Origin of the sequence: Achromobacter sp. K91 (genome assembly GCF_003576205.1) — a bacterium.
Taxonomy (GTDB): Bacteria; Pseudomonadota; Gammaproteobacteria; order Burkholderiales; family Burkholderiaceae_B; genus Achromobacter; species Achromobacter aegrifaciens.
Genome location: NZ_QWFB01000020.1, coordinates 55,511 through 111,758, shown reverse-complemented (window position 1 = coordinate 111,758; position 56,248 = coordinate 55,511). Strand labels below are relative to the sequence as shown.

Genomic DNA, 56,248 nt, shown 5'->3' with positions numbered 1-56,248 from the left:
GCCATCGGCACGGTCAGCAGCGCGAACAGCGCGGCGAAGCCCAGCAGCGTTTCCTGCCAGCCCACGGCCGAGATCGCGAAGGTCAGGGTCGGCGTCATCAGCGCGATGCCGGCCATGGAACCGGTGGACAGGAAGAACAGCGCCATGCCGCGCTGGCGCGTGAACCAGCGGCTGATCACCGGCGTCAACGCTACCGGGCTGGTGAAGCCCAGGCCGATGGACAGCGCCACGCCGAAGGACAGCAGGAATTCGATGGGGCCGCGCGCGTAGACCGTCCAGATGATCGACAACACGACGATGGCGGTGCCGGTCAGCAGCACGAAGCGGGTGCCGCGCGTGCCGACCAGATAACCTGCTACCGGCATGGCCAGCCCATAGCAGAGCATGCCGATCGCGACGATGCCGGACAGCGTACTGCGCGTGAAGCCCAGGGCGTCGGCGATGGGCAGGAAGAACGGCCCGACCCCCATGCGCAGGCCGACCGTCAACAGGGTGAGTACCGTAGCGGCGCCTACGATGTTCCAGCCGAAATACCAGCCGCCCGACTCTTGCTTCTCCACTTGCGCTTCTCCTCGATATCTTCTTGTGGCCGCTTGGCGCGCCCAGGTTCGCCAGCGCCGCCCAAAAAGGCGCGGCGGGAGCGGGAAGAACGAGGCGTGCACCGGCTTGTCGTCTCCGGCGGCCTGACGACGCCGGACGCGTCATATTACTCCTGGCTATATGCCTGCTCCGCCCGGAATCGGGGAATCTGTTCGGTGAGCGGTCACCGAAGCGCTGTATAGTGCTCGCCATTTCGTCGCGCCCGAAGCAGACCGTGAAGTCCAAGACCTCGATGTTCGCCCTGTCCCGCCAGGAAATCGCGCTGGTGCTGGTCACCATGCTGTGGGGCAGCACCTTCCTCATCATCCACATCGCCATGCAGCACAGCGGACCGCTGTTCTTCGTGGGCGTGCGTTTCACCATCGCCGGCCTGATGGCGCTGCTGATGTTCCGCAAGCACATGGCTGCGATCACCCGCCAGGAGGTCGGCGCCGGCATCGCCATCGGCTGCGCCCTGTTCCTGGGCTACTTCCTGCAGACCTACGGCTTGCAGACCATCACCAGCAGCCAGTCCGCCTTCATCACGGCGATGTACGTGCCCATCGTGCCGCTGCTGCAATGGGCCGTGCTGAAGAAGCCGCCAGGCCTGATGAGCTGGGTGGGCGTGGCGCTGGCCTTCGCGGGCCTGATCCTGCTGGCGGGTCCGCAGGCGGGCGCGCTGAATTTCAGCGTGGGCGAAGCGGCGACGCTTGCCGGGGCCGCGGCGATCGCCGCGGAGATCATCCTGATCGGCCACTATGCCAAGAAGGTCGACAGCCGCCGCGTCACCTTCGTGCAGTTGTTGACGGCAGGCCTGGTGTCGTTCGCGCTGATGCCCGTGATGGGCGAGGCGGTGCCCGAATTCTCATGGCTGTGGGCGGGCGCGGCCATCGGCCTGGGACTGGCCAGCGCCATCATCCAGCTGACCATGAACTGGGCGCAGAAGTCGGTGTCTCCAACCCGGGCCACCGTCATCTATGCCGGCGAGCCTGTGTGGGGCGGCATCGTGGGACGCCTGGCCGGCGACCGGCTCCCGGCGCTGGCGTTGGTAGGCGCCGGCCTGATCGTGGCGGGCGTACTGGCAAGCGAGGCCAAGTTCACCCGCAGGAAAAAACCGCAAGCACAGGGCGCCGACTAGCGGGCCAGGCGCGCGATCAGCCCGGCCTGCGCGGGGTACAGCCGTTGCAGGTCGGCGGCGTCGGCCAACTCGAACTCGCTGAACTCGAAGCCAGGCGCCACCGTGCAGCCGGCCAGCGCATAGCCGGCGGGGTCGGCCAATTCTGCCGCGAACCAGCTGCCGGCCGGCACGACCGCCTGGAACGCGGCCTCAGGGTCCTTCAGCGCGTCGCCCAGCCGCAGGCAGCGGTAAGCGCCGTCCGGCGCCAGCACATGGACAAGCAGCGCCCCGCCCGCATGGAAATGCCAGAGTTCGTCGGACCGGATGCGGTGCCAGGTCGACCAGGCGCCGTCGCATAGCAGGTAGTAGATGGCGGTGCTGGCCGAGCGGCGCGCGCCGTCGCCGCGCGTCACGGCATCGGCGGCGCGATAGGTTTCGCGGTAGTAGCCGCCTTCGGGGTGCGGCAGCAGGTCCAGGCGGCGGATGAGATCGGCGGATGCGGTCATGGCGGGACGGGCGCGTAGAGGATGACGCCAGTCTAGAGCAAAGCCGCGCGTCCTAGGCCGCCTGCTCCAGAAACGCCTGCAGGGCGGGCACCGTGTTCAGCACATGCTGGCGCATGGCCGCTTCGCAACGCGCCGGGTCGCGCGTCTGCAACTCGGCGATCAATTCCTGGTGCGATTCGCGCACGCGCAGGACGCGGCCGGGCTGGGCCACCCACAGGCGCATATAGGGTTCGACGACGGAATGCAGCTCCGAGATCTGGCGTAGCAGGCGCGGCTGCTGGCAGAAGCTGCACAGGTATTCGTGGAATTCGCGATGCGCCGTGATCCAGTCCAGGTGTTCGCCCGGCCCCTGCTCCAGCTGTTCCAGCAGCAGCGACAGGCGGCGGATGTGCTCGGCGCCCATGTGCAGCACCGCGTTACGCATGGCCAGGCCTTCCAGCACGGACCGCATTTCGAACACTTCCAGCATTTCCTGCTGATTCAGGCCGCGCACCACCGCGCCGCGGTTGGCGCGGATCTCGACCAATCCTTCCGAGGCCAGCCGGCGCAGCGCGCCGCGTACCGGCATGCGGCTGGTACCGATTTCGGCCGCGACCACCTCGGGCACCAGGCGCTGGCCGGGCGCGTAGCGGCCCAGGCGGATTTCGCGCTGCAGATGCAGGTAGGCCTCGTCTTCGGCGCTGATGGCTGTCTTTTGGAATTGCAGCATTGGAGTCCCGGGGCTAGGGCCGACGGATAGGCCCACGAAAGCCGCCATGATAGATAACCGCAAAAATAACACAAATTGGATCCAGTGATCCATGGATGCAAATCCTAATGGTCTTGCAGCGCCCGCTTGCGTCTAATCCCTGCACGCACTCCATAACGCGATCAAGGGGAATTCATGAAGTTTCGTTTCATCCGGGCGCTGGCAGGCGCCGCCGCCGTGGCCTTTGCCGCCCAAGCGGGCGCCCAGGCGACCGACTGGCCGCAGCATCCGGTGCGCATCGTCGTGCCCTTCCAGGCCGGTTCCGCCACCGACCTGATTTCGCGCCAGCTGGGCGCCGCGCTGTCGACGGAACTGGGCCAGCCCTTCGTCGTCGAAGCCCGTCCGGGCGCCGCGGCTGCTATCGGCAGCGCTTCGGTGGCACGCGCAACGCCCGACGGCTACACGCTGTTGATGGGCGGCCCCGCCGCCATCGTGACCAACCGCTTCCTGCAAAAGCGCCTGTCCTACGACCCCGACGCCTTCGCGCTGGTATCCATGGTGGCGTACACCCCCAACATCCTGCTGGCCAATCCGTCGCAGCCGTTCAAGACCTTGCCGGAAATGGTGGCCTACGCCCGCGCCAACCCGGGCAAACTGACCTACGCCTCGTTCGGCACCGGCACGACTTCGCACATGGCGGGCGAAATGCTCAAGTCCGTGGCCGGCATCGACATCCTGCACGTGCCGTACAAGGGCGCCGGCGAAGCCATCCCCGCGCTGCTCAGCGGCCAGGTCTCGATGTACTTCGACACCATCATGACCGGCCTGCCCCAGGCCAAGAGCGGCGCGCTGCTGGCGCTGGGCATGTCCAACGCCAAGCGCTCGGCGCTGGCGCCCGAGATTCCCACGATCGCGGAACAGGGCTACGCCGGCTACGACATCGCGCCGTGGTACGGTCTGGTCGCGCCCGAAGGCACGCCCGCTCCGGTGCTCGACAAGCTCAACCGCGCCGTCAACAAAGTGCTTGCCGATCCGGCGCTGCGCAGTAAGCTCGCGGAAGCTGGCGCGGAGCCCCGCGGCGGCAGCCGCGAGGAGTTCGCCGCCTTCATCAAGGCCGAAATCCCGCGCACCAAGCAGCTGATCGATCAGGCCGGCATCACGCCGCAGTAATTTTCACTACGAGTTCCCCGTTTCCATGTCCTTACCCTTCGATTGGTCTTTCCCCTACGCATCCCGGAAGATGCCGGTCCTGGCCGCCAACGCGGTCGCCACCAGCCAGCCGCTGGCGGCCCAAGCCGGGCTGCGCATGCTGCTGGCCGGCGGCAACGCCGTGGACAACGCCATCGCCACCGCCATCGCGCTGACAGTGGTCGAACCCGTCATGAACGGCATCGGCGGCGACATGTTCGCGCTGGTCTGGCATGACGGCCAGCTGCACGGTCTGAACTCCAGCGGCTGCGCGCCCGCCGCGTGGACGCCGGAGTACTTCGCCGGCCGCGACGCCATGCCCGGCACCGGCTGGGGCACGGTGACCGTGCCGGGCCAGGTCGCGGGATGGAAGGCGCTGTCGGAGCGCTTCGGCAAGCTGCCTTTCGCGCAGTTGTTCGAACCCGCCATCGCCTATGCCGAGGAAGGGTTCGCGGTATCGCCCACCATCGCCCGCCAGTGGGCCACGCAAGCACCCAAGCTGGCGCAGGAGCCAGGCTTTGCCGCCGCCTTCCTGCCCGAGGGCCGTGCACCGCAGGCCGGCGAATGGTGGCGCTTTCCCGCGCAGGGCAAGACGCTGCGCGCCATCGCCGAAAGCGGCGGCGAGAGCTTCTACCGCGGCGAGCTCGCCCGCAAGATCGCCGACTTCGCGCGCCAGACCGGCGGCGCGCTCAGTGCCGAGGACCTGGCGGAGCACCGTCCCGAATGGGTCACGCCAATCTCGCAATCGTTCCGCGGCTACGAACTGCACGAGATCCCGCCCAGCGGCCAGGGCATCTCGGCGCTGATGGCGCTGGGCATGCTGGAACAGTTCGACCTGGAAAGCATGGGCCGCGACAGCGCGGACTACTACCACGTCAGCATCGAAGCGATGAAGCTGGCGTTCGCGGACCTGCACCACCACGTCGCCGATCCGCGCCACATGCGCACCAGCGCCGCCGCCCTGCTGGACCGCAGCTACCTGGCCGAGCGCGCGCGCCAGATTTCCATGGACCGCGCCAGCGTGCCGGTCGCGGGCACGCCCGCCACCGGCGGCACCGTGTACCTGACGGCGGCCGACGCCAGCGGCACCATGGTGTCCTTCATCCAGTCCAACTACCACGGCTTCGGTTCCGGCGTGGTGGTGCCCGACACCGGCATCAGCCTGCACAACCGCGGCCTGAACTTCGTGTTGACGCCCGGCCACGCCAATCAGGTCGCGCCGCGCAAGAAGCCGATGCACACCATCATCCCCGCCTTCGTCACGCGCGGCGGCCAGCCGCTGATGTCGTTCGGCGTGATGGGCGGATCGATGCAGGCCCAGGGTCATCTGCAAATGGTCACGCGCCTGGCGGCGTTCGGCCAGAACCCGCAGGCCATGAGCGACGCGCCGCGCTTCCGCGTGGAAAAAGGCCCGGTGGTCAATGTGGAATCGCACTTGCCGGCGGACGTGGTCGACGCGCTGCGCGCACGCGGCCACAACGTCGCCGTGGCGCCCGCCGACAGCCTGGAATTCGGTTCGGCGCAGCTGATCTGCCGCCTGCCGCAAGGCGGCTACGTGGCGGCGTCCGACTCGCGCCGCGACGGTCAGGCCGTGGGCTTCTGAGTCTGGCCGGGCCCGGATCCAGGCCCGGCCCTTGACGATAAAGCCATCGCCGCCGGCCTCCGGCGGCGATCTGCCGGCGTACCGGCGATCACCAAGACGTAGCGCCGGCTGGTGTAGACCGGCTCAAGCTCCACTCCCGTCTGCTCGCGCACCCGCCGCAGATCCGCTTTTTCCACTGCCAGGAATACCCTGCCGTCCTTGGGCAATACGGCCTCCAAGCCTTCCAGCGGCACCCGTGCGGCCGCGCCCCGCGAGTAGTAGCGCGCCGAGAACGGCAGGCTGTCGACGAAGTAGAGCTTTTCGCCGGGCGCCATCAGCGCATCGGCCCGGGCGACAAGGTGTTTTTCCGTTTTGAGCCGCTCCGGCTTGGCCAGCAGCAAGCCGCAGAAAACAATCACCGCAATCGGCCCCAACGCCATGCAGGCCGTCGCCACGCGGGCTGGCGCCAGGGCGCGGGCGCGGCTCAGGCATGCGCCTATCGCCAAGGCCAGCGGCGGCAAGGCCGGCAGCGCGTAGGTCCACAGGATGTTGCCCGACAGGGTGAAGAAGAGCGGCGTGGCCGCGCCCCAGGCCAACAGATAGGTCCAGCGTGGCCGGCGCAGCCATCTGCCGGCCCGCCGCACCGGCCCGCGCCAGCGTCGGGCAAGCAGCCAGACGCCAAACACTCCCCAAGGCAACGACGCCACGATCCCGTCCAGCCAGATGGCGCCGTAGGGCCGGCTGTGCGCCGAGCCGTAGAGATCGCCGGTCCAGCCCGGATCCACGAAGCGCAGGACGTGCTCGCCTACGATGAAATACTGGATGAAGCCCGGCGTCTTGATCTCCGCCGCCACGTACCAGGGCAGCACCAGGACCGCCGTCATCACGCTTCCCGCTGCCCATGGCAGGCGCCGCAGGCTGGCCCGGACGTTCCCATGCCAGAGCATCCAGGGCACGATGGCGCCCGCCACCAACACCACGGCCAGCGGTCCCTTGGACAACAGGCCGATCGCCAGTCCCAGGAAAAATCCGTAGCGCCAGAACCCCGCCGCCGGCCCGCGCGCCAGGATGAATGACGCCATGCTCAGCGTGACGCCCAGGGCAAGGAACGGATCGGTCAACACTGCCCCGGCCGCGACCAGGGGCAGGAACATGGATGCGTACACCAGCACGGTCCATCTGGCGGCCTGTAGCGTAAACAGGCGGCGCCCCAGCGCATGAAGAATGGCAAGCGTCGCCGCCGTGGCCAGCAGCGACGGCAGCCTGATGCTGAATTCGCTCAACCCCAGCAACCGGATCGACAGCGCCTCGGCCCAGAACCCCAATGGGGGCTTGCCCCAGAACGGCACGCCCGGTGCGAACCAGGGCGTGATCCAGTCGCCCGCTTCCGCCATCAGCCTGGCGATCTCCGCATAGCGCGGCTCGGACGTGTCGGCGAATGGCACCAGGACCATCGCCAAGAGGCGCACGCCCAGTATCGCCGCCAGCCCGGCGGCCATGGTCCGCGCGCTCAGCTGCAAGCCGCATCCCTCCCATGGCCCGATGCCGCCATGCCCGCCGCTCCGCTGTGCTGCACGTCGCGCACCAGATAGACCGGCCGCTGCTTGCTTTCCATATAGGTCTTGCCCACGTACTCGCCCAACAGACCGATGGTGATGAGTTGCACGCCGCCCATGAAGGTCATCATCGCCATCAGCGAGGGGTAGCCGGCGACGTCATCGCCGAACATCAGGGTCTTGAAGATGATGGCGGCGCCGAAGACCGCGCCGCCCAGGGCCGCGGCCGCCCCCAGCCCCGTCGCCCAGCGCAGGGGCGCGGTGGAGAACGAGGTGATGCCTTCCATGGCCAGGCGGAACAGCGCCAGGTAGCTCCATTTGGTGACGCCAGCGGCGCGGGGCTCGCGGTCGTAATCGATGATCCGGGTCGGCATGCCCACCCAGGCGTACAGGCCCTTCATGTAGCGGCACCGTTCGGGCAGCTGCAGCAAAGCCGTCACGGCGCGCCGGCTCATCAGCCGGAAATCGCCGGTGTCGGGCGGGATCGCGGCCTTGCTCAAGCGGCTCAGCAGCCTGTAGTAGGCATAGGCGGAAAACCGCTTCAGGACGCTTTCCCCCGCGCGGCTGCGCCGCCGCATGCTGACGACGTCGGCGCCCTCTTTCCAGGCCCGCACCATGGCGGGGATGGCCTCGGGCGGATCCTGCAGATCGGCATCCAGCATGATGACCGCGGCTCCGGCCGCATGTTCTATCCCTGCTGTCATCGCGGCCTCCTTGCCGAAATTCCGGCTCAGCCTGACCAGCTTGATGCCGCGTTCCTCGCGCAGCAGGGTCTGCAGGTATTCGGCGCTGCCGTCGCTGCTGCCGTCGTCGACGAACACGATCTCGTAGGACAGCCCCAACGTCTTCAAGACCCGCCGCAGGCGTTCGTGGCAGGCCGGCAGCACCTCCATTTCGTTGAGGAATGGAATGATGACGGATAGCTGTATCGGGCTGATTGCGCCCAGCACAGCGATATCGAGATCGGGTCTGGCATTCATCGGATCGCCTCCGTAACGGACCTACTCCCGGGCCAAGGCCGGTTTCGACAGTTCAAGTTCGTCGGCGTCGTCGTTCCTGTGCGCCAGGCGGTAAAGGGCCGGCAGTACCAGCAGCGTGAGGATGGTGGAAGAGATGATGCCGCCGATCACCACGGTGGCCAGCGGACGCTGGACCTCGGCGCCCGTGCCGGTGGCGATCGCCATCGGCACGAAGCCCAGCGAGGCCACCAGCGCCGTCATCAGCACCGGACGCAGGCGCGTCAGCGCCCCGATACGCACGGCCTCGGCCACGGACTTGCCTTCCACGCGCAGGCCGCTGATGAACGACAGCATCACCAGGCCGTTCAGCACCGCTACGCCGCACAGCGCGATGAAGCCCACCGCGGCGGTTATGGACAACGGTATGCCGCGCATCCACAAGGCGATCACGCCGCCGGTCAGCGCGAAGGGGATACCGGTGAACACCAGCAACCCGTCCTTGACGTTGCCGAACATCGCGAACAGCAACGCGAACACCAGCACCAGCGCCGCCGGCACCACGATCTGCAGGCGCTTGGCCGCGGATTGCAACTGCTCGAAGGTGCCGCCCCAGGAGGTCCAGTAGCCCGCCGGCACCTGCACCTTTTGCCCGATGGCCACGGTGGCCTCGGACACGAACGTGCCCAGGTCGCGGCCGCGCACGTTGGCGCTGACCACGATGCGGCGCTTGCCGTCCTCGCGCGAGATCTGGTTGGGGCCCGGCGCCAGATCGAAGGTGGCGACCTCGCTCAGCGGGATGTAGGCGGCCTGCGCCTGCCCGTCCTGCCTGGGCAGGGCAATGGGCAGCTTCTTCAACGCGGACAGGTTCTCGCGCACGGTTTCGGGCAGACGCACCACGATGTCGAAGCGCCGGTCTCCCTGAAAAAAGGTCCCCGCCTCTCGACCTCCCACGGCGATGGCCAGCGTGTCCTGCACGTCCGCCATGCTCAGCCCGTAACGCGCGGCGCGGGCGCGGTCGATGTTGACCGTCAGCATCGGCAGCCCGGTGGTCTGCTCGACTTTCACTTCCGAAGCGCCCGGTATCGTCTGCAAGACCTCGGCGATCTCTGCTGCCGTACGATTCAGCACGTCGTTGTCATCGCCGAACACCTTCACCGCCACGTCGCTGCGCACGCCCGAGATCAGCTCGTTGAAGCGCAGCTGGATGGGCTGGGAGAACTCATAGTTGCTGCCGGGAACCTGGCTGGCTTCCTCCTGGATCGCCGCCAGCAGTTCGGCGCGGGTCTTCCTGGGGCTGGGCCACTGGTCCATCGGCTTGAGCATGATGTAGCCGTCGGAAATGCTGGGCGGCATGGCATCGGAGGCGATCTCCGCCGTGCCGGTGCGGGCGAACACGCGCTCGATTTCCGGGAACTTCTGCTTCAGCCTGGTCTCCAGTTGCTTCTGCATCTCGACTGACTGCGTGAGGCTGGTGCCCGGGATCCGCAGCGCCTGGATCGCCATGTCGCCTTCGTTCAGGTTGGGGATGAACTCGCTGCCCATGCGCGCCGCCAGCACCCCGCTCAACACCACCAAGACGGTTGCTCCCGCCAGGATCAGCGGCGTGCGGCGCAGCGCGACGTCGAGCAGGGGCTCGTAGCGGCGCTTGGCCCAGGCCATCAGGCGATTCTCCTTTTCGGAGACGTTGTTCCCCATGAACAGCGCCACGGCGGCCGGCACGAAGGTCACGGACAGGATCATCGCCCCCAGCAGCGCCAGCACCACGGTCAGCGCCATGGGATGGAACATGCGTCCTTCCACCCCGCTCAGGGCGAAGATCGGCAGGTACACGACCATGATGATCAACTGGCCGAACAGCAGCGGCCTGCGGGCCTCGCGCGCGGCCGCGAACACCTCGTGGAAGCGTTCGCTGCGCGTGAGCGGCCTGCCATGGTGCGCCCGCGCGTGGCTCAGGCGCCGCACGCAGTTCTCCACGATGACGACCGCGCCGTCGACGATGATGCCGAAGTCCAGCGCACCCAGGCTCATCAGGTTGGCGCTGACCTTGTAGGTCACCATGCCGGTGAAGGTGAACAGCATGGACAGCGGGATGATCATCGCCGTGATCAGCGCCGCGCGGATGTTCCCCAGGAACACGAACAGGATGACGATGACCAGCGCCGCGCCTTCCAGCAGGTTCTTCTTGACGGTGGCGATGGCCTTGTCGATCAGGGTGGTGCGGTCGTAGACCGTCACCGCCTGCACGCCCGCCGGCAGCGTTTTATTGATGGCTTCCAGCTTGACGGACACGGCTTGGGACACCGCGCGGCTGTTCTCGCCTATCAGCATGAACACCGTGCCCAGCACCACTTCCTCGCCGTTGCTGGTAGCCGCCCCCGTGCGCAGCTCGCGCCCGATGGACACCTCGGCCACGTCGCGTATCCGGATCGCCTGGCCCTCCACGGTTGCCAGCACCACGTCGCGGATGTCGTCCATGGACCGGACCTGCCCGGGCGCCCGGATCAGGTACTGCTCCCCCTTGCGTTCGATGTAGCCCGCACCGGTGTTGGCGTTGTTCCTGTCCAGCGCGGCCATGATGTCGGTCAGCGCCAGTCCGTAGGAGGCCAGCTTCTCGGTGCTGGGCGCTACCTGGTACTCCTTGGCATAGCCGCCGATGGCGTTGATCTCGGTGACGCCGGGAATATTGCGCAGCTGCGGCTTGATGATCCAGTCCTGGATCTCGCGCAGGTCCATGGGGGTGTAGGGTGTGCCGTCGGGTTTCCTGGCATCGTCCTGCGCCTCCACCGTCCACAAGTAGATCTCGCCCAGGCCCGAGGATATCGGCCCCATCATGGGCGTCACGCCTTCGGGCAAGTTTTCCTTCGCTTCCTGCAGGCGCTGGTTCACCAGCTGGCGGGCGAAATAGATGTCGGTGCCGTCCTTGAAGATGACGGTCACCTGCGACAGGCCGTAGCGCGATAGCGAGCGCGTCTGCTGCAACCCCGGCAGGCCGGCCATCACCGTCTCTATCGGATAGGTGATGCGCTGCTCGGTCTCCAGCGGCGAGTACCCAGGCGCCCCGGCATTGATCTGGACCTGGACGTTGGTGATGTCCGGCACCGCGTCGATGGCGAGCCGGGAATAGTTGTAGACGCCGATGGCGGCCATGCCCAGGGTGACGAACAGCACCAGCCAGCGCTGCTCAATAGCGAAACGGATCAAGCGTTCAAACATGTTCCGCCCCGGCTCAGTGTGCGTGCTCGGCGCCGGCCTTGCCCAGCTCCGACTTGAGGACGAAGGTGTTCTCGACGGCATAGCGCGTACCGGGGGCAAGCCCTGACAGCACCTCTACCCGGTCATTCGAAGCCTTGCCCAGCTTCACCGGCTGCACCACAAAGCCGCCGGGCGCCTCCACGAACACGGCAGGCTGGTTGTCGATGGTCTGGACCGCGTCGGCCGCCACCGTCACCGCGGCGTCCGACATCCGCGTGACCACGTCGACGGAAACGAAAAGCCCTGGACGCCAGGCCATGTCCGGATTCTCCAGCGTGACGCGCGCAGTGGCCGTGCGCGTCTGCTGCCCCAGCAACGAGCCGATGTACGAGACCGTGCCCTCGGCCCTGCCGGCGAACGCGGCGGAGCTCACGCTGGCCGCTTCGCCTACGCGTACATCCTGCAAATCCTTGGGCGCGATCACGAATTCGGCCCAGACGGTGCGCAGGTCCGACAAGGTGAAGATGCTGGCGTTGTCGGGCAAGGCTTCGCCCAGCGCGATGTGCTTTTCCACCACCACGCCGTCAAAGGGCGCGCGGATCTCCAGGCTGCCCAGGTCCTTGGAGCGCGGCTCGGCGCCCACGGTGCGCAATTTCTGCTCCGCGTTCTGCACGGCGATTTCCGCCTCCTGCAGCGCGGTGCGGGCCGCCTGGTAGTCCTGTTCCGCTGATACCTTTTCCTGCCACAGGCGCAGTTCGCGCCTGTGGGTCTGGGCCGCCAGGTCGCGCCGCTTGGCCGCCGCCAGCCATTCGCTGCGCAACTCGGACAGCGCCGAGCTGGACAAGACGGCCAGCAGTTCGCCCTTCTTGACCTGCTGGCCCAGGTCGGCCGACACGCTTTGCACCACGCCGGCCATGCGCGGCACCACGTGCGCGGTCCGGTCCGCATTGAACTTGATCTCGCCGGGGAACTGCGCCGATGTCGCCAGCGCGGCGGGCGCAGCAACCTCGGACTTGATGCCGGCCACCGCGATCTGCTCGGGCGTGAGCGCGATTTTTTCCTGTTCCTTCTCGGCCTGCTCGCCCTGCCCGGTCTCGGCATGTCCGTGCTCCGCCTCGCCTGCCGCCTGCGCCGGATACACGGACGCCAACAGCAGCGCCGCGCACAGGCCGGCCGCGGTCCACATCTTGGGGGGTTGCTTGCTCTTGTGCTTTGCCATTTTCTTATGCTCGTTTCAACGTCCGAGAATGCGGTCTATATCCGCGGAAGCCTGGTACACGGATGCCAGCACCGTCAGGTAGGCGATGTTTCCGTCGGAGAGGGTGCGCTGCGCGTCCAGCACTTCCAGGAAGCCGAACTTCCCCGCCTCGAAGCCTTTGCGCGCAGCCTCATAGGCCTGGGTGGCCCCCGGCAGCACGGCGCTCCGATACTCGCGCGCGGAACCCGCTGCCAGATCGAATCGGGTCACGGCCTGCAACAGTTCTCCCATCAGGCCGGATTCCAGCTCGCGGTATTGGTCCTGCGCCTTGTAGGCCTGCATGGTGGCGGCGTAGACATTGCCCTGGTTGCGGTCGAAGATCGGCAGCGGAATGGACACGCCAAGCTGGGCCTTGTCGCGGCCCGCTTCGTTGTCGCGGGCCACGCCGGCGCTCAGCGTGATGTCGGGATAGCGCTTGCTCTTCTCGACTTCCAGCTGTGCCTGCCCCAGGTCGACGGCAAGCTTGCCGCCCTGCATCCTGGGCGATGCGGCCAGGCCTGCCCGCAACTCGTCTATCGACGCCCGTTCCGGCAATGCGTTCAGATCCGCGCCCACGCTGGCAAAACCCGGCTCTGCTTCGCCCCACAGCAGGCCGAGCTTGCGGCGTGCGCCCAGTAGCGCAGCCTCGGCCGCGCGCGCCTCGATGCGCGCGTTGGCCAACGCGACCTGGGCCTTGCTGCCCTCCAGTGGCGGCGCCTTGCCCGCGGCCACGCGCCTCTCCGCCAGCCGCAAGGCGCCGCTGGCGATATCCACGGTGCCGCGCGTCACGCGCACGGACTCCTGCGCCACCGCCACATCGAAATAGGCCGCGATGACTGCCGCGCGCAGGCCGGCCCGCGTGTCCGCGACGCCCTGGCGCGCCATGTCCCTGGACAGCTCAGCCGCCTTGACCCGCGCGGCGCGCTTGCCGCCGGTTTCCAGCGGGACGTTCAACATGGCGGTGGTGGTGCGCGTGGCCGATTGCGTGTCGTCCACGCTCACGTCGATGGAAGGGTTAGGCAGCACGCCCGCCTGCGTGAGCAGGCCCTCGCTCGCCGCGGCCTCGTTCTTCGCCGCGGCAAACCCGGGATTGCGTTCGAGCGCCGCGGCCAGGGCGCGCTCCAGCGTCAGCACGGCGCCGTTCTCGCTCTGCGCCGTGGGTACGGAAGTTCGGGCTGCGCCCGCGTTCTGCGCGGATGCGGCAGCAGACGCGGCGATCATCGAGGCCGCCAGGATCAGCGGCATAGCGGATACATGCATGGTTCAACCAGGAAAGGGGCGAGCCGGCAATGTATCCAGACGGGTTCGTCAATCGAGCGACAGAAAAATGACATTTCCGTAAGGTTCGCGGCCTTACGAAAACGTAATCAGGGCGTCGGCGAATTGACGGGCATAGGTCCGTAGAGTGTCACCGTCGCTACACAAACAGCGTGTATGCGCCTGACGCAACACCGCGATCGGCGCCGCGCTCAACCTGGGAGATATCCATGAAGACCAAAACCGTTACCGCTGCCCTCGCCCTGGGTTCCGCCCTGGCCCTTCCTTTTGCCGCCAGCGCATCGAGCACCTGGCACCAGACCAACACGGAGATCGGCTACGCCATCGCGCCGGACCACGCCGTCAGCGGCAAGACGCGCGACGAGGTGAAGACCGAATTGGCCGTGGCCAAGTCCGACCCGAAGCAGTGGTTTCTGACCAATCTGAACGCCGCCAAGCCGGGCTGGGCCAAGCAGGGCACCTCCCGTACCCGCGCCGACGCGATGGCGGAGCTGGAAGCCATGACGCCGGCCGAACGCGCCCGCCTGGACGAGATCTACACCCCGGGCTGAGCGCCGGGCCCGTGGCGCACGCGCTCCGCGTGCCCGCCGGCGCTGCGCAGGGCGGCTGGGCCGCCCTGTTTGCGTTTATTCCCCAGAACGATTCCGCCTAGAATAGACGCAGCATCCGAGGACTTCCGCGCACTCTTTTTATTTCCGCTGACATGAAAGTACTCGTAATCGAAGACGAAAAAAAACTCGCCGAGTACTTGCGGCGAGCGCTGACCGAACACAACTACGTGGTCGACGTGGCCCAGGACGGCGTCACCGGACTGCATCTGGTGCGTGAAAGCCAGTACGACCTGGTCCTGCTGGACGTGATGCTGCCCGCCATGGACGGCTTTTCGGTGCTGGCCGAGATCCGCAAGACCAGCCGCGTCCCCGTCCTGATGCTGACCGCGCGCGACAAGCTCGAAGATCGCGTCAAGGGCCTGCGCGACGGGGCCGACGACTACCTGGCCAAGCCTTTCGCCTTGTCGGAACTGCTGGCCCGCGTGCTGGCGCTGGGCCGGCGCAGCGGCCACGGCCAGACCGAGACCATCGCCCAGAACGTGCTGCGCATCGACGGGCTGGAACTGGACCTGCTGCGCCGGCGCGCCAGCCGCGACGGCGTGCGGCTGGACCTGACCGCCAAGGAATTCACTCTCCTGGCCCTGCTGATGCGCAAGCAAGGCGAAGTCCTGTCGCGGCTGGAGCTGGCCGAACAGGTGTGGGACATCAACTTCAACAGCAACACCAACGTGGTCGAAGTCGCGATCCGCCGCCTGCGCGGCAAGGTCGACGAACCCTTCGACAAGAAACTGCTGCACACCGTGCGCGGCATGGGCTACGTGCTGGAACCGCGGAGCGACTGATGCCCGGGCAGCGCCCCAAATCGCTGCACCGCTGGCTGTCGCGCTGGCTGGCGATCCAGACTTTCATCGCGCTCGGCCTGGTATGCGCGGTGGTCTATTACGCGACCAACCTCAACCTGGCCAGCCGCCAGGAAGCCTTGCTGCAGCAGAAGGTCGAGGTCGTACGGCACCTGGTCGAGGAAAACGCCGCCAGCCAGGACTCCACCCGCTTGCGCCACAAGCTCAGCGACTTCTTCTATGGCCGCCCCGACTTCTCGCTGGTGTTGGAGATCGACGGCGAAAAGGTCTATTACGGCAGCCCCATCGCCGGCGACAACGACTTCAAGCATGAGCGGCGCATCGCTTTCACGCTTCCCTTCCCCGGCGCGCCCGGCGACGCCATGAACGCCGAACTGGTGCTGGACATCTCCAGCGACATCCGGCTGCGCAAGGCGCTGGCCTGGACCCTGTTCGCCTGCGCGCTCGCGGGCGCCATCGTCGTGGCCGCGGTAGGAACCCTGCTGGTGCGCCGCGGACTGGCGCCGCTGGATGCGCTGGGCAAGCAGGCCGCGCAGCTGTCTCCGGACCGCATCGGCGAACGGCTGGACGAAAGCGGCCAGCCCTGCGAGATCCGGCCCCTGGTGCGCCAGTTCAACGCCGTGCTGCAGCGGCTGGAGCGCGCCTACGTGCAGATGGAGGGATTCAATGCCGACGTGGCCCACGAGATGCGCACGCCACTCGCAACGCTGATCGGCGAGACCGAGCTGGCGCTGAGCACGCGCCCGTCGCCGCAGGCCTTGCGCGAAACGCTGGGTTCCAACCTGGAAGAACTGCAGCGCCTCTCCAGCATCGTCAACGACATGCTGTTCCTGTCGCAGGCCGACCGCGGCGCGCAGGCCCGGGGCAGCTGGCAGGCCAGCCTGGCCGCCATCGTCCAGGAGGTGACGCAATACCACGAGGCCGAGGCGCTGGACGCGGGGGTCGATATCGCGGTGGTGGGCGATGCGTCGGCCCAGGTCGATCGCGCACTGTTCCAGCGCGCCGTGTCGAACCTGGTCTCGAACGCGGTGCGCTATGCCGCTCCCGGCAGCGTGATCGAGGTCGATATCTCCCGCGGCGACGCTGGCGAAATCCTGATCGCCGTGCGCAACACCGGCGAACCCATACCGGAAGAACATCTGCCACGGCTTTTCTACCGCTTCTACCGCAGCGACAGCTCGCGCGAGTTCGATGCCAACCATCATGGACTGGGATTGGCCATCGTCGCCGCCATCGCCCGCATGCACGGCGGCCGCAGCTACGCCAGATCGGTCAACCGGACCACCACCATAGGCTTCAGCATCGCGGCGGCCGACATTACAGAAAGCTAATCCGCCTGTCCGGATTCTGTTCGCGCCCGTTCCCTAGAATTTCTCCATGCCCCTCGAAGCATGGAGAGAATATGAACCGCCTGACCCTGTTGATCCTCGCCGTTTCCGTTGCTGCGGCGGCTCCGGCCGTCCGGGCCGAACCGAAAGCCCGCGAACAGGTCAGGCTCGAACTCAAGCAGGCAAAGAACGCCGACCTCGTCACGTATGGCGAACTGGATTACCCGCCGTCTCCGCCCGCCGCCGAGTCCAAGACCCGCGCGCAAGTGCGCGCCGATCTGGCGCTGTGGAAGCGTTCGGGCATGGCGGATCTCTACCGCGGGTCGCAGAGGCCCGATGTCTTCAGCCTCAAGTACCGCCAGCGCTATGCCGAGTATGTAAGGATGCGCACGGGCGCGGAGTACCAGCAGCAGCTGGAGATCGAGAACGGCAGGCAGTAAGGCCTACATACGCGCGGCGCGAAGCCGCGCGCCCCGCCTTCACATCGGCTTCAGGTCGACCTCTTTGGCGATCTTGCCAAAGGTTTCCAGGTCGCTCTTCACACGGGCCGTGGTCTCGGCCGGCGTGGACACGCGCGGAATCATCGCCAGGTCCAGCAGGCGCTGCTTCATTTCCGGCTTGGCGAACTCGCGCGCCAGGGCCTGCTGGATCTTGTCGACGATCTCGTCCGGCGTGCCCTTGGGCGCGGCCAGGCCGAACCAGGCGACCGCGGAGAACCCGGGCAGGCCGGCTTCTGGCGCGGTGGGCACATCGGGCAAGGCCGCCACGCGTTCCGGGTTCGTGACGAACAAGGGCCGCACCTTGCCTGCCTTGATGAAGGGCGTCTGCACGCCGGTATTGTCCAGCACCGCGTCGATATGGCCGCCCAGCAGGTCGTTCATGGCCGGGCTGCTGCCCTTGTAGGGCACGATGTTGACCTGCATGCCGGCGGCGCGCGCAAACATGAGTTGGGTCAGGTGTTGCTGGGTGCCCAGGCCGGCATTGCCGAAGGTGATCTTGTTCGGGTTCTTGCGGCCGTAGTCGATGAATTCCTTGAGATTCTTGGCGGGGAATTCATTGTTCGTGACCACCACGAAAGGCAGGTCGACCAGTACCGTGATCTGCTTGAAGTCTTCCAGCGGCTTGTAGCGCAGCTTGTAGACGTAGGGATTGACGGCCATGGTGCCGCTGGCGGTCAACGCCAGCGTGTAGCCGTCCGGCTCGGCGCGCGAGACGAACTCGGTGCCCAGCACGCCGCCCGCGCCCGGCTTGGCCTCGACGATGGCCGGCTTGCCCAGTTCAGTCTGCAAAGCCTGCGCGGCGAAGCGCGCCAGCATGTCGGCGGACCCGCCCGTCGCGTAGGGCAGGACGATCGTGATCGGCTTGCTGGGATAGGCGTCCGCGGCCATCGCGGGCGCGGCGATCCCGGCCGCCAGACAGGCAGCGGCCAGAGTTTTCAGATGCTTGACCATCAATGATTTCCCCTCGTGGTGTATCGACTGCGCTTGCACCCGGGGAAGATTAAGCGGTCCCGCGTTATATGGCTAATCAACAATTAAAATAGATCTCTATCACCAATATTGATAATCACCCAGGACTGCGATGCTGACCTCGATGGACTTGAACCTGCTGCGCATCTTCGATGCGGTCATGACCGAACGCAACGTCACGCGCGCGGCCTCCGCGCTGCACATGACGCAGCCCGCGGTCAGCAACGCCATCAACCGGCTGCGCCTGACCTTGAAGGATCCGCTGTTCGTGAAGATCCAGGGCGGCGTGCTGCCCACGCAGCGCGCCGAACTGCTGTGGCCCCCGATCCGCGACGCGCTGGCCCGCATCGCCGACACGCTGGAGCGCAACGATTTCGACCCGGCGCGTTCCGAGGCCGTGTTCCGCATGGCCATGTCCGACTACGTGGCGGACCAGGTCATCCGGCCGCTGTTCGTGGAGCAGCAGACAGTGGCGCCCAATGTCCGCATCCATCTGCATCCCTACTCGCTGGACAACGCCGGCGTGCTGCTGGAAAAAGGCGAAGTCGACATGGCGGCGGGCGTGTATTCGAACTTCGGCTCGTCCCTGCGCACCCTGCCGCTGGAAACGCTGACCTACGTCTGCGCCATGCGCAAGGGCCACCCGCTGCTGGCGCAGCCGCGCTTCACGCTGGACAGCTTCCTGCGCGCGCGCCATCTGATGGTCAGCCTGCTGGGCACGCCGACCCTGATCGACCATGAGCTCGCGCCCCACGGCTACAAGCGCAACGTGGTGCTCACCATCAACCAGTTCGCCCTGGCGCCGCGCCTGCTGGCCGAAACCGACCTGATCTGCGTGGTGCCGCTGAACACCGTGCGCAACAGCCCCTACAGCCATCTGCTGGAAGCCGTCGAGGCGCCCTTCCCGTTCGCGCCGCGCACGGTCAACCTGATCTGGCATGAACGCTCGGACAACATCCCCGCGCATCGCTGGCTGCGCGAAGAGATACTCAAGGTCTGCCAGGCGCAAGGAATGGTGTTCGACCAGGCGCAGCCGGCAGAGTCCCATCCGTACTGATCCGTACCGACAAATCATTCACAACAGTGATAATCACTGATACCAATCTTTGATTGGACCGAATGATGGTGCGTCAATAGCATTCTGGTCATCCCACTCCCGGCGCCTTGCGCGCCAGCATCCTGGAGACCAGCGTGACCCAGACCGCATCCGCCCCGGGCGCCCGCCGTTTTCGCGTCGGCTTCGACGTAGGCGGCACGTTCACCGATTTCACCCTGCTCGCCGAGCACACCGGTGAACTGCATTATTTCAAGGTGCCTTCGACACCGCACGATCCGTCCGAGGCCATCCAGACGGGCCTGGCCCATCTAATCCGCGAACACGAGATCGCCGGCTCCGAGCTGGCGCACGTGGGCCACGGCACCACGGTGGCCACCAACATGGTCATCGAGCGCAGGGGTTCGCGCTGCGCGCTGGTCACCACCCGCGGCTTTCGCGACGTGCTGGAGATCGGCCGGCAGACACGCCCCCATCTGTACGACTACAACGTCACCAAGCCGCACCCCCTGGCGCCGCGCGAGTGGCGCTTCGAAGTGACCGAGCGCGTCGGCGCCGACGGTTCCGTGCTGCAGGCGCTGGACGAAGACGAGGTGGTGGCGGTGGCGCGCGAGCTGGCTGCAGCCCGCGTCGAATCGGTCGCCATCTGCTTCATGCACAGCTACCGCAACGATGCCCACGAACGCCGCACCCGCGACATCCTGGCCGAACACCTGCCGGGCGTCTATCTGAGCGTGTCCAGCGAGATCCTGCCGGAGTTCCGCGAATATGAACGCATGTCCACCACCGCGCTCAATGCCTATGTCGGCCCGCGCATGGCTGGCTACATGCGCAACCTGGTAAGTTCGGTGCGCGCCATGGGCGTGGCGGCCGAGCCGACCACGGTGCATTCCAATGGCGGTCTGATGTCGGTGGAATCGGTGCTGACGGCTCCGGTGCGCACCTGCGTTTCGGGCCCCGCCGCCGGCGTAATCGGCGCGACCGAACTGGGCCGCGTGGCTGCGCTGCCCAACCTGATCACCTTTGACGTGGGCGGGACCAGCACCGACGTGTCGCTGGTGGCCGAACTGCGGCCGTTGTTCACCTCCAGCCGCCTGGTGGCCGACTATCCGGTCAAGACCCAGATGGTGGACGTGCACGTCATCGGCGCGGGCGGCGGCAGCATCGCGCGCATCGACGACGCGGGCGCGCTCAAGGTCGGCCCGCAGAGCGCGGGTGCGGTGCCCGGCCCCATCGCCTACAACCGGGGCGGCCAGGTCGTGACCATCACCGACGCCCACGTCGTGCTGGGCCGGCTGAATCCAGTCGCGCTGCTGGAAGGCCGCATGGCCGTGCATGCGCGCCAGGCGCGCGAGGCGCTGGAGGCGCAGATCGCCCGCCCGCTGGGACTGAGCGTGGAAGAAGCCGCCTACGGCATTCTGCGCATCGCCAACTCCAACATGGCGCGCGCGGTACGCGCGGTCTCCACCGAACGGGGCCATGACATCCGCAAGTTCGCCCTCTGCGCCTTTGGCGGCGCAGGCGGCCTGCATGCCGCCGAACTGGCGCGCGATTGCGGCATCGGCACCCTGCTGATTCCGCAGGAGCCGGGTACCATGTGCGCGCGCGGCATCCTGCTGTCCGACATTTCCATGGACTTCGTGCAGACGCTGATGGCGCACGCCACCGCGGACGGCTGGACCGCCGTGCTGCAGGCGCTGGAAGCCCTGGCCGGCAAGGCGCGCGCCTGGCTGTCCAGCGAAGGCGTGAACGACTCGGAGCAGCGCCTCTCCGCCGTGATCGACGCGCGCTACCAGGGCCAGAACTTCGAAATCGCCGTGCCGCTGGATGGCATGCAGCTGATGCCGCTGGATGAGTTCGTCGCGGCATTCAGCGCCGCGCACGTGCGCGAGTATGGCTATGACGCCGCCGGCCGTCCGGTGGAGATCGTCAATTGCCGGGTGCGCGCCATCGGCCTGGTGCCACGCGCGCCCCTGGCCCGCGTGCAAGGCGGCGAAAGCGTGGCCGGCGCCCTGAAGGAACGCCGCAACGTGTACTTCGAAGGGGCGGGCTGGGTGGACACGCCCATTCTGCGCCGCGCCCTGCTGCCGGTGGGCGTGCCCGTGGACGGTCCGGCCGTGATCGAGGAAATGAGCTCGACCACCGTCGTGCTGCCGGGCCAGCAGGCGCGCGCCGACGAATACGGCAACCTCGTCGTCAACCTCAACAGCTAAGGCGTACGCCATGACCAATCGATCGACTTCCGCTGCCGGCACGGACACCTTCGACCCCATCGAAATGGAGGTCTTCAGCAACCGCCTGCTGTCCATTACCGAGGAAATGGGCAACACGCTGATCCGTTCGTCCTTTTCCACCAACATCAAGGAACGCAAGGATTGCTCCGTGGCGCTGTTCGACGCCGCCGGCCGCCTGGTAGCGCAGGCGGCCCACGTGCCGGTGCACCTGGGATCGTTGTCCGGCGGCATAGACGCCGTGCTGCGGCGCTACGGCGCGGCCGGCGTGCGCCCGGGCGACGCGTTCCTGTGCAACGACGCCTATCTGGCTGGCGGCACGCACGCGCCCGACATCACCGTCATCACTCCCATCTTTCACGAAGGCGTGCTGCGTTTCTTCGCGGCAAACATCGGCCACCATACCGACGTCGGCGGCGCCGTTCCCGGCTCCACGTCGCACCATCTGAAGACGGTTTGGGAGGAAGGCATCCGCCTGCCGGCCATGCGCATCGTGCGCGAGGGCGAGCTGGACATGGACCTGCTGGAGATGATTGCGCACAACACGCGCGAACCGGACAACCGCATGCACGATATCCGCGCCCAGATCGCCACCAACGACAAGGGCGCCAGGCTGATGCTGGAACTGGTGCAGCAGTCGGGCCTGGAGACCGTGCTGTCCGCCATCGACAGCATCATGGTGTACACCGAAAGACGCCTGCGCAACCGCATCGCGCAACTGCCGACCGGGACCTATACCTTCACCGAGCGCATGGACGACGACGGCATGGGCGGCGATCCCGTCACCATCCAGGCCAACGTAGAGGCGCGCGACGGCCAGCTCCATGTCGATTTCACCGGCACCAGCAAGCAGGCGCGCGGCGCATTCAACCTGCCCGCCAGCGCCCTGAACGCCAGCGTCTACTTCGCGGTGAAGGCCATGCTCGACCCCGAGCTCATGCCCAACAACGGCCTGTTCCAGCCCATCACCATCACCGCCCCCGAGGGCACCATTACCAACCCGCGCTTTCCGGCGGCGGTGGGCGCGCGCGTCACCACCGCGCAGCGCGTGGCCGGCACGGTGATCGGCGCGCTGGGCCAGCTGTTGCCGCCAGACCGCGCCATGGCTTCGTGCAACGACGTCATGCCTTCCATGCTGTTCTCCGTGCCCATGCAGGACGGCAAGGGCACCTTCGTCTACCTGGAAACGCTGGGCGGCGGCGCGGGCGGACGCGCGCAGGGCGACGGCATGGACGGCATCCAGGTGCACGTGACCAATACCTCCAACCTGCCCGCCGAAGCGCTGGAGATCGAGTACCCGCTGCTGGTCGAGGAGTACGCGCTGGTCAACGACAGCGGCGGCGCGGGCCGCCACCGCGGCGGCATGGGCATCGCGCGCCAGATCCGTTCGCTGCATGATCAGCTGATCTGCACCATCCGCTGCGACGCCGCGCTGTTTGGCGCGGCCGGCCTGAACGGCGGCCTGGCGGGAGGCACCTCGCGCGTGATCCAGAACCCCGGCCGCGCCGACGAGCAGCGCCTGCCCAACAAGATCGCCAGCCACGGCCTGGCCAGCGGCCAGTCCGTGCGCCTGGAAACGCCCGGCGGCGGCGGCTACGGCGCGCCCGCTGACCGTAGCGTGGCCGCCATCCGCAACGACGTGCTGGGCGGCAAGGTCAGCCGGGCCGCGGCCGAACGCGACTATGGCGCGGAACGGGTGGCGCTGGCGCTGCAAGGAGACGCGGCATGAACGCGCCTGCCCCCGGCCCCCGCAGCGGCGGCGAACTGCTGGTCGCGCAGCTGCAGGCCTATGGCGTGGAGCGCGTGTTCATGGTGCCGGGCGAAAGCTTCCTGCCATGCATCGATGCGCTCTACGCCCGGCGCGACGCGATCGAAGCGGTGGTCTGCCGCCAGGAAGGAGGCGCCGCCTACATGGCCGAGGCGCATGGCAAGCTGACCGGCCAGCCGGGCATCTGCTTTGTCTCGCGCGGCCCGGGCGCCACCAATGCGGCGATCGGCGTGCACACCGCAAGGGAAGACTCCACGCCCATGATCCTGTTCATCGGCCAGGTCGGCGGCGACACCGCCGACCGCCAATGCTTCCAGGAAGTGGACTACCGCGCCATGTACGCGCCGCTGGCGAAATGGGTCGCGCAGATCGAGCGGGCCGACCGCATTCCCGAATACCTGGCGCGCGCCTGGTCGATCGCCACTAGCGGACGCCCCGGGCCAGTGGTCCTCTCCCTGCCCGAAGACATGCTGTCCAGCGTCGCCGACGTGGCCCTGGCTGCCGCGCCACAGCCGCCCTGCGCCCGTCCGGCCGACGCCGACATGCTGCGCCTGCGTGACCTGCTGGAAGCGGCGGAGCGGCCCTTGCTGCTGCTGGGCGGCTCGCGCTGGCCGCAAGCCGCGCGCGAGGCCGTGCGCGACTTCGCGCTGCGCTTCGACCTGCCCGTGGCCACCGCCTGGCGACGCCTGGAGCTGTTCGACAACGACCATCCCAATTTCGTGGGCCAGGTCAGCGCCAGCATGCCGCCGCACCAGAAGCGCGCCGTCATGGACAGCGACCTCGTCATCGCGCTGGGCACCCGCCTGTGCGAACCAACGACCATCAACTATGAATGGCTGGCCTCGCCCACGCCGCGCCAGACGCTGATCCACATCCACCCGGACGCCAACGAGATCGGGCGGCTGTGCACGCCGGCGCTGGGCATGGTCGCCAGTGTGGACGGCTTCGCCCAGGCCGCATCGGGACTGGCGCCGACGCCGGGCTGGCAGCCGCGCCGCCGGGGCGCTGTAGCGGCCGCCGCAGCGCCTGCGCTGCCGCCCACGCCCGGCCCGCTGGACCTGAACGCGGCGGCGCGCCACGTCGCGGCCACGCTGCCGCGGCATTCCTGCGTCACGGTGGGCGCGGGAAATTACGCGCTCTATGCGCACCGGCACATCGCCTTCAAGGGACCGGGCAGCCAGCTTGCGCCCGCCGTCGGCGCCATGGGCTACGGCCTGCCCGCAGCCATCGCGGCCAAGCTGCGCGACCGCGATGCGGCCGTGGTCTGCTTCGCCGGCGACGGCTGTTTCCAGATGACCATGCAGGAGCTGGCCACCGCGGCGCAGTACCGGCTGGGCATTGTGGTGCTGGTCTTCAACAATGGCCTGTTCGGCACCATCCGCCTGCATCAGGAGCGCGCCTATCCCGGACGCGCCCTGGCGACGGAACTGGTCAACCCCGATTTCGCGCGGCTCGCGCACAGCTATGGCGGCTACGGCGCTGCGGTCGAGCGCACGGAGGATTTTGCGCCGGCCTATGATGCCGCGCTGGCGTATGCCCGGGAGCATCGCATGCCGGCCATCGTGGAGCTGCGCTACGACGCCGACATCATCCTGCCCGACCGCACCCTGTCGCAGTTGCGCCGCGCGGAGACCGCCGCATGAAACCGCTGCTGCGCCGCGTGTCGGCGCCCGAATCGACGCCGCTGCGCCTGACCTGGAACGGCTTGCCGCTGCAAGCCCATGAGGGCGACACCGTGCTGACGGCGTTGCTGCTGGCCGCGCAGCACCTGCGCGTCACCTTGGGCGAAGGCGCGCCGCGCGCCGGCTTCTGCCTGATGGGCGCCTGCCAGGATTGCTGGGTGCAGACGGCGGACGGCGCACGCCTGCGCGCCTGTTCCACCGCAGTCGAAGACGGCATGGAACTGGTCAGCGCCCAGCCCGGAGAACTCGCATGCAAATGAACCCGCCCGGCGCCGATGACTCGCCGCGCATGGTGGTGGTGGGCGCCGGGCCCGCGGGCGTGCGCGCCGCGCAGACGCTGCTGCGCCACGGCGTGCGTCCGGTGATCGTGGACGAAGCCGCCTTGCCTGGCGGCCAGATCTATCGCCAGGGCGCGGCCCCTCGCGGCACCGCGCGCCAGCGCTATGGCTTCGAATGGAAGCGCGCGCAAGCCATCCACGCGGCGGGCGCGGACCTGGCCTCCCGCGCCGACTATCGCGCCGCCACCGCGGTGTGGAATGCCGCCCCGGGCTGCCTGGACCTGGTCCGCGACGGCGAACTGGAAACCCTGCCCTACTCACGGCTGCTGCTCGCCACCGGCGCCACCGACCGCGTCCTGCCCTTCCCGGGCTGGACCCTGCCCGGCGTCTACTCGCTGGGCGGCGCGCAGATCGCGCTGAAGAGCCAGGGCTGTACGTTTGGGCCGCGCATCGTGTTCGCCGGCACTGGCCCCCTGCTCTATCTGGTCGCCTACCAATATGCGCGCGCCGGCGCCCAGGTGCAGGCCGTGCTGGACTGCGCGCCGCCAGGCAGCCAGGTCCGCGCCGCGCCGGCGCTGCTGAGCCAGCCCGGCATGCTGGCCAAAGGCATGTACTACCTGGGCTGGCTGCGCGCCCACGGCGTGCCGGTGCACCATGGCGCACGGCTGGATGCGGCCGAAGGCGCAGGCCGCGTCGAGCGCGCGCTTGCGACCCTGGGCGGCAAGCAGCGCGCCATTGCTTGCGACGCGCTTGCGGTCGGCCACGGGCTGCGCGCGGAAACGCAGCTTGCCGACCTGCTGGACTGCGCCTTCGACTTCGATGCCGCGCAGCGCGCCTGGCTGCCGCGCCGCGACCCGGACGGCCGCAGCACGGCGACCGGCGTCTATCTGGCCGGCGACGGCGCCGGCATCGGCGGCGCGGTCCTGGCCGAGCTTGCGGGCGAACGCGCCGCGCTGGCCATGCTGGCAGACAGCGGCATCGACGTCAGCGCCGCCAGGGTGCAGTGGCTGGCCCGCCGCCAGGCGCGCTGGGCGCAATTCCGCCGCGGCCTGGACCGGGCCTTTCCCCTGCCGGGCGCGGGCGCCGACTGCGACGACTCCGTCATGGTCTGCCGCTGCGAGGAAGTGCGCGCCGGCACGTTGCGCGCCGCGGCCGCGCAATACGCCATCCACGATCTCAACCGCTTGAAGGCGCTGACGCGCATCGGCATGGGCCTGTGCCAGGGACGCATGTGCCAGGCGGGCGCGGCCGAGCTGCTGGCCGACTGCCGCGGACTGGCCTTGGCGGACATAGGCCGGCTACGCGGGCAGGCGCCCGTCAAGCCCCTGAACCTGTCCATGCTCGGCAAGGTGGAACCATGAACCCGCTGCACACGGAAGTCGCCATCATCGGCGCCGGCCTGGTGGGCGCCAGCGCCGCCCTGGCGCTGCGCCGCATGGGGGTCGCCACGGCGCTGATCGACGGCGGCGCAAGCGGCGCACGCGCCAGCGGCGTCAACTTCGGTGGCGTACGCCGCCAGGGACGCTCGATCGAGCAGCTGTATCTGGCGCAGCGCGCACACGGCATCTGGTCGCGCCTGCCGGACCTCATCGGCACCGATGCGGAATACGTGCGCAGCGGCCACCTGAAGCTGGCGCGCTCCGAGTCCGACCTGGAGAAGCTTTGTGCCTACCGCGACAAGGTCAGCGACTTCGACCTGGGCCTGGAGATCATCGACGCCGCCGAGCTGCGTCGCCGCTTTCCCGCGCTGGGTCCGGGCATTGCCGGCGGCTCGCTATGTCCGGAGGATGGCCAGGCCAATCCACGACTGGTCGCGCCCGCCTTCGCCCATGCCGCTGCGCGCGCCGGCGCCAGCCTGCTCGAACATTGCGCCATCACCCAGGCAGACACCCAGGGTAGCGGCTTCCTGCTGACCGCCGCCGACGGCCGGCGCATACGCGCCGACACCGTCATCAATGCGGCGGGCGCCTGGGGCGCGGCGGTGGCCCGTTGGTTCGGCGACGACCTGCCCCTGCAGGTCAAGTATCCGACCATGCTGGTCACTGAGCCTCTCACGCCGCAGATCGGCGTGTCGTTGGGCGTGGAAGGCGGCGGCTTCTATGCCCGCCAGGTCGCGCGCGGCAATGTGGTCATGGGCGGCGGCTACGGCAGCGCGCTGCCGGGAGACCGCAGCCGGCCGGGCCGCGCCGCGCTCGCCGAACTCGGCCGCATCGCTCCGAGCGTGCTCCCGGCGCTGGCCTGCGCCAGCGTGATCCGCTGCTGGTCAGGCATCGAAGGCTATTTCAGCGACAAGAACCCGGTCATCGACTTCAGCCCCAGAGTGCCGCGGCTGCTGCATGCTTTCGGCTTCTCGGGCGGGGGCTTTCAGATCGCGCCGGCGGTGGGCGAGGTCGTCGCCGAAATGGCGACGGGGCGCGGCGGCTTGATGATGGCGGAGAAGTTCTCGGCCAGCCGCTGGGAGGCCGCCCAGGCCTGATCGGTGCGAGAGCCTGGGCGCGGCCCTCACAGGCATGCGAGTTGCTCGCTTCCCGCGGGGCGGCATTTCCTGCCGCCATCCACGGCAAAGGAGCACTATCCATGGTCAGAAAATCCATAGTTCACGGCCTGGGCGCAGCAATGCTCGCCTTGGCGCTGGCAGGCTGCGCGGCGCAGGACGGCCATCGCAGCACGGGCCAGTACACCGATGACGTCACTACCACGGCGCGCGTGCGGGAGGCGTTGCTGAAGACGCCCAATTTACGGTCCAACACCATACAGGTTGAAACCTACCAGGGCGTGGTCCAGCTCAGCGGCTTTGCCGACAACGAAGACAGCGCGGCCTCCGCCGTCGGTGCGGCCCGGGGCGTGGCGGGCGTGAAGGAGATCCGCAACAACATCCAGGTGCGAAATCCGCAGTAATGCGCGGCGGCGCTCGGGAGGACGGGCCAGCCGGGCACGCGGCTTGCTGCGCAACGTCTCATAGAGCCCATTGCAGCGCTACGGAGAATCATCATGCCTGGCACGCCCGTCAACTCCCTGCCCGATCCCGAGACCGATCCCTCCCCCCGCCCCGACCTGGGTCCCAGCGATTCGTCGGACTCGGCCAGCGACCTGCCTCAGGATCTGGTCCATACCGATAGCGATGCTCAAGGCACAGGCGACCGCGAAAGCGCCAACCCGCGCGACCGCGACCACGAAGGCGCCGACATAGGCGCGGACCGGGTCACCGATGCAGACCATGCCGGCGTATCGCGCAAGCCGCCCGACCCGGTGCGCAACGGCGGCTAGGCCAGGCGATCCTCAACCGGAAAGCGCCATCCGCCATGGACGCGATCGAACGGGTTGCCGCGTACATGCATGAACACGCCCTGACGCTGGTCACGGCGGAATCATGCACGGCCGGCCTCATCGCCGCCACGCTGGCGGATGTGGCGGGCGCCGGTTCGCTGCTGGACTGCGCATTCGTGGTCTATTCCCCGCAGGCAAAGATGCGTTGCCTTGGGGTGACGCCCGCGACCCTGGCGCGACATAACCTCACGAGCGAGCCGGTAGCGCGGGAGATGGCGCTGGGCGCATCGCGGCAAAGCCCGGCGCTGATCGCCATTTCCAATACAGGCGTCACCGACTCGGTCGACGACGACATTCCCGCTGGCACGCAGTGCTATGCCTGGGTCTTCAAGGCGGGCCAGGCCGATGCCGCGCCGGCAATCTACGCCGAAACCCGGCGCTTCTCCGGCAACCGCAACGGCATACGCCTGGCCAGCGCCCGCTATGCCCTGCAGCGTCTGGTGGAGTACCACGCCGAACTGACGGGCAAGCCCAAGCCCCGCTGAAGTCGCTGACGGGCGGGAACAGCGATTGCTGGTGGCTGCAGGCTCCCACCCATAACGGCGCACCGCGCCCAAATCTGGAGGTTTCCATGAAAACCCGCTATCTGACCGCCACGATCCTCGCCTCGCTGACGTTGGCTGCCGCCCATGCTGCGCAGGCGCAAACCGCGCCCGCCGCGCCTCCCACGGCCGCGGCAGCGAAACTGGACAGCGCCGACCGGGACTTCCTGGAGAACGCAGCCCAGGCCGGCCACCTGGAAGTCGCTGGCAGCAAGCTCGCTCTTGAAAAAGCCCGCGATCCGGACGTGAAGGCGTTTGCCCAGAAAATGATCGACGACCACGGCAAGGCCGGCCAGCAATTGGCCACACTTGCGCAAGGCAAGGGTTATCAGGCGCCGACCGAACCCTCGCTGGTGCAGCAGGCAAAACTGAAGGCGCTGGGCTTGCGCGACGACAGCTTCGACAAGGCCTATGTGGACGAGATTGGCGTATCCGCGCACCAGGACGCGGTGAAGCTCTTCGAGAAAGCCTCGAACGACGTGAAGGATCCCGACGTCAAGCAATTCGCGATCGAGACCCTGCCGGTGCTGCAACAACACCTGGAAATGGCGACAGCCATGCAGCAACGCCTGGATGCCGCCAAGAAATAGGAGTCTTCCCCGAGATTTGGATACCAGCGAAGGAACAGATGCGCATACCTGCGGGCGCATCTGCAACCAGTGCGCTTGCTGCGGAACATGCATATGGATCGCGAGGAACTATTGGCACAAATGATCGCCACGCCAGCGGTCGACCGGGACTTCCATGACTGGCCCGAGGTGCTGGCCAACTATGCGGAATGCCTGATGGCGCTGCAGCCCAGGCTGCAGCCCGAAGAGCTGGAAAGGCTGATACGGGTTGGCGCGGATTTCTATCGCACGCTGGCGCGCGCCGAACAATATCGGCACGCGTCAGTCTGGGACGAACCGCAGCCGTAACGCTCAACCATAGGAGCCATATGAGCGCCTGTGGTACGCCTCCCTGACGTAGCGCTTGAGTTCTGCCTCAACTGAAGAGACGGCGGCAGCTGGTTCCGCCTGCGGATCGAGCAAGCGCCGCGCTGCTTCGAGCGTGCGCCGCGCCCTCAGTTCACCTTCGCTCAAGATCTCGGCGGGCGCCGCCGTCGTATCGCGCTCTTTGTCCATGACGCTGCTCCTGAAGGCGGGCGGAATGCCGCCGCCTCGCTATCAGCAAACCACGTGCCCGCGCGGACGGCACGGCAATTGCTGCGTTGCGGCTTTCCTCCAGGAGACGGCATGCTCGCAAACTGGCTGCCTGAGGTCCGGGGCCTTTCGGACCATCCGCTGATGCTTTGGGCATTGGCGCTGACGGCGGGCGCCGCGTTGTTCTTCGCGCTGAGCGCCGCCTTGCGGATCACGCGGTCGCGGCTGCGGCAGCGCGCCGACACGCCAGGCCATCCTCTTGCGCGTTCGGTCTCCGAGGTCCTGCGGCGCACCAACAGTGTCATTTTGCTGTTGCTGTCCATCCTGATCGGCGCCGAATTCATCGGCGCCCCACTGCCCTGGAGCGCGGGCAAAGCCCAGCATCTTTGGTTCGTGCTGCTGACGCTTCAGCTCGCCCTGTGGCTCGACCGGGCAGTCGAGGTGGGACTCGATCATGCACTGGCCGCGCGCGGCCAGGTCAATGCCGTCACCGCCACCTTGTTCCGGTTCCTGCTGCGCACGCTGGTTGCCGTCATCGCCCTGCTGGCCATGCTGGACAATCTGGGCGTGAACATCACCGCGCTGGTGGCCAGCCTGGGCATCGGCGGCGTCGCCGTCGCGCTGGCGGTCCAGACCATACTGAGCGATCTGTTCGCCTCGATCTCGATCGGGCTCGACAAGCCCTTCGAGGCTGGGGATTTCATCGTCTTCGGACAGGTGGCGGGCAGCATCGAGCACGTGGGCCTGAAGACGACGCGCATCCGCAGCCTGGGCGGCGAACAGATCGTGTGTTCCAACACGGAGCTGCTCAAGCAGACCATCCAGAACTACAAGCGGATGCAGCAACGGCGCATCATCTTCACCGTCCGCATCACCTACATGACGCCGGTGGACCGCGCCGCCACCGTGCCGGAGCTGATCCGACAGCAGATCGAACGCCAATCCGGCACCCGCTACGACCGGGCGCACCTGGCCCGTTTCGGCGATAACGCGCTGGAGTACGAAGCCGTCTACTACGTCATGACAGCGGACTACAACCGCTACATGGACATACAACAGGAGATCAACCTGGGCATCATGCGCGAGCTGGACACGGCAGGCATCGCGCTGGCGCTCCCCGAACGCATCGTGCACCTGCCGGCGCCCGCCCGGCAGGACGCCGATGAGCAAGCCGGCTAGCGGAGCGCCGGTGGGACCAACGCGCGGTCCAGCAGCGCGGCCAGGCGGGCGAGCCCGGCCTCCACCGGCCCCGAGATGTGCACGCGCAAGCACGGCCGGCCCCGCGAGGCCAACTCTTCCATGTCGCCCAAGGCCTGCGCACGCTGCATGGCGGCGAAACCCAGGGCGTGGCCGGGCGCTTCCAGCTCCTCCCCGGCGTCCGCGGTAATGAACAGGAATCGTCCGCCCGCGGGGCCGCCCTTGTGCAGCTGGCCTATGGAATGCAGGTAGCGCGGACCGAACCCGACCATGGTTGCAGCGCCGGTCGCCTGGCGCAGCCGGCAGCGCATCCCGGCGAGGCGCGCGTCATGGACCGGATTCCGGGCGACATAGGCCAGCAGCGACACGTAGTCGCCCTGATCCATTCCCGCAAAATACGACGCCAGCAGCTCGATCGCGGTCGCCCCCTCGGCCTCGCCATGGAAGGCCAGCGCGCCTTCGATCAGCCGGGGCATAAGGTCGGCTACGCCGATGCCGGCTTCGTGGCGCGCCGCCAGGGCCTGCGTGCGCGCCTTGCTGGCTTCCACGTCCGGCTGATCGAACGGATTGACGCGCAGCACGGCGGCGGCCACGGCGGTGGCCATTTCCCAACGAAAGAACTCCTGGCCGAGCGACTGGGCAGACGGCAGTTCGCAACGCGCCACCGGGAATCCCGCAGCGGCCAGCCGCCGCATGCGCGTGTCCAGCTCGGCGCCGGGCGTATCGCTGCGCGCAAGATGGACGAACATGCGGTCGCGGCCATAATCGCACGCATCCCCGGCCGGCTCGTGGGCCACGGGAATGATGCCCCGCCCATTCTTGCCGGTGGATTCGGCCAGCAATTGCTCGAGCCAACACCCCACGTACTCCAGCCCGGGCGCGGCCAGGATGGTGAGCTTGTTGCGGCCGTCCAATGCTGCCTCGCCCAGCAGCGCTCCCAGAAGCAACCCCGGATTGGTGCGCGCCTGGGCCTGCGCCGCACATGCCCGCACCATGGGGCGGGCGCTGCGCAGGAATTCCGCTGGATCGTGCCCCAGCAGCGCCAGCGCGACCAGTCCGAAGGGCGACAGCACGGAGTTGCGCCCGCCCACGGACGGCTCGCCCTCGAAGGCGGCGGCATAACCGTCCGTCCGCGCGCGGTCCAGCATCGGAGACCCCGGATCGGTAATGGCGACAAAGCGCTGCCCCGCTTCCTGCCGTCCAAGCCGCCGCGCCACCTGTTCATGGAAGTAGGCAGCGAGCATGCGCGATTCCAGGGTCGATCCGGACTTGCTGCAGACGACAAACAGGCAACGCGTGAGATCCACCGCGGACTGCACCGCGCGCACCTGGGCCGCGTCGGTGGAGTCCAGCACGTGCAGGCGCAAGCCTCCGCTGGCCACGCCCAGCGTGCGGGCCAGCGCCTCCGCGCCGAGGCTGGCGCCCCCCATGCCCAGCAACACCGCATCCGAGAACCCGGCCACGCACAACCTGCGGCAGATTGCCGTCATGCGGCCGAGCGCCCGGGGCGCCATGCCCGGTTGCAGCCAACCCAGCCAGCGATCCTCATCGGTCCCGGTCCACAGCGTGGCGTCGCGTTGCCACAGACGCGCCATCCAGGCTTCGTTTTCGGCTTGCTCGATACGCTGGCGGATACGCGCGGCCAGACCGGCCGGCGCCTGGAAGCTGAAGCCGTTGAGCGCCGCCTGACGGCCCAGGGAGACAGGGGCTCGTTCGCCGTGGCGTCTTCCCAAAAACCGGGCCGGGCGTATTGCCTGAACAGCATCGTGGGTAAGAGGAGTATGCATGGGAAGGGCCGGCCGACCGGCATGGGAAGAAGAAAGGGAAAAAAATGGAGGGGAAAAAGGGCGGCTCGCGGCCGCCCTCCCGAGCTGCGCCCTACCAGTAGGGATCCTGGTTGTAGTACTTGTGCACGCTCAACGCCCAGCTTTCGTCCGCCATCCTGGGCCAGTCGTCCTTGTCGAAGCCCGGCGCGTTCTTCAAGACCTCCTTGTCGACATTCAGGATGAAGCACTTGCGGTCGGTGTCCAGCGTCAAGGCCGCCCACGGAATCGCGAAGAGCTTGTCGCCCATGCCCAGGATGCCGCCGCGCGACAGCACGGCGTAGGCCACGCGTCCCCGCGGCACGTCGATCATGATGTCCTTGATCGACCCCAGGCTTTCTCCCGAGGCGTTGACGACGTCGTTGCCGTCAAGGGTGTCCGCCGCCATGATCTCGGGGCCAGGCCCGGTCGCGGAATCCTTGGGGCCGCCAACGATATTGGTTTGATGCTCCATACGTCTCTCCTATGCGGGGACCATCCCCACGTTGAACCACGGTCATGGCTGTATCGCTACGCCATTCTTTCGCAGGCCTGCGCGCAACGCTTGCAGGTTTCTTCGCACTCCGTCATGCCGTCCAGGCCGGCACAGCTTTCCGCGCAAGCCCTGCAGATTTCCGCGCATGCGGCGCAAATTCTGCCGTGCTGTTCGATGCCGATGAGCATCGTGTGTGCAGCCGTTCGACAGATCTCGGCGCATGCCAGCATCAGGCGGAAATGCCCCGGCTCGACATGTTCGCCGCCGGCCTCCAGGCAATGCTGCGACGCGGTTTGCAGGCAGCTCCGATAGCAGTCGAGGCAAAGGCGCGTGCAGTCCTCGATTTCCTTGTCATTTCCAGACATCGTGTCCTCCTTGCGTTCGATCCGGGTCGATCTATTCAGCAAGCGCCATGCCCGACCATTCAATGGCTCAACCGCAAGGCGACGCCGAGAACACCGGCAGGATCTCCCATGCGATCGCCACCGCGGAAAGCGCGCAGAGCATCCCGGTAAGCCTGGCGTGGAACTGCGGCAGGCCGTGCTGCCGGACGCGCCCGCGCTGATGCCGGCAGACCGCGGCCATGGCGGCCACGGCCAGCGCGCTGGCGGCCAGGATGATCCATGACGACGCGGGCAGCCCAAGCGCAAAGTCTGCCTGCGCGTGGCGCGCGCACGCGATGGCGTTGACCGCATAGATGAGCAGGTAGTGGGCCAGCCAGATCACCGGCCCCGCGACCAGAAGCAGCAACTCCAGCCAGGCGCGTCTTTTCATGGCGCTAGCCCGCCAGCCGCGGAAAGGCGTGGATCAGGCCCATGCCCAACAGGCCCTGCGCCACGCTGTAGTGCCAAAGGATGGCGGTGCTGTCAAAACAGGATCTGCGGGCCAGGCTGAGCCTGCCCGCCACGGACCGCGCGATCGTGAACAGGCCCATCAGGCCGCAGAACGCCACGAAGGCGGCCTGCCAGCCGACCAAGGCGTAGACCGAGGCTTCGTAGGCCGATGCCTGGGGCCGCAGGCCTGCCTGCCAGTGCGCCAGCGCCTCCAGGCCGACCGCTGCCGCCATCGATGTGATCGCCAGCGCAATGCTCCATCTCAGTCGGCTGCGCCTGCCCTGCCGCAATCCACGCCCGGCCAGGACCAGGAGCGCGGAGGATCCGGCCAGGAGCGCTGCCGACATCCAAGGCCAGGACAGGCCGCTGCCCACTGGCGACCATTTCCCCGGTGATGCCGTCCACAGGAACAGATAGGAGAAGACCAGCGAACCGAAAATGCTCGCGCACACCATCACCAGCATGATCATGGCCCACCAGGAATGCGCGCCGCTGCCCGCGCAAGTCAAGGGCAGCCGCAATCCCGCGCCGATGTCCACGTCCATCCTGTCCGGTCCCGTGTCAGCATCCCAGAGCCAGCGCCACAAGGACACGATCGCCAATAGCCCGAAAGCCCCCGCCAGCATGGGCAGCTTGAAGGTCAGCAACAGGAAGAAGCCCGCCGTGCCCAAGGCCGCAAGCAGCGGCGACCATGCCGGGCCAGGCAGCGCCAGCACGTAATCCGGCTCGGCGTCCACCGCGCTCGTCACCAGCGTGGAACGCAGGCCGGCGGGAGCATGGGGCAGGAAATGGCGGCCCGCCTCCACCTCCGCCGCCAGGCCCGGCTGGTCCCACAAGGGCTCGCGGCTGGTGATCCGCGGCACGCTACGCACGCCGTAGGCATCAGTGGGCAGCCATTCCAGCGTGCCGGCGCCCCACACATTGCCCGCTCCCGAACCCAGGGTGGGGCGGAAATTGCGGATCAGGTCGACCAGGAAAACCAGCACGCCAGCCGCGATGAAGTAGGCGCCGACGGTGGAAGCAAGATTCAGGGCGTTCCATCCCTGGCTGTCCGCATAGGTGTACACCCGCCTGGGCATGCCAGCCAGGCCGGTGAAATGCATTGGAAAGAAGGCGAGATTGAATCCCGCGAACATCAGCCAGAAAGACCAGCGGCCCAGCCGTTCGGACAGCGCGCGGGTACTGATGAAGGGCATCCAGTAGTAAAACGCGGCGAACAGCGGAAACACCATTCCGCCGAACAGCACATAGTGCAGGTGGGCAACTACAAAGTAGGTATCGTGCACTTGCAGGTCGAACGGGATGACGGCCACCATGACACCCGTCAGCCCGCCCAGCACGAAAGTGAAGAAGAACCCCAGGATGAAGAGCATGGGCGTCTTCAGCGGCCGCAGCCGCGTCGCGGCGGCAATCGTGGCGATCCAGGCGAATACCTGCATGGCCGTGGGCACCGATACCGCCATGCTGGCGGCCGACGCGAAGCTCAGCGAAAGCGGCGGAATGCCCGTGGCGTACATATGGTGCACCCACAGCCCGAAACTGAGAAACCCGGTGCCCACCACGGCCGCCACCACCAGCGGGTATCCCACCAGGCGCGCGCCAGTCATGGCCGGAATGATCATCGACACCATCCCGGCCGCCGGCAGGAAAATGATGTAGACCTCCGGGTGCCCGAAGAACCAGAACAGGTGCTGCCACAATAATGGCGCGCCGCCTCGCTCGACGATGAAAAACGGCATGTCGAAGGCCCGCTCCAGTTCCAGCAGCATGGTGGCGACGATGACAGCGGGAAACGCAATGATCACCATGCCGCAGAACACCAGCATCACCCAGGCGTAGACCGGCATCCTGTCCAGCGTCATGCCTGGGGCCCGCGTGCGCAGTATGCCCACGGCCAGTTCGATGGCTCCCGCGATGGCCGAGATCTCGATGAATCCTATGCCCAACAGCCACAGGTCCGCATTGAGGGCCGGCGAGTACGCGGCGCTCGTGAGCGGCGGATACATGAACCAGCCCCCATCCGGCGCCAGTCCCGCGAAGATGCTGCAAAAGAAGACCAGGCCGCCGATTGCGTAAGCCCAATATGCGTAGGCCGACAGGCGCGGAAACGGCAGATCGCGCGCGCCCAGCATGTTCGGCAGCAGCAACACCGCCACCGCCTCCACGGCTGGCACGGCAAACAGAAACATCATCACCGTGCCGTGCATGGTGAACAGCTGGTTGTACAGCGCATGCCCTACCAGCGGGTTGTCCGGCACGGCCAACTGCGTACGCATGATCAGCGCCAGCACGCCCGCCAGCAGAAAGAACAGCAGGGCCGTGCCGATGTAGAGCAGGCCGATGGACGTGTTGTTGACGACAGTCAGCGCGCGCCAGCCGGTGGGACGCCGCCATGCGCGTTGCAAGCTCTCAAGTTCTCCGTCCGGCCGCGGGAGCGGATTTGGAAGCTGGCTCGACCCGGAGGAAGGCTGGGAATCCGCCATTACTTCAGTGAACCAAGATAGCCGGCCACGGCGCGCAGTTCTTCCCCGGACAGATGGCCGAAGGCAGGCATGAGGTTTCCCGGTTTAATGTGCTGGCTACCCGCGATCCAGCCCGCCAAAGCGCCTGCATCATTGGATATGGCGCCTGCCAACCGCGGCCGGGTAGCGACGTGGGTCAGATCCGGCCCCAGGGAGCCCGCTGCCCGTGTGCCCCGCACGGCATGGCATTGCGCGCAGTCGCGCTGGAAGACCGCGGCGCCCGCCTGCAATGTTGCGGGCGGCTCGGCCGCAGGCGCGCGCTGCGCCGCCAACCATGCGCTGAAATCCGCGGGAGGCAACGCCTGCACGTCGAACTGCATCTTGGCATGCTGCGCGCCGCAATACTCCGCGCATACGCCACGGAACGCGCCGGGCTCGCGCGCCATCAAGCGCAGGCGGTTCACCCTCCCGGGAACCAGGTCCAGCTTTCCTGCCAGCGCGGGCACCCAGAAGCTGTGGATGACATTGGCGGAACTCAGCAGGATCTCCACCGGCGCGCCAACGGGAATGCGTATGTCGTTCGCCGTTTCGAACAGCAGCGCGCCCGTTTCGTCCCGATAGCGCACCCGCCACCACCAAAGCTCCCCTGCTACCTCGATGCGGATTGCAGTGTCGGGCCCGCGGGCCATGGCGGCCGCGGCCTGCAACGCATAGGCAAGCAACGCCGTCAGCACGGCGACCGGGAACGCCACGCCGGCCACCACGATCAACGCAGGCCGGCCCAGCGCGCGGCGCATGGGTGCGGACCCGTACATCGCCAACCCCAGCACCACGGCAGCCGCCAGGAAGATCAGCGCTGCGCCCAGGTACAGCACCCAGCCGATTTCTGCGATCCGGGCGGAGTCTTCGCCCCGCGGATCGAGGACGGATTGCAGGCCCGCCCATGGCGCGCCAGGCACCACAGTGGCCAGCAGGAATGGAGGCATGGGAGACATATCCAGGAATACGGCTTGCAGGAACAGCTGCGGCTTACCCGAGCGCCGGGCGGGACGCTTCCGCTCAGCATGCGGCGTGCCTGGCAAGCGCGCCGCGGCACGGAAGTTGCTGAGCAAGCGGGCGTCAGCGTCAACCGGCCCAAACCCTTGTACTTTCCCGCCTGCCCTGCCTCGGCGCTTCTGGGCGCCGCCGCCCTGCTGCTATTGGGCGCATGCGGAGACGACCGGCCGCCGTTGGCGCCTGCCGGTCAGCCTGAACAACTGGAAGGCGCCGACCCCGCGCGCGGCCGGCTCCTGATCTCCCGGCATGGATGCCTTGCGTGCCACACGGTTCCCGGAATGCCCGGCCCGGCAACGCGAGTGGGACCGCCGCTCGATGACGTGCCGCGCCGGGCCTACCTGGGCGGCATATTGCCGAACACGCCAGACAACCTGGCGCGCTGGCTGCTGGATCCACCCGCGATCAATCCCCTCACTGCGATGCCCGCCACGGGGCTGACGCCGGCGCAGGCCAGGGACATTGCGGCCTTCCTGCTGACCCGCCCATGATTTCCCGGAGACCGCCGTGAAAAGCTGGAAAGTCGCCGGCCTGACCGTCCTGGCTTGCGCCGCAGCCGGCGCGGGGCTGGGCGCGGCTGCGGTCTGGTTCGGCTGGTATGACGTCAGCGCCACCGGCTCGCACACCTTGCCCGTGCATGAGTTGCTGGAGGCAGCGCAGACCCGTTCGGTGCAGCGCCGCTCAGCGAACGTGCAGGTCCCCGGATTGAACGCGCCGCGCATGGCACGCGACGGATACGCGCTTTACCAGAAACATTGCGTCCAATGCCACGGCGCCCCAGGAGTCGCACCCGAACCGTATGCGCTGGGGCTGAACCCGGCACCCGCCGCATTGGTCGCGACCGCCAGGGACCGCAGCGCGGCCGATATCTTCTGGATCATTCAGCAAGGCATCAAGATGACGGGCATGCCTGCCTGGCAGTACCGGCTGACGGATGCCGAAATCTGGAACATTGTCGCGTTCATGCGCGTGCTGCCGGCCCTGTCGCCGGCCGACTACAGGACCTGGGGGACGACTCAGGAATCGGCGCCGCCGGCCAAGCCCGCGCAGACCGTGGCGCCCGTGGGCGATCCCGCAGCCGGGCGCGCGGCGCTGCAGCAGTATCTTTGCGCCACTTGCCACGCCATCCCTGGAGTGGCGGGCGCGCGCCATCACGTGGGGCCTGCGTTGGGCGGTATCTCGCAACGCCCCTACATCGCGGGCGGCGTGCCCAACACCCCGGCCAATCTGGAACGCTGGCTGCGCGACCCGGCAGCGGTAAAGCCCGGCTCCGCCATGCCGGATCTCGGTTTGAACGAACAGGATGCGCGCGACATCGCGGCGTTTCTCTACACACTGCCGCCCGCGGACTAGCCGCGCGCAAAGCGTCGCACCCCGCGCCGTGCAAGCGGCCGCGGCAGGGTATGCCGCGACAAGCTCAGCCCTTGCTGCGCGCCCCGCCCCCCCGGTTGCGCCGGCTTTGCTGATCCTGTCCGGTGCCTATCTGGCTGACATGGCCCTCCTTCTTGGTCCGGTGCTGCTCATCGCGGTGGCTGGCCTGCAGTTCGCGGTCGGTATCGTCGGTTGACGGGTTGGGCTTGCTGTCTTTGGGTTTCATGGCGGGCCTCCTTGGAATGGACCGGATCCCTCAGCAAATGCCATGCCCCGGTCGCAATCGCGCTGGCCTTGCCTGAGCGCGGCACGGCGCTTGCTAGGGCAAGGCCATGGAAAAATTCGCCGAAATCTTCGCGCTACAGGCGGGCTTTGTCGAGATGATCATCCGCGGCACCACGATGTACTGGGTGCTGTACGCCTTGTTGCGAATCTCCGGCCGGCGCGACATGGGCTCCCTGGGCATGGCGGACATGCTCGTGCTGGTCCTGGTGGCCGACGCCGCCGGCAACGCCATGTCGGGCGATTCGTACTCCATGGGCGACGGCATCATCGTGGTCGCCACGATAGTGGGCTGGAGCTACCTCCTGGACCGGCTGAGCTACTACGTCCCTCCTTTGCGCCGCCTGCTGGAGCCGCAGCGGGTCTGCCTGATCAAGTCCGGAAAAGTGCTGGTGCATGGGCTGCGAAAAGAACACATCACACGCAGCGAGCTGATGGAGCAGCTGCGGCTCAAAGGCGTGGCGAACCTGGCGGAAGTCGACAGGGCCTATCTCGAGGCCACGGGCGAGTTCAGCGTGATCCGCATGCGCGAACGCCCCAGGACGACGGGCGCGTCCACGCTGGAGGAGGAAGAGTCCTGAATCGGTATTTTTTTCCGACGCACCCAGGCCGGGCTTCCGGGGCGGGCGCTTGCGCCGCCTACTTCCCGCCGGCCAGTTTGCGCGCCCGCTGCAACGCATCGACGATCGTTCCGTAAGCGGCTTGCCGGCCCCTTGCATCCGGATTGCGCAAGGCATAGGACGGGTGGTAGGCCGCCAGCACCGGTATGGAGTCACGCGCCAGGGTCTGGCCCAAGGCCGCAGCAAGCGTCTGACTGCGATCGCGCAGTACGGCGCCCAGCGCCGTCGCTCCCAGGGCGATGATGACCCGGGGGCGCACATCTTCGATCTCCCTGTCCAGCCAATAGCTGCAAGCCTGGATTTCGCTCTGGGCGGGCGACTTGTGCATGCGGCGCTTGCCGCGCAGCTGCCATTTGAAGTGCTTGACGGCATTGGTCACGTACACCACGGCGCGCTCCACCCCGGCCTGCGCCAGTGCTTTGTCCAGCAGGGCGCCGGCCGGACCGACGAAGGGCAGCCCTGCCAGGTCTTCCTTGTCGCCTGGCTGTTCTCCCACCAACATGATGGCCGCGTGGCCGGCGCCCGCACCGGGCACCGCCTGCGTAGCGTTGCGCCACAAGCCGCAACGGCGGCAAGCCTTCAGCGTCCGCGGCTTCTGTCCGGGGATGATGTCGTCCGGGTCGGCATCGGAGGGATCGGCTTCTTTCATGGCGTTTTTCCTAGCCTCGCACAGCGGCGCCCAACGCGGCGGGATGCGCCTCGGCCGCCAGCCCTGCCCGCCAGCGCCGCCCCCCTTGCGCCAGACTCCGTGCCGCGCTGAAATAGGCCACGGTGCGCGCCAGGCCTTCGGCCGGATCAATCTGCGGAGACCAGCCCAGGCAGCGCCTGGCCAGCGATATATCGGGACAGCGTTGCATCGGATCGTCCAAGGGCAGATTCCGGTGCACCAGCGGAACTTGCGCGCCGGTCAGCTCACGCACCATGTCCGCCATTTCCAGCATCGTCAATTCAGCGGGGTTGCCCAAATTGACGGGACGGCCGACCGCCGCGGGGCTTTCCATCAACCGTACCAGTCCGTCGATCAAGTCGTCCACATAGCAGAACGAACGCGTCTGCATGCCGTCGCCGTAAATGGTGAGCGGCTCGCCCGCCAGCGCCTGCACGATGAAGTTGGACACCACGCGCCCGTCGTCCGGCGCCATATGGGGCCCATACGTGTTGAAGATGCGGGCGATCTTCACCACCACGCCCTCATGCCGGGCGTACTCCATGAATATGGTCTCCGCGCAGCGTTTGCCCTCGTCGTAGCAGGAACGCGGCCCCACCGGGTTGACATGTCCCCAGTACCCTTCCCTTTGCGGATGTTCCAGCGGATCTCCGTAGACCTCGCTGGTCGACGCCTGCAGCACGCACGCGCCGCAGCGCCGCGCCAACTCCAGCAATTGCATCGAGCCCAGCACGCAGGTGCGCAAAGTCCTCAATGGATCGGCCTGGTAATGCACTGGCGACGCTGGACAGGCCAGGTTGTAGATGCGGTCGACCGCGATATCCGCGAGAGGCGCCACGATATCGTGGCGCAAGACCGAAAAGCGCGGATGCGAAGCAAGCCCGGCGAGATTGCAGGCGCGCCCCGTCTGGAAATTGTCCACGCACAAGACATCCCAGCCATCTGCCAGTAGACGCGCGCAGAGGTTCGAACCCAGGAAACCGGCTCCGCCTGCAACCAGCGCCCGGCCCGTTCGTACAGTATCGTCCATCATGCTGCCTCCAGTATCGTGTCGAACACGTTCATCCAATCGCGGACAAAGCGTTCCATGCCGAAACGCTCCAGCGCAGTCTGTCTCCCCGCGGCGCCCCAGGAACGCGCGAGTCCGGGCTCGCGCAGGAGCTGGCGCGCCACCTCGACCAGACGGTCCTGCCGCGTGTCCACGTAACCGTTCTCGCCGTTCCGGATCACCGTGGGCAATTCGGTTGCCGCGTAGCCCACCACCGGCACGCCGCAAAGCATGGCCTCCACCAGCGAAAGGCCCAGGCTGGCATAGCGAATGGGGCTGAAAAAGTAGCGGTGACACGCCAGGCATGACGCGACCTCCATGTTGGGGAGCTCTCCCAGGCCGCCCAGCTCCTCGGAGCCCATGCCGATGAGGTCCAGCGGCGTATGCGCGCGGATGGACTCGAAGATATCGCGGCCCAGCCGCCGCCCTCGGCGTGCCAGATGGTTGATCACCGCTATGCCGCGTTCCTGCGAACCGTCATAGGAGGCGCCCGGCGGTGGCACGCCATGCTCGACCACACGCACCGGCATGCTGCCGTTGTCCCACATCGCCGCATTGAACGGCGTCACATGCACGATCAAGCCCCGGTCGTGCGTGAACGGGTGCGGCGTATCCGTGGGATGCGGCTCCGGCGGATTGTGCTCCAGGTAAACGCAGGGCAAAGCGCGCTGCTGGTCGCTGAGCAGCAAGCGCGCGTCCTCGAGGTTCTGCCGCGACTGGTACAGCACACAGTCGAACCGCAACGAGCGCAGGTCCGCGGCCGGAACCTGGGCGACGTTATCGGTCCAGGGGATGCGCTGGCCCAGTACGCCATAGCCGGGCGGGCCTCCGGGCAGTTCCGGAACAATGAAGTCGTGGGGCACGTGGCCCAGCGCATACAGATAGTTGCCATGCACGTGCCAGGTCAGGATGCGCAGGCGCCGGACCGCAGGGTCCGTGGTGAGCGGTGTGATCATGGCGCCGACCTCTCCAGTTGCCTGCGCGCCTGGTCCAGCACCTGCGGCACCATCACGGCCAACGCGCAGGGATGGCCGATGGGACACTCATGAAAGGCGCAAGGGCGGCACGGCGCGCTGGCAGCCAGCACCCGGTGACGCTGGCTATCCAGCGGCGCCCACCGCTGCGCGTCGCTGCCGCAGGCGATGACGACGCTGGGCGCCCCCATCGCGGCCGCCACATGCGAAATGCCAGTGTCATTGCAGATCAGCAGCCGGCAAGCTCCCACCAAGGCGGCCAGGCTTCCCAGGCCGGTCGCGCCGCACAGATCGGCCAGCGGCACGGCGGCCTCCCGCCGCAGCTGGTCGACCATGTCTCTTTCCGCGCTCGTACCCGTCAACGCGACCTGCCAGCCCTGGCCGGCCAAGGACGTCGCCACCCGCGCGTAACGGTCCAACGGCCAACGCCGCGAGGGCAGGCGCGCTCCGATGTGCATGAGCACCAGTCTGGCGGGATCCAGCGCGTGTGCGCGCAGCAGGTATTGCGCAGCGCGCCTGTCCGCCTCCGTACAGCGAAATTCCAGTCGGTCGTCGCTGGCGTCGATCCCAAGATGACGCAACAGCGCCAGATAACGGCGCGGCTCCGGCAGTCCGTCAGGCCAAGCCATGCAAAGCCCCGGAACCTCGCCATTGGCGTCGGGCACGAATCCGCCCCACCTGGCAGCCCCCAGCTTTTGCACCAGCGCGTTCGAGCTGGCCCCGCTGCCATGCAACTGCAGCGCCACGTCGAACCGACGTTGCCGCATTTGCTCGAAGAAGTCGGGCAATTCCTGCGGACTGGCCGGCTGTTCCGGGAACTCGGGTATGCCGGGAAATCGGATCAGTTCATCAACATAGGACTGGAAGCGGTCACGGAATTCCCGCGCCCCTTCCAGCCCGATCAAGGCGATATGCGCTCGCGGAAACGCGCGCCGCAATGCCCGCAACGCGGGCACCGCGCATAGCAGGTCGCCGAGCTGCAAGGCGCGGAACACGGCAATGCTGGCCAGGGGGCGAGAGGAATCAAGCAGCATGGTCATGGCCGGCCCCTTCCAAACCGGAGCAGGCCCACGCAGCGCCACCAGATCGAGAGCAGCGGAATGCAGGCCGACGTGATCGCCAGGTCCGCCACGTCGCGCGCGGAGCGCCGAGTGCCGCGCAGGCGCCGCAGGAAAAAGCGCGTGCTCAGCCCGGCCCAGAGAGCCGCGGCCACGAGCGCAGCGTAAGGACGTCCGAACGCAGCCAACGCGAGGGCGGCCGCCAGCGCCAAGGTCACGAACAGGTAGAAAGGCCAGGCCGTGGATCGAATCCGGCGCCGGTAGAGCAGGGGATACTTGCGGCGCAAGAGCATGTCGAACATCGCCTTTTTCTGCATGCCCAGGCCCGCAACAAACCGGGCCCGCCGCAATGGATGCAGCACGCGCGCGCGCGGCTCGCGCTTCACCACACGGCCGCTGTCCAGCAGCGCGAAATGCAGGTCCGAGTCCTCGCGCCACGCCATCGTATAGCGCGGATCGAAGCCGCCCACCGCCTGCAGCGCCGAGCGCCGCACAAAGCAGTTCGCGGTAATGAACTCGGAGCGAGTCAAGCCGGCCGCGTCGCGCTCGTAATCGTTGGGCGGCTCCGGAATGGGCATTTCGGTGGTTCCGGTCACGGCAGCGATATCCGCCGTCAGTGCACTCACGCCATGGCGCAGCCACTGCGGCTCGGGTATGGTGTCATCGTCGGTAAAAGCTATGATTTCCGCCTTTGCGCTGCGCCAGCCCAGATTGCGCGCACCCGCTGGACCTCGCGTTCCCGCCACCGGCAGATAGCGCAATGCCGGACGGTTGCCCCACGCCTCCCTCAGCAGGTCGACCTGCGCTCGCGTGGCGCTGCTGACGGCGTCGTCGCAAACCAGGACCTCGTAGTCATCGCGCGAGAACTGCTGGCGCGCCAAGGCCCGCAGGCAGCGTTCCAGCAGCGCCGGCCGCCTGAAGGTGGGGACGACCACCGACACCTGGATCGGTTCCGGAATGCCGTTCATCGCGGTTTCTCTATCAGGTACGGTCCGATGACCAGCGCGTCCAGGGGCGAGGTCCAAAAGCACTCGACGGCATCGCGGGGCGTGCAGACCACCGGTTCTCCGCGGGTATTGAAGGAGGTATTCACCAGCACGGGCACGCCCGTCAGGCGCTCGAACGCTGCCAGCAGGTCGTAGTAGCGCGGATTCTGGTCGCGGCGCACCGTCTGCACGCGCGCCGTCCCGTCTATGTGACGGACAGCAGGTATCTGCTGCGCCTTGTGGGCCAGCACGTCATAGACGAACAGCATGAACGGCGCGCAGATCGTCCCTCCCCGCCCGTCGAACCACTCGGACGCCCGCTCTTCGATCACGACGGGCGCGACCGGCCGGAAATCCTCGCGGTCCTTCAGGCCATTCAGCCGCGCCTGCATGGCCCCATCCAGCGGCGAGGCCAGGATGGACCTCGCACCGAGCGCACGCGGGCCGAACTCCATCCGGCCCTGGAACCACCCCAGGATCTTGTCCTGGGCCAGCAACGCCGCGGCTTCACCCGCCACGTCGTCCAGCCGGCGAAAATCCTGCCGCGATCCATACAAAAAGCGCTCGATCTCGTCGTCCGGATAGGACGGACCGAGATAAGCGTCCTCCATCGCCCATTCGCGCTTGCCGCCGCGCCGGTGATAGTCCACATACAACGCGGCGCCCAGCGCCGTGCCCGCGTCGCCGGCCGCCGGCTGAACCCACACGCTTTTGAAGGGGCCGTCACGCGCGATGCGCGCGTTCATCACGCAGTTCAGCGCCACACCGCCCGCCATGCTGAGATTGGCGGCTCCCGTTGCCTCATGCAGCCACTGCACCATATGCAACGCGGTCTCCTCCAGCACGTATTGCAACGAACTTGCGATGTTCTTATGGCGGTCGTCAAAGGGCGCGCCGCGGCGCCTGGCTGGACCAAAGCGTTCCACAAGATTGGCCGGATGCAGTGAGTACCCGCCCGCTTCCTCCAGGTGCAGGATTTCGCGGAATTCATTGCGGAACGCCGGTTTTCCATACGAGCCCAAGGCCATCACCTTGTACTCGTCGCTGGAATGCAGGAACCCGAGATAGCTTGTCACCTCCTCATAAAGCAGTCCGAGCGAATGCGGCAGGTCGATCTGCTTCAACCGCGCATACTCGCCCGCGGAAAAATTGCCGTAGCTGGTGGTGGTTCGCTCTCCCCGTCCGTCCATGGTCAGCACTGCGGATTCCGCGCAAGGCGCCGCCAGGAACGCGCTCGCTTCATGCGACAGGTGATGATCCAGATAGACCCAGCGGTCCATGATGTGCTCCAGCGTCAGGTCGTCGAAGCGCGGGGACTTGAGATGGTGAGGCGCCCCGTCCAGAAGCTGCCTTGGCGCATTCACCAGGTACGACAGGAACAACGGATCCCAGGGCGAACTTCCCTCCTCCGCAACGCCGGCCCGCGCAGGCTCCAGGGGCAATGCGATATCCGCAGGGTGGGGCCGCCCTTCAGCGAGCAGCGCCGGATCGTATGAATAGACGATGTGGTCAACGTCCCGCAGCCTGATTCCCGCGGCCGACAGGCAATAGTCGATCGCGTAGTACGGCAATTGCCAGGTGGTGAACGGGACCGGCCGCTTGCCGTGCTTGACGCGCGTGAACCGTTCTTCCTCCGCCGCCGCCAGCACCACGCCGTCGCGGACCAGGGCGGCGGAGCAATCGTGGTATGCCGCGTTTATGCCTAGAGTAAACATGGGATCTCCTTCATGACGGTGCCCATCGCAGGTCTTGCCGCCCGCGCTTCGGCCAGCAGCTCGCGCGCAGCCTCGGTCACGCGTTCGGGCTTCACCCCGGCGAGGCAGGCCTGATGGCCCAGGGGGCAGACGCTTCGATAGCAGTACTTGCAGGGAACGTCCTGATTCAGCACACGAGAGGACGTCTGCCATGGCGTGTGCTGCGGATTGGTCAGCGCATACAGGTCCACCACGGGCACGCCCAGCGCCGCCGCGATGTGCGCAGGACCGCTGTTGTTGCAGACCATCAGAGCGGCCCCTTCCAGGACGGCGCCCAACTCGCCCAGGGTGAGCTGGTCGGACAGGTCGATCAACCCCGGCAGCAACGGACGGGCATTCATCAACGCTGGGGCCAGCGCCGGGTCCTCATGGCCGCCCAGCAGAAGCATGCGCCGCCCGTCGCCGCGCAAACCGACCAGCGCCTGCATCATCAAGGCAGCGGGATAGCGCCGCGACGGCGCGGTGGCGCCGGCGTGCGCGCAGATCCAGCCTTCCTGCTCGGTCACGCCCTGCTCATGCAGCTTGCGCCGCAAGGACAGCCGGTCTGCCTCGGACACGCAAAACGACATACGGGTGTCGGCGCTGAACGCGCCTACGCTGGCCACCAGGTCCAACTGACGCCGCACCTCGTGGCGTATGCCTGCGTCGGGCTCGGTTTCCCGCTGCCAGTCCGAGATGAGGCGGTAGGGATTCTCGCGGCTGTGGGCCAGCACCCGAGGCACGCCGGCCAGGTGGCACAGCAGCGCCGCAGGCAGCGGACTCTGGCTGTAGGCCGTGAATATGACGGCGGCCTCCGGCCGCAAGGCCTGCAGCCGCCTGATCGCAGCCAGATCGTCCTCTCGCCCCCGGGATGCATTCTTGATCCAGGCCGCGTCATACGCCAGGACGGTATCGATCTCCGGAATGTGCCGCGCCAGCCGGGCCCCGGAGGACGATGTCAGCAAGGACAGCCGTTGGGCGCCGGACTGCTTCAATGCGCGGAAAGCGGGACTGCACATCAGCACATCGCCCATGTTGTCCAGGCGCACGCACAGTACATGCGAGCATTCACGCCATTCGCCGTTCATTTCACGCTCCCTGCGCCGGCTGGCTGCCGTCCAGGGCGGCGACTGCGATGCGCGCGGCCGCGTCCAGGTCCGGCGCTCGGCAATGGGGCATGCGATCGGGTCCTTCCCGCCATTCGGTTTCATGCCCGACGTCGAGCAGGATGCTGCGGCATCCGGCGAGGTTCCCCGCCTCCACGTCATCGAGGATGTCCCCGATGAACCACGACCGCGCGAGGTCAAGATCCAACTCCCGCGCGGCGCGCAGCAGTAGCCCGGGCCGGGGCTTACGGCATTCGCACTGGACCGCGTAGCCTTCGACCACGCCTTCCGGGTGGTGCGGGCACCAATAGAATCCGTCGAGGCGCGCGCCCGCGGCGCCGAACATCGCGGCAAGCTTGGCGTGCACGGCTTCCAGCGCCACGGCGGGAAACAGGCCTTTGGCGACTCCCGGCTGGTTGCTGACAACGACCAGTGGCACCCCCGCCGCAGCCAGCCGCGCCAAGCCGGAAAACGCCTGCGGCGCATAGGCCATGCGGCCGGGGTCGACGTTGTACGGGTCGTCCTCCAGCACGGTCCCATCCTTGTCCAGAAAGACCGCCGGCCTCATGGCCATGACGTTTCCTTCATGGGGAGGACCATCACCTCCGGCACCACCGTCTCGCCCGGCTGGGTCAGCACGAAACGCACGGCGCGCGCCACGTTCGCAGGATCCTGCAGGGTCCCCGTGTCGATGTCGGGGAAACGGTCCAGCAGAAACGGCGTACGCATACCCCCCGCGATGACGGCGCTGACCTTCAGACCCGCGCCGCGCAGCTCCGCATGCAGGGCGTGCGACAGGCCCATCAGCCCCCACTTGCTGGCGTGGTAGGCGCTGGCATTCGGCCAGGCGCGGCGCGCCGCGGTGGACGCGACATTGACGATGTGGCCTCCAGGGCTGAGCCTGTCCTTGCCCAGCTTGGCCATCAGGAAGGGGCCGGTCAGGTTGGTGCGCAGCACCCGTTCCCAGACGTCGGCATCCAGCTTGTCTATGGGCGCAGTGACGTCCACGCCGGCGCTGTTGACGATGGCGTCGAGCTTGCCGAACTGGCGCACCGCTGCGTCCAGTCCGTTCTGCACGTCCGCCACCACCCCCACATCCATGATGCACGCCATCACGTCGGCGCCTTCACGCTTGAGCTTGGCGGCCAGTTCATGGGCGCGCTGCTCGTCGATATCGGCGACGGCCACGCGCGCGCCCTCCGCCGCCAGCATCTCGCACAAGGCCGCTCCCAAGCCGCTGCCGCCCCCCGTCACGATGACGACTCGTCCTTCCAGGCTTTCGAATTCATGCATGCTTCACTCCTTCAAGCGGCAACGCGCGTGACATCGCGCGGCGCAAGCACCGGCGCAGCAGCCATGTGCCGGTAAATGGAAAGCAGGTCCTGCCCCACTCGCTTCCAGGTGTACAGGCGCCGCGCCCGCAGACGCCCGGCCTCGCCCATGCTTGCGCGCATTGCGGGATCGGCGGCCAGTTCCGCCAGCCGCGCGGCCAGGCTGTCGGGGTCGCGCGGCGGCACCAGGAATCCGGTCTTGCCATGCACCACCGTGCTGCGTATGCCGCCCGTGTCCGAACCCACTACGGGCCGCCCGCAGGCCATCGCTTCCACCGGGGTAATGCCGAACGGTTCGTACCAGGGAGTCGTCACGAATACATCGCTGGCGCTGTAGTAGGTGGCAAGTTCGTCACGATGGCGACGCCCCGTGAACTCCACCCACGCGCCGACACCCTCCTCGTCGGCGATTCTGCGCAGGCGTCCGATCTCGGGCGTGGCGCTTTCGTCGGCATCGTCGGAATTGCCGCCCACCACGCACAACCGGGCGACCACGCCATGGCGCCAGCGCAGCCGTCCCAGCGCACGGATGACGTTGTCCACGCCCTTGCGGGGAACCATCCTGCCCAGCTGCAGCAAGGTGTAGGCGTCATCATTCCAACCCAGCGTCGCACGGGCCCGGGCTGCATTCATGGGGGCCATCTCGGCCGCGTCGTAGCCGCAGGGAACGATGTCGATACGGCGCGGGTCGGCGCCGTACAGGCCCACCAGGTCGCGGCGGTCCTGGGGACATTCGGCAATGATGCGGTCCGCGCGCCTGATCACTTCCTCTTCGATGTCGAACCGGGTGTCGGGAAACAGATCCGCCTCCTGCTGGTACTGTCGGCGCACCTTGCCAAGCGCATGGAAGGTCACCGCCAAAGGAATCCCATAGCGTTGCGACACCGGCAACGAGGCCATGGCCGACATGAAAAAGTTGGCGTGGATGACGTCGTAGCCCTGGGCTTGCCGCCCGAAGTAGCGCAGCAGATAGGCCGCGAACTCATCCATGTAGGGCAGCATCTGCTCCTTGGGCAGATAGACTTCGGGGCCGGCAGGCACGTGGATCACCCTCACCCCCGGCATCCAGGCGTGTTCCGCCTGGAGCGCCGCGTTGTCCTTGCGCGTGAAGATATCCACCTGCATGCCGGCCCGTGCCAGCTCCCGCGCGACGTGCGCCACATAGACGTTCTGCCCGCCGCTGTCCACGCTGCCGGCGATGGCCAGCGGCGAAGCATGCTCGCTGATCAATGCGATCTTGTTCATGATGCGTCTCCGGATTGGCGCCCTGCCACGGCGCCGGCGACCCGGATGCGGTTTTCCACGTCCTTGACCCCCGCGCACGCGTCCACGCTGTCTTCGATGCGGTGCTTGGTGCGCCGGTCCGGCGCCGTGCCCTCCAGCGTCACGCAACCCTCGGCAACGCTGACCGACACATCGCTGACGTCCAGGCCGCTGTCCGCAAGGTGCTCGCAGACGATCTCGCGCACGCGCTCGTCGGTCCTGACATAACCGCGTGGGTCGATCCGGCGCGAACCCCGGTCCCGCCACGCCTGAGGGCCGCGGTTATAACCTCCACGCTCCGCGGTCTGGAAGGAAAGGTCTTGCTCATCGTCCCAGGCGGGACGATCCCCGTAGTAGCCGCCCTCCTCGTCGCCGAAGGAAGTCGGGCCGGAGTAAGAGGGTTCGCGCGAACCATATACCTGCTGCCGCTGGTAGGAGGGGTCCTCGTTGCTGAAGCCCCCATAACTGCTTTGGCCGGGATCGGCGCTGCGGCTGCGCAGGCCAGCACGGGTCGTACGCCCGCCCGGAGTTCGCGCGGCCTCGCGCCGGTAGGGCCCATCTCGGGAAGCATCCCGGCCGGGATCCCTGTCGAAATCGTCAGCGTCATGCCGGGGCGCGTATCTTGGATCATGCTTCATTGCTTGCTCCTCTTGCATTTCGTTCGATGCTGGCCGGGCCTTTGCGCGGCGCAGGACGTACGGTTTGAGAGGAGCAAGCAGCGTGCCGCAACGACTCTCCACGAGTCGTATTTTTCAGCCGGAGCGATGCTCGCGGCGCCTGTCGGCACTTCTTACCCGCGAGTGTAAGAAGTGCCATGATCGCCCTGCCCATGTGCGGCCGCGGGCAGCAGAGACCCCACGGTCGCCAGCAGCTCATTGGGGTCCACCGGCTTGGCCAGATGGACCTGGAATCCCGCCAACAGGCTGCGCAGGCGCGCCTCCTGCGTAACATGGCCGGACAGTGCAATAGCGGGCAATCTCAACGCCAGCGCCGCGCCCCGGTCCGCCTCCATCGCACGTATGCGCCCCACGACTTCGTAGCCATCGATGTCGGCCAGCGACAGATCGCAGATCAGCACCTGGGGCCACTGTTCGGCCGGCAGGGCCTCGAACGCCGCCAGTGCCTGCTCGCCGTCCTTGTGCTGGGCAACCCTCGCACCGTGCGAGCGCAGGATTTCGGCAAGCATCTCGCGCGCTTCCTGCTGGTCGTCGACCACCATGATGAATGCGTCGCGCAGATTGGGCAGGCGCATATCGCTGCGCAGCGCCGTCGCCTCCACCGCGCGTACCGGGAAATCGGCGGAATAGGTCAGTCCGCCAGCCGGCGCGAACGCGCTATGGAAGACGCCGCCTTGCCGCTGGACCAAGGCGGAAAGCTGCGCGGGATCAAGCGCGGCCGCGGCACGCAAGGTATCGGGGACATTCAACGAATCGTCAGCTTCCACGGGCGCCGCATCCACCGCGCGCTCCTTGCGGCCGTCGGTCACGGCCAGCCGGGTCATCGGGCCTTCGCGACGCAGCCGGATTTCGATGCGTCCACCCGGCGGCGTGACGGCCACGGCATGCAGGCACAGGTCCCAGACCAGCTGCTGCAAGGTGCTCGGATCCCCCGTGATGCGCGCGGCTTCATTGCCGATCAAGGTGTAGAGGTTCACGCCTTTCTCCTGCGCGATCTCGCGCAGCGCGTCCAGCACGCCTGCCACGACCGCCAGCAGATTGACCGGCTGCCGCGTATCGTGCCCGCGGGCCTCCTCCAATGCGGACTGCTGACGCTGCAAGGCCCACATCTGCGCATACATCCCGTCCTGCGCCAGCAGCGCCTCATGCCGCCCCTGCTCGACCACGCGGCCGCGGTCCAGCACCAGGATGTTGTGCGCATGCACGATGGTGGACAGCCTGTGGGCGATGATCAGCGTCGTGCGCCCGCGGGAAAGCCGCTCCAGTTCGGCCTGGATGGCGCGCTCGGTACGGGTGTCCAGTGCGGACGTCGCCTCGTCGAAAACCAGGATGGGCGGATTCTTCAGGATGGCCCGCGCGATGGCGATACGCTGACGTTCGCCGCCCGAGAGCTTGACTCCGCGCTCGCCGACCGGCGTGTCGTACCCGGCGGGCAGGCTGTCGATGAAGTCGTGCACCCGCGCCCCGCGCGCCGCCTGGACGATCTGGTCGCGGGTGGCGTCCGGCCGGCTGTATGCGATGTTGTAGGCGATGGTGTCGTTGAAAAGCAGCGTGTCCTGTGGAACGATGCCCAGCGCCCGCCGCACGCTGCGCACATTGGCCGTGCGCAGATCCTGCCCATTGACGACGATGCGGCCCGCGTCCGGGTCGTAGAAGCGAAACAGCAGGCGCGCCAGCGTGGACTTGCCCGAACCGCTGCCGCCCACCACCGCCAGCGTAGTGCCCGCCGGAACCGAAAAGTCGATATCCCACAGGATCTGGCGCCCGGGCTCGTAGCCAAAGCCCACGTTTTCGAAGCGGATGTCGCCCGCGCCGGGATCCAGCGCCGGCAGGCTCGCGTCGTCGCCGGTTTCCGCGGGATGGCGCAGCAGGTCGCAAACCCGCTCCGCATTTACGAACGCTTCCTTCGCCTGCCTGAAGATGAGCCCAAGCGTATTGAGCGGCAGGCAGATCTGGATGATGTAGGCATTGACGAGCACCAGATCGCCCACCGTCATCTGCCCGCTCACGACCTGCTGGCCTGCCAGCAGCATGACCGCAGCCACGCCGCAGGCGATGATTCCGCTCTGGCCCACATGCAGCCGCGACAGCGAACGCTGGTTCCGTATTCCGACTTCGGTCCAATCGCCCAGCACGCGGGTCAGTTGCTCGGATTCCAGCGCTTCATTGGCATTGAGCTTCACCGCCTCGTAATTGAGCAGGCTGTCCACCATCCGGCCGCTGGCCCGTGAATCCAGTTCATTGAGCCGACGCTGATAGGCCACGCGTTTGCGTACCAGCACCGTCGTGTAGGTGAAGTAGGCGGCGAAGGTAACGGTGACGATGAGTGCGAACCAGGCGCTGTATCCCATTACCAGGATCAGCACGACGGAAACGATCTCCACCAGCGTCGGCAATAGCGTGAACAGGCCCGTGCCCAACAGGAACCCTACCCCGGCCGTTCCGCGCTCCACGTCGCGCGCCAGGCTGCCGGTCTGCCTGGCGCCGTGGAACCTGGCGCCCAGGCGCTGCAGCTGGTCGAACACGCGTATTGTGAAGTCCGCTACGCTGCGCTGGGCAACCCGCACGAACACCACATCTCGCAACTCGGTGAATACGCTGCCGCCGAATCGCATGAGCGCGTAGCCTAGCAGCAGGAACACCGGCAGCGTCAGCATGCCGGGCCCGCTTAGCGTATCGACAATCTGCTTGAGCAGGACCGGCACCAGTACCATGAGCAGCTTGGCCGCCACCAGCAATCCTACGGCGGCGGCAGTACGGCGCCGGTACTTCCACAGCGCCAGCAGAATGCTACGGGTGACCTCCTTGCGGGCGAAGTCGGTCCCATTGCTTCCGGTTTCCTTCATGGCAGGCTCCCTCGTAGACGGGGGACTGCGCCAGCAAATGCCATTCCGCCGCAACCGGTTTGATGCGTGCCGGCGCAACGCCATCCCGCAAAGCGGCACGCTTTCCGCTCAGGAACGATCCTGCCGCCCCAGAACCACCGCCTTGAACAGATACGCGATGGCGGCGGCGAAGGCCTCGTCGAACCAGGGATTCGCGCCGCTGACCGCTACCACGATGCCGTCGATAGCCACACTGCCCCACACCCGCGTGTCCTTGGCATGCAGCAGATGCGGTTGCAATGCGAGGACGTCGTGGCTGGATCGCCCGGTGCGCCAACTCAATCGCGCCTTGCCGCGGGCATAAGCGCCATAATCGGCGTCCCATTCCCGCGGATCTCCCACGCTTTCTTCGTAAAGAATGGCGCTCGCGAAGTCGCAAGCTTCCGGGCGGGCCAATGGATTCATGATCACCACGTGGAAAAAGCCGCTTTCGCCAACGCCGCTATCGCCGCGTGCGGCTTCGAGCATGGGAAGCGCAAGCTTCACGGCCTGCGCTGCCGCCTCCCGCTCCCAGTAGGCGGCCAAAGGTATGTTTTGCATGAGGAAATCCCTCCCAGTAGGTTTGCCGCGGCACATCGACGCGGGCGGTGCGCAATTCGCATGCCTGAAAGTCAGCGCCCGGCTTGCGTTGACCAGACCTGCTTCAGCTTTGCGCAAATGGAGGCATCCAAGGGACGACGGTGCGCCCGGATCGTCCGCCAGTGGGCGCAAGCGTCACGTAAGGCTTGGATTCGCGCTCCCCACGCGGGCACCCCGCGCAAGATGGAAAGACTGCGGGCCAATGCCAGCGCCGGAGGCAGCCGCAGCCAGGCCGTCCACAGCGCATTGCGCGCCAGCATCCGGCGTCGCAGCGCGCCGTCGCGCGCCAGCGATGGCCAATGGTGGACGTGCAACTGCGGTGCATAGACGATCCGCCCTCCCTCGGCCATGATGTCCTGCGCAAGCAAGGCTTCCTCGCCTCCGATGAAGAACGGCCGCCAATAGCCCCCCGCCAGCCGAAACGCGCCGACTCGCATCACGCAGGCACCAGCCATGAAACCCGTCAACTCCGGTCCCACCCCCGCAACCCGAGGCAGCGGGCTGCAGGCCATGGCCGCGCAGGCCGGGTCCTCGCGTTCGCCTGCTCCCACGCTGATGCAGGCGTTCAAGACGGCGATGTCGGCATGTCGGTCGAGCACGTCGGCTGCACGCTCCAGCGAACCGTGGCCCCACCAGGTGTCATCGTCGCAAAAAGCGACGTAGGGAGTCGTCACGCGCTCCACGCCCAGGTTGCGGCCGGCGGCTCCCAGGTTGGCGCCCGCGCGAATCAACAGCACATCCGGGAACTGGCGCAACACGGTCGACGCGGTGCCATCCGCGCTGCCGTTGTCCACGACGACGATGGGGTGGCTGTCCGGCTGCGCGTTCAGCCGCCCCAAGGTGCGGCAGAGTTCGCGGCAGCGGTTATGTGTCAGCACCACGACGGATACCCGCGGCGGCAAGGTCCATGCTCTCACCCTGGCGCTCCCGGTCCGACGATGCGCCAGTAGCCTTCGGGCTGCGCCGCGCTGGCCGGCAGTCCGCCCAGGCCCCGCAATTGCGATGCGTAGGCCATTACCGCCTGCGCCTTGCGTTCCAGGTCCGAGTTCAGCCGCGCGCGGGCGATGGCAATGCCGCGGGCTTCCAACTGCGCGAGCCGTTCTCGCACCGCGCCCGCGCGCGCACGGTATGGCACGTCCTCGTAGAGAAACCACGAGAGCCGCGGACATATCCGCCATACCCGCAGGCCCGCCTCGCTCACGCTGATGTGATCGTCATGAAATAACCCGAGGGGCAGGGCCACCCGGCGGGCTGCCACGCGGACCAGGGCATGCAACAGCCTGTCCGCAAGCAGGGAAATGTTTGCCTGCCGTTCCTGGCGGTATTGCGAATCAAGAAAGCCCAGGCCCAGGGCGGCGCTCGCCGTGATCCGCAAGGCCTCGCGTTCCTCGGCCATGCGCCCTTCCATCGCCTGGGCGGCCGTCGCGAATCCGCAGCGGCGGTCCCAGTCGGCGGCGCGGTCGGCCCTGTCGGGCAGGCCCGTACATACGGTAATGACGGTGCTGCCGGGATGAGCTTGCAGCAATCCGCCGCAACTGAAAACGGCATCGTCCAGATGCGGCGAAATCACGGCCAGCGGCCCGCCTGGGTCCAAGGAACCTGGACGGGCCGCAAAAGGATGGAGGGGCGTGGCAGGCATGTCTATGTGAATGGGCCGAAATGCGGATGGCGTCAGCAACCGCCATGCCGAAAGCGCCAGGACGGGGGCCGA

At 67.4% G+C, this 56,248-nt stretch carries 55 protein-coding genes (1 of these 55 only partly in view); 23 read left to right on the top strand and 32 right to left on the bottom strand.

Features of this window, described 5'->3' with window-relative positions; genetic code table 11:
* Positions 1-560, bottom strand: partial view of an MFS transporter gene (locus DXK93_RS05620; RefSeq protein ID WP_054453472.1) — the beginning only. Its footprint begins 703 nt before the window's first position; 560 of the gene's 1,263 nt are visible here — the first part of the coding sequence; the start codon lies at positions 558-560; its stop codon lies off the left edge, out of view.
* Between the two features lie 272 nt (positions 561-832).
* Here DXK93_RS05620 and DXK93_RS05615 point away from each other — a divergent pair, with 272 nt between their 5' ends.
* Positions 833-1,717 (top strand): DMT family transporter, encoded by an 885-nt coding sequence (locus tag DXK93_RS05615; protein WP_119449606.1) that lies wholly within the window; start codon positions 833-835, stop codon positions 1,715-1,717.
* Here the strand turns inward: DXK93_RS05615 and DXK93_RS05610 are convergent.
* The gene (locus DXK93_RS05610; RefSeq protein ID WP_054453474.1) at positions 1,714-2,202 is read right to left on the bottom strand and encodes a cupin domain-containing protein; all 489 of its coding nucleotides are present in this window, start codon (positions 2,200-2,202) and stop codon (positions 1,714-1,716) included. The genes DXK93_RS05615 and DXK93_RS05610 overlap by 4 nt on opposite strands.
* 52 nt (positions 2,203-2,254) lie before the next feature.
* Positions 2,255-2,911, bottom strand: a complete 657-nt coding sequence (locus DXK93_RS05605) for a GntR family transcriptional regulator (RefSeq protein WP_119449595.1) — start codon at positions 2,909-2,911, stop codon at positions 2,255-2,257.
* A 174-nt stretch (positions 2,912-3,085) separates the two neighbouring features.
* Here DXK93_RS05605 and DXK93_RS05600 point away from each other — a divergent pair, with 174 nt between their 5' ends.
* Positions 3,086-4,060 (top strand): tripartite tricarboxylate transporter substrate binding protein, encoded by a 975-nt coding sequence (locus tag DXK93_RS05600; protein WP_054453478.1) that lies wholly within the window; start codon positions 3,086-3,088, stop codon positions 4,058-4,060.
* A gap of 25 nt (positions 4,061-4,085) precedes the next feature.
* Entirely contained in the window at positions 4,086-5,681 is a 1,596-nt protein-coding gene (ggt, locus tag DXK93_RS05595; protein ID WP_119449594.1) for a gamma-glutamyltransferase, read from the top strand.
* On the opposite strand, the gene DXK93_RS05590 is transcribed toward ggt, so the two are convergent.
* From DXK93_RS05590 to DXK93_RS05570, 5 genes are read right to left on the bottom strand one after another with little or no spacing between them, the layout of a single operon-like run.
* On the bottom strand, positions 5,663-7,180 hold the full coding sequence (locus tag DXK93_RS05590) for a glycosyltransferase family 39 protein (RefSeq protein ID WP_119449593.1): 1,518 nt from the start codon (positions 7,178-7,180) through the stop codon (positions 5,663-5,665). The genes ggt and DXK93_RS05590 overlap by 19 nt on opposite strands.
* Positions 7,171-8,196, bottom strand: a complete 1,026-nt coding sequence (locus DXK93_RS05585) for a glycosyltransferase family 2 protein (protein WP_119449592.1) — start codon at positions 8,194-8,196, stop codon at positions 7,171-7,173. The genes DXK93_RS05590 and DXK93_RS05585 overlap by 10 nt, the downstream gene beginning before the upstream one ends.
* A 21-nt stretch (positions 8,197-8,217) precedes the next feature.
* Complete coding sequence (locus DXK93_RS05580; protein WP_119449591.1) at positions 8,218-11,388, bottom strand: CusA/CzcA family heavy metal efflux RND transporter; 3,171 nt, start codon at positions 11,386-11,388, stop codon at positions 8,218-8,220.
* 13 nt (positions 11,389-11,401) lie between these two features.
* Positions 11,402-12,586, bottom strand: a complete 1,185-nt coding sequence (locus DXK93_RS05575; protein ID WP_119449590.1) for an efflux RND transporter periplasmic adaptor subunit — start codon at positions 12,584-12,586, stop codon at positions 11,402-11,404.
* A gap of 15 nt (positions 12,587-12,601) precedes the next feature.
* Positions 12,602-13,864, bottom strand: coding sequence for a TolC family protein (locus tag DXK93_RS05570; RefSeq protein ID WP_119449589.1), 1,263 nt, complete (start codon positions 13,862-13,864; stop codon positions 12,602-12,604).
* A gap of 227 nt (positions 13,865-14,091) precedes the next feature.
* On the opposite strand from DXK93_RS05570, the gene DXK93_RS05565 reads away from it, so the two are divergent.
* The 4 genes from DXK93_RS05565 to DXK93_RS05550 all read left to right on the top strand — a co-directional run bounded on the left by DXK93_RS05565 (position 14,092) and on the right by DXK93_RS05550 (position 17,061).
* Complete coding sequence (locus tag DXK93_RS05565; protein WP_119449588.1) at positions 14,092-14,433, top strand: DUF4148 domain-containing protein; 342 nt, start codon at positions 14,092-14,094, stop codon at positions 14,431-14,433.
* Positions 14,434-14,585: 152 nt separating this feature from the next.
* Positions 14,586-15,275 (top strand): heavy metal response regulator transcription factor, encoded by a 690-nt coding sequence (locus DXK93_RS05560; protein WP_054453490.1) that lies wholly within the window; start codon positions 14,586-14,588, stop codon positions 15,273-15,275.
* Positions 15,275-16,624 (top strand): heavy metal sensor histidine kinase, encoded by a 1,350-nt coding sequence (locus DXK93_RS05555; protein WP_119449587.1) that lies wholly within the window; start codon positions 15,275-15,277, stop codon positions 16,622-16,624. Before DXK93_RS05560 ends, DXK93_RS05555 begins: the two co-directional genes overlap by 1 nt.
* Before the next feature lie 71 nt (positions 16,625-16,695).
* Complete coding sequence (locus tag DXK93_RS05550; RefSeq protein WP_119449586.1) at positions 16,696-17,061, top strand: DUF4148 domain-containing protein; 366 nt, start codon at positions 16,696-16,698, stop codon at positions 17,059-17,061.
* A gap of 39 nt (positions 17,062-17,100) precedes the next feature.
* On the opposite strand, the gene DXK93_RS05545 is transcribed toward DXK93_RS05550, so the two are convergent.
* Entirely contained in the window at positions 17,101-18,072 is a 972-nt protein-coding gene (locus DXK93_RS05545; RefSeq protein ID WP_054453494.1) for a tripartite tricarboxylate transporter substrate binding protein, read from the bottom strand.
* A gap of 130 nt (positions 18,073-18,202) precedes the next feature.
* Between DXK93_RS05545 and DXK93_RS05540 the strand changes: the two genes are divergently transcribed.
* The 12 genes from DXK93_RS05540 to DXK93_RS05485 all read left to right on the top strand — a co-directional run bounded on the left by DXK93_RS05540 (position 18,203) and on the right by DXK93_RS05485 (position 29,889).
* On the top strand, positions 18,203-19,147 hold the full coding sequence (locus DXK93_RS05540) for a LysR family transcriptional regulator (RefSeq protein WP_054453496.1): 945 nt from the start codon (positions 18,203-18,205) through the stop codon (positions 19,145-19,147).
* Between the two features lie 134 nt (positions 19,148-19,281).
* Positions 19,282-21,357 carry a hydantoinase/oxoprolinase family protein gene (locus tag DXK93_RS05535; protein ID WP_199728275.1) on the top strand — a complete coding sequence of 692 codons (2,076 nt, stop codon included), beginning with the start codon at positions 19,282-19,284 and terminating at the stop codon, positions 21,355-21,357.
* Between the two features lie 10 nt (positions 21,358-21,367).
* Positions 21,368-23,104: a hydantoinase B/oxoprolinase family protein gene (locus tag DXK93_RS05530; RefSeq protein WP_054453497.1), complete on the top strand. Its 1,737-nt coding sequence runs from the start codon at positions 21,368-21,370 to the stop codon at positions 23,102-23,104.
* On the top strand, positions 23,101-24,786 hold the full coding sequence (locus DXK93_RS05525) for a thiamine pyrophosphate-dependent enzyme (RefSeq protein WP_119449584.1): 1,686 nt from the start codon (positions 23,101-23,103) through the stop codon (positions 24,784-24,786). Before DXK93_RS05530 ends, DXK93_RS05525 begins: the two co-directional genes overlap by 4 nt.
* Positions 24,783-25,085 (top strand): (2Fe-2S)-binding protein, encoded by a 303-nt coding sequence (locus DXK93_RS05520; protein ID WP_119449583.1) that lies wholly within the window; start codon positions 24,783-24,785, stop codon positions 25,083-25,085. The genes DXK93_RS05525 and DXK93_RS05520 overlap by 4 nt, the downstream gene beginning before the upstream one ends.
* Positions 25,076-26,464: an NAD(P)/FAD-dependent oxidoreductase gene (locus DXK93_RS05515; protein WP_119449582.1), complete on the top strand. Its 1,389-nt coding sequence runs from the start codon at positions 25,076-25,078 to the stop codon at positions 26,462-26,464. The genes DXK93_RS05520 and DXK93_RS05515 overlap by 10 nt, the downstream gene beginning before the upstream one ends.
* On the top strand, positions 26,461-27,579 hold the full coding sequence (locus DXK93_RS05510; RefSeq protein ID WP_119449581.1) for an FAD-binding oxidoreductase: 1,119 nt from the start codon (positions 26,461-26,463) through the stop codon (positions 27,577-27,579). The genes DXK93_RS05515 and DXK93_RS05510 overlap by 4 nt, the downstream gene beginning before the upstream one ends.
* Before the next feature lie 101 nt (positions 27,580-27,680).
* Positions 27,681-28,001, top strand: coding sequence for a BON domain-containing protein (locus DXK93_RS05505; RefSeq protein ID WP_054453503.1), 321 nt, complete (start codon positions 27,681-27,683; stop codon positions 27,999-28,001).
* A gap of 93 nt (positions 28,002-28,094) precedes the next feature.
* Positions 28,095-28,370: a hypothetical protein gene (locus DXK93_RS05500; protein WP_119449580.1), complete on the top strand. Its 276-nt coding sequence runs from the start codon at positions 28,095-28,097 to the stop codon at positions 28,368-28,370.
* Positions 28,371-28,405: 35 nt separating this feature from the next.
* Complete coding sequence (locus tag DXK93_RS05495; protein ID WP_119449579.1) at positions 28,406-28,915, top strand: CinA family protein; 510 nt, start codon at positions 28,406-28,408, stop codon at positions 28,913-28,915.
* A gap of 86 nt (positions 28,916-29,001) precedes the next feature.
* Positions 29,002-29,562, top strand: coding sequence for a DUF4142 domain-containing protein (locus DXK93_RS05490; RefSeq protein WP_119449578.1), 561 nt, complete (start codon positions 29,002-29,004; stop codon positions 29,560-29,562).
* A gap of 93 nt (positions 29,563-29,655) precedes the next feature.
* Complete coding sequence (locus DXK93_RS05485) at positions 29,656-29,889, top strand: hypothetical protein (RefSeq protein WP_054453510.1); 234 nt, start codon at positions 29,656-29,658, stop codon at positions 29,887-29,889.
* A 3-nt stretch (positions 29,890-29,892) separates the two neighbouring features.
* Here the strand turns inward: DXK93_RS05485 and DXK93_RS05480 are convergent, their stop codons facing one another.
* On the bottom strand, positions 29,893-30,096 hold the full coding sequence (locus DXK93_RS05480) for a hypothetical protein (protein ID WP_054453512.1): 204 nt from the start codon (positions 30,094-30,096) through the stop codon (positions 29,893-29,895).
* Positions 30,097-30,207: 111 nt separating this feature from the next.
* On the opposite strand from DXK93_RS05480, the gene DXK93_RS05475 reads away from it, so the two are divergent.
* On the top strand, positions 30,208-31,293 hold the full coding sequence (locus DXK93_RS05475; RefSeq protein ID WP_119449577.1) for a mechanosensitive ion channel family protein: 1,086 nt from the start codon (positions 30,208-30,210) through the stop codon (positions 31,291-31,293).
* Here the strand turns inward: DXK93_RS05475 and DXK93_RS05470 are convergent.
* From DXK93_RS05470 to DXK93_RS05445, 6 genes are all read right to left on the bottom strand, one after another.
* On the bottom strand, positions 31,290-33,044 hold the full coding sequence (locus DXK93_RS05470; protein WP_158598547.1) for a hypothetical protein: 1,755 nt from the start codon (positions 33,042-33,044) through the stop codon (positions 31,290-31,292). The two genes, DXK93_RS05475 and DXK93_RS05470, sit on opposite strands and share 4 nt — an antisense overlap.
* 145 nt (positions 33,045-33,189) lie before the next feature.
* Complete coding sequence (locus tag DXK93_RS05465; RefSeq protein ID WP_054453518.1) at positions 33,190-33,588, bottom strand: PRC-barrel domain-containing protein; 399 nt, start codon at positions 33,586-33,588, stop codon at positions 33,190-33,192.
* Between the two features lie 56 nt (positions 33,589-33,644).
* Positions 33,645-33,974, bottom strand: coding sequence for a four-helix bundle copper-binding protein (locus DXK93_RS05460; protein ID WP_119449605.1), 330 nt, complete (start codon positions 33,972-33,974; stop codon positions 33,645-33,647).
* Positions 33,975-34,041: 67 nt separating this feature from the next.
* A complete protein-coding gene (locus tag DXK93_RS05455) occupies positions 34,042-34,383 on the bottom strand; it encodes a hypothetical protein (protein WP_119449575.1) in 342 nt (113 codons plus the stop codon).
* A 4-nt stretch (positions 34,384-34,387) separates the two neighbouring features.
* Complete coding sequence (locus DXK93_RS05450) at positions 34,388-36,925, bottom strand: cbb3-type cytochrome c oxidase subunit I (RefSeq protein WP_119449574.1); 2,538 nt, start codon at positions 36,923-36,925, stop codon at positions 34,388-34,390.
* On the bottom strand, positions 36,925-37,890 hold the full coding sequence (locus DXK93_RS05445) for a cytochrome c oxidase subunit II (protein WP_119449573.1): 966 nt from the start codon (positions 37,888-37,890) through the stop codon (positions 36,925-36,927). The genes DXK93_RS05450 and DXK93_RS05445 overlap by 1 nt, the downstream gene beginning before the upstream one ends.
* A gap of 78 nt (positions 37,891-37,968) precedes the next feature.
* Between DXK93_RS05445 and DXK93_RS32485 the strand changes: the two genes are divergently transcribed.
* Together DXK93_RS32485 and DXK93_RS05435 are read left to right on the top strand one after the other, a co-directional pair.
* Positions 37,969-38,448, top strand: coding sequence for a cytochrome c family protein (locus DXK93_RS32485; protein ID WP_119449604.1), 480 nt, complete (start codon positions 37,969-37,971; stop codon positions 38,446-38,448).
* A gap of 16 nt (positions 38,449-38,464) precedes the next feature.
* Positions 38,465-39,310, top strand: coding sequence for a c-type cytochrome (locus tag DXK93_RS05435; protein WP_119449572.1), 846 nt, complete (start codon positions 38,465-38,467; stop codon positions 39,308-39,310).
* A gap of 64 nt (positions 39,311-39,374) precedes the next feature.
* Here DXK93_RS05435 and DXK93_RS05430 read toward each other — a convergent pair whose 3' ends face one another.
* Complete coding sequence (locus DXK93_RS05430) at positions 39,375-39,554, bottom strand: hypothetical protein (protein ID WP_119449571.1); 180 nt, start codon at positions 39,552-39,554, stop codon at positions 39,375-39,377.
* Between the two features lie 106 nt (positions 39,555-39,660).
* Here DXK93_RS05430 and DXK93_RS05425 point away from each other — a divergent pair, with 106 nt between their 5' ends.
* Positions 39,661-40,191: a DUF421 domain-containing protein gene (locus DXK93_RS05425; RefSeq protein WP_119449570.1), complete on the top strand. Its 531-nt coding sequence runs from the start codon at positions 39,661-39,663 to the stop codon at positions 40,189-40,191.
* 58 nt (positions 40,192-40,249) lie between these two features.
* Here DXK93_RS05425 and DXK93_RS05420 read toward each other — a convergent pair whose 3' ends face one another.
* The 15 genes from DXK93_RS05420 to DXK93_RS32265 form a co-directional block, all read right to left on the bottom strand.
* Positions 40,250-40,879 (bottom strand): UdgX family uracil-DNA binding protein, encoded by a 630-nt coding sequence (locus tag DXK93_RS05420; protein ID WP_119449569.1) that lies wholly within the window; start codon positions 40,877-40,879, stop codon positions 40,250-40,252.
* A gap of 10 nt (positions 40,880-40,889) precedes the next feature.
* The gene (locus tag DXK93_RS05415) at positions 40,890-41,930 is read right to left on the bottom strand and encodes a UDP-glucuronic acid decarboxylase family protein (RefSeq protein WP_370126340.1); all 1,041 of its coding nucleotides are present in this window, start codon (positions 41,928-41,930) and stop codon (positions 40,890-40,892) included.
* Positions 41,927-42,901, bottom strand: coding sequence for a glycosyltransferase (locus DXK93_RS05410; RefSeq protein ID WP_119449568.1), 975 nt, complete (start codon positions 42,899-42,901; stop codon positions 41,927-41,929). The genes DXK93_RS05415 and DXK93_RS05410 overlap by 4 nt, the downstream gene beginning before the upstream one ends.
* The gene (locus DXK93_RS05405) at positions 42,898-43,959 is read right to left on the bottom strand and encodes a glycosyltransferase family 9 protein (RefSeq protein WP_119449567.1); all 1,062 of its coding nucleotides are present in this window, start codon (positions 43,957-43,959) and stop codon (positions 42,898-42,900) included. Before DXK93_RS05405 ends, DXK93_RS05410 begins: the two co-directional genes overlap by 4 nt.
* Positions 43,956-44,945, bottom strand: coding sequence for a glycosyltransferase family 2 protein (locus DXK93_RS05400; RefSeq protein WP_119449566.1), 990 nt, complete (start codon positions 44,943-44,945; stop codon positions 43,956-43,958). Before DXK93_RS05400 ends, DXK93_RS05405 begins: the two co-directional genes overlap by 4 nt.
* Positions 44,942-46,678 (bottom strand): carbamoyltransferase C-terminal domain-containing protein, encoded by a 1,737-nt coding sequence (locus tag DXK93_RS05395; protein WP_119449565.1) that lies wholly within the window; start codon positions 46,676-46,678, stop codon positions 44,942-44,944. The genes DXK93_RS05400 and DXK93_RS05395 overlap by 4 nt, the downstream gene beginning before the upstream one ends.
* Positions 46,666-47,784: a glycosyltransferase family 9 protein gene (locus tag DXK93_RS05390; RefSeq protein WP_119449564.1), complete on the bottom strand. Its 1,119-nt coding sequence runs from the start codon at positions 47,782-47,784 to the stop codon at positions 46,666-46,668. The genes DXK93_RS05395 and DXK93_RS05390 overlap by 13 nt, the downstream gene beginning before the upstream one ends.
* A gap of 1 nt (position 47,785) precedes the next feature.
* Positions 47,786-48,376, bottom strand: a complete 591-nt coding sequence (locus DXK93_RS05385) for an HAD-IIIA family hydrolase (protein ID WP_119449563.1) — start codon at positions 48,374-48,376, stop codon at positions 47,786-47,788.
* Positions 48,367-49,095 (bottom strand): SDR family oxidoreductase, encoded by a 729-nt coding sequence (locus tag DXK93_RS05380; protein WP_119449562.1) that lies wholly within the window; start codon positions 49,093-49,095, stop codon positions 48,367-48,369. Before DXK93_RS05380 ends, DXK93_RS05385 begins: the two co-directional genes overlap by 10 nt.
* Positions 49,096-49,106: 11 nt before the next feature.
* The gene (locus DXK93_RS05375; RefSeq protein WP_119449561.1) at positions 49,107-50,378 is read right to left on the bottom strand and encodes a glycosyltransferase; all 1,272 of its coding nucleotides are present in this window, start codon (positions 50,376-50,378) and stop codon (positions 49,107-49,109) included.
* The gene (locus DXK93_RS05370) at positions 50,375-51,034 is read right to left on the bottom strand and encodes a BON domain-containing protein (protein WP_119449560.1); all 660 of its coding nucleotides are present in this window, start codon (positions 51,032-51,034) and stop codon (positions 50,375-50,377) included. Before DXK93_RS05370 ends, DXK93_RS05375 begins: the two co-directional genes overlap by 4 nt.
* A 152-nt stretch (positions 51,035-51,186) precedes the next feature.
* Positions 51,187-53,919 carry an ATP-binding cassette domain-containing protein gene (locus DXK93_RS05365; RefSeq protein WP_119449559.1) on the bottom strand — a complete coding sequence of 911 codons (2,733 nt, stop codon included), beginning with the start codon at positions 53,917-53,919 and terminating at the stop codon, positions 51,187-51,189.
* 108 nt (positions 53,920-54,027) lie between these two features.
* On the bottom strand, positions 54,028-54,426 hold the full coding sequence (locus DXK93_RS05360) for a hypothetical protein (RefSeq protein ID WP_233564510.1): 399 nt from the start codon (positions 54,424-54,426) through the stop codon (positions 54,028-54,030).
* Positions 54,427-54,569: 143 nt separating this feature from the next.
* Positions 54,570-55,454: a glycosyltransferase family 2 protein gene (locus DXK93_RS05355; protein WP_255423347.1), complete on the bottom strand. Its 885-nt coding sequence runs from the start codon at positions 55,452-55,454 to the stop codon at positions 54,570-54,572.
* Positions 55,451-56,107, bottom strand: coding sequence for a PIG-L deacetylase family protein (locus tag DXK93_RS32265; protein WP_158598546.1), 657 nt, complete (start codon positions 56,105-56,107; stop codon positions 55,451-55,453). Before DXK93_RS32265 ends, DXK93_RS05355 begins: the two co-directional genes overlap by 4 nt.
* Between the last annotated feature and the right edge of the window lie 141 nt (positions 56,108-56,248).

Coding starts and splice junctions, on each gene's coding strand:
- DXK93_RS05615 (WP_119449606.1), top strand. CDS start 833: ATGTTCGCCCTGTCCCGCCAGGAAATCGCGCTGGTGCTGGTCACCATG.
- DXK93_RS05610 (WP_054453474.1), bottom strand. CDS start 2,202: ATGACCGCATCCGCCGATCTCATCCGCCGCCTGGACCTGCTGCCGCAC.
- DXK93_RS05605 (WP_119449595.1), bottom strand. CDS start 2,911: ATGCTGCAATTCCAAAAGACAGCCATCAGCGCCGAAGACGAGGCCTAC.
- DXK93_RS05600 (WP_054453478.1), top strand. CDS start 3,086: ATGAAGTTTCGTTTCATCCGGGCGCTGGCAGGCGCCGCCGCCGTGGCC.
- ggt (WP_119449594.1), top strand. CDS start 4,086: ATGTCCTTACCCTTCGATTGGTCTTTCCCCTACGCATCCCGGAAGATG.
- DXK93_RS05585 (WP_119449592.1), bottom strand. CDS start 8,196: ATGAATGCCAGACCCGATCTCGATATCGCTGTGCTGGGCGCAATCAGC.
- DXK93_RS05580 (WP_119449591.1), bottom strand. CDS start 11,388: ATGTTTGAACGCTTGATCCGTTTCGCTATTGAGCAGCGCTGGCTGGTG.
- DXK93_RS05575 (WP_119449590.1), bottom strand. CDS start 12,586: ATGGCAAAGCACAAGAGCAAGCAACCCCCCAAGATGTGGACCGCGGCC.
- DXK93_RS05570 (WP_119449589.1), bottom strand. CDS start 13,864: ATGCATGTATCCGCTATGCCGCTGATCCTGGCGGCCTCGATGATCGCC.
- DXK93_RS05565 (WP_119449588.1), top strand. CDS start 14,092: ATGAAGACCAAAACCGTTACCGCTGCCCTCGCCCTGGGTTCCGCCCTG.
- DXK93_RS05560 (WP_054453490.1), top strand. CDS start 14,586: ATGAAAGTACTCGTAATCGAAGACGAAAAAAAACTCGCCGAGTACTTG.
- DXK93_RS05555 (WP_119449587.1), top strand. CDS start 15,275: ATGCCCGGGCAGCGCCCCAAATCGCTGCACCGCTGGCTGTCGCGCTGG.
- DXK93_RS05550 (WP_119449586.1), top strand. CDS start 16,696: ATGAACCGCCTGACCCTGTTGATCCTCGCCGTTTCCGTTGCTGCGGCG.
- DXK93_RS05545 (WP_054453494.1), bottom strand. CDS start 18,072: ATGGTCAAGCATCTGAAAACTCTGGCCGCTGCCTGTCTGGCGGCCGGG.
- DXK93_RS05540 (WP_054453496.1), top strand. CDS start 18,203: ATGCTGACCTCGATGGACTTGAACCTGCTGCGCATCTTCGATGCGGTC.
- DXK93_RS05530 (WP_054453497.1), top strand. CDS start 21,368: ATGACCAATCGATCGACTTCCGCTGCCGGCACGGACACCTTCGACCCC.
- DXK93_RS05525 (WP_119449584.1), top strand. CDS start 23,101: ATGAACGCGCCTGCCCCCGGCCCCCGCAGCGGCGGCGAACTGCTGGTC.
- DXK93_RS05520 (WP_119449583.1), top strand. CDS start 24,783: ATGAAACCGCTGCTGCGCCGCGTGTCGGCGCCCGAATCGACGCCGCTG.
- DXK93_RS05515 (WP_119449582.1), top strand. CDS start 25,076: ATGCAAATGAACCCGCCCGGCGCCGATGACTCGCCGCGCATGGTGGTG.
- DXK93_RS05510 (WP_119449581.1), top strand. CDS start 26,461: ATGAACCCGCTGCACACGGAAGTCGCCATCATCGGCGCCGGCCTGGTG.
- DXK93_RS05505 (WP_054453503.1), top strand. CDS start 27,681: ATGGTCAGAAAATCCATAGTTCACGGCCTGGGCGCAGCAATGCTCGCC.
- DXK93_RS05500 (WP_119449580.1), top strand. CDS start 28,095: ATGCCTGGCACGCCCGTCAACTCCCTGCCCGATCCCGAGACCGATCCC.
- DXK93_RS05495 (WP_119449579.1), top strand. CDS start 28,406: ATGGACGCGATCGAACGGGTTGCCGCGTACATGCATGAACACGCCCTG.
- DXK93_RS05490 (WP_119449578.1), top strand. CDS start 29,002: ATGAAAACCCGCTATCTGACCGCCACGATCCTCGCCTCGCTGACGTTG.
- DXK93_RS05485 (WP_054453510.1), top strand. CDS start 29,656: ATGGATCGCGAGGAACTATTGGCACAAATGATCGCCACGCCAGCGGTC.
- DXK93_RS05480 (WP_054453512.1), bottom strand. CDS start 30,096: ATGGACAAAGAGCGCGATACGACGGCGGCGCCCGCCGAGATCTTGAGC.
- DXK93_RS05475 (WP_119449577.1), top strand. CDS start 30,208: ATGCTCGCAAACTGGCTGCCTGAGGTCCGGGGCCTTTCGGACCATCCG.
- DXK93_RS05465 (WP_054453518.1), bottom strand. CDS start 33,588: ATGGAGCATCAAACCAATATCGTTGGCGGCCCCAAGGATTCCGCGACC.
- DXK93_RS05460 (WP_119449605.1), bottom strand. CDS start 33,974: ATGTCTGGAAATGACAAGGAAATCGAGGACTGCACGCGCCTTTGCCTC.
- DXK93_RS05455 (WP_119449575.1), bottom strand. CDS start 34,383: ATGAAAAGACGCGCCTGGCTGGAGTTGCTGCTTCTGGTCGCGGGGCCG.
- DXK93_RS05450 (WP_119449574.1), bottom strand. CDS start 36,925: ATGGCGGATTCCCAGCCTTCCTCCGGGTCGAGCCAGCTTCCAAATCCG.
- DXK93_RS05445 (WP_119449573.1), bottom strand. CDS start 37,890: ATGCCTCCATTCCTGCTGGCCACTGTGGTGCCTGGCGCGCCATGGGCG.
- DXK93_RS32485 (WP_119449604.1), top strand. CDS start 37,969: ATGCGGCGTGCCTGGCAAGCGCGCCGCGGCACGGAAGTTGCTGAGCAA.
- DXK93_RS05430 (WP_119449571.1), bottom strand. CDS start 39,554: ATGAAACCCAAAGACAGCAAGCCCAACCCGTCAACCGACGATACCGAC.
- DXK93_RS05425 (WP_119449570.1), top strand. CDS start 39,661: ATGGAAAAATTCGCCGAAATCTTCGCGCTACAGGCGGGCTTTGTCGAG.
- DXK93_RS05420 (WP_119449569.1), bottom strand. CDS start 40,879: ATGAAAGAAGCCGATCCCTCCGATGCCGACCCGGACGACATCATCCCC.
- DXK93_RS05415 (WP_370126340.1), bottom strand. CDS start 41,930: ATGATGGACGATACTGTACGAACGGGCCGGGCGCTGGTTGCAGGCGGA.
- DXK93_RS05410 (WP_119449568.1), bottom strand. CDS start 42,901: ATGATCACACCGCTCACCACGGACCCTGCGGTCCGGCGCCTGCGCATC.
- DXK93_RS05405 (WP_119449567.1), bottom strand. CDS start 43,959: ATGACCATGCTGCTTGATTCCTCTCGCCCCCTGGCCAGCATTGCCGTG.
- DXK93_RS05400 (WP_119449566.1), bottom strand. CDS start 44,945: ATGAACGGCATTCCGGAACCGATCCAGGTGTCGGTGGTCGTCCCCACC.
- DXK93_RS05395 (WP_119449565.1), bottom strand. CDS start 46,678: ATGTTTACTCTAGGCATAAACGCGGCATACCACGATTGCTCCGCCGCC.
- DXK93_RS05390 (WP_119449564.1), bottom strand. CDS start 47,784: ATGAACGGCGAATGGCGTGAATGCTCGCATGTACTGTGCGTGCGCCTG.
- DXK93_RS05385 (WP_119449563.1), bottom strand. CDS start 48,376: ATGGCCATGAGGCCGGCGGTCTTTCTGGACAAGGATGGGACCGTGCTG.
- DXK93_RS05380 (WP_119449562.1), bottom strand. CDS start 49,095: ATGCATGAATTCGAAAGCCTGGAAGGACGAGTCGTCATCGTGACGGGG.
- DXK93_RS05375 (WP_119449561.1), bottom strand. CDS start 50,378: ATGAACAAGATCGCATTGATCAGCGAGCATGCTTCGCCGCTGGCCATC.
- DXK93_RS05370 (WP_119449560.1), bottom strand. CDS start 51,034: ATGAAGCATGATCCAAGATACGCGCCCCGGCATGACGCTGACGATTTC.
- DXK93_RS05365 (WP_119449559.1), bottom strand. CDS start 53,919: ATGAAGGAAACCGGAAGCAATGGGACCGACTTCGCCCGCAAGGAGGTC.
- DXK93_RS05360 (WP_233564510.1), bottom strand. CDS start 54,426: ATGCTCGAAGCCGCACGCGGCGATAGCGGCGTTGGCGAAAGCGGCTTT.